Annotated in this window: 59 protein-coding genes (2 of these 59 running past the window's edge); 26 read left to right on the top strand and 33 right to left on the bottom strand. The window is 59.6% G+C overall.

Features of this window, described 5'->3' with window-relative positions; translation table 11 throughout:
- Positions 1–562: the 5' end (the start) of an alanine/glycine:cation symporter family protein gene (locus tag ABD815_RS06710; protein ID WP_344845366.1), read on the bottom strand. The gene continues 860 nt to the left of window position 1, outside the view; only the first 562 of its 1,422 coding nucleotides appear in the window; it begins with the start codon at positions 560–562; its stop codon lies beyond the left edge, outside the window.
- Between the two features lie 480 nt (positions 563–1,042).
- Between ABD815_RS06710 and ABD815_RS06705 the strand changes: the two genes are divergently transcribed.
- A complete protein-coding gene (locus tag ABD815_RS06705) occupies positions 1,043–2,356 on the top strand; it encodes a DEAD/DEAH box helicase (RefSeq protein ID WP_344845363.1) in 1,314 nt (437 codons plus the stop codon).
- An 86-nt stretch (positions 2,357–2,442) separates the two neighbouring features.
- Here the strand turns inward: ABD815_RS06705 and ABD815_RS06700 are convergent, their stop codons facing one another.
- Positions 2,443–2,901 (bottom strand): hypothetical protein, encoded by a 459-nt coding sequence (locus ABD815_RS06700; RefSeq protein ID WP_344845358.1) that lies wholly within the window; start codon positions 2,899–2,901, stop codon positions 2,443–2,445.
- Positions 2,902–3,227: 326 nt separating this feature from the next.
- On the opposite strand from ABD815_RS06700, the gene ABD815_RS06695 reads away from it, so the two are divergent.
- The gene (locus ABD815_RS06695; RefSeq protein ID WP_344845355.1) at positions 3,228–3,815 is read left to right on the top strand and encodes a thymidine kinase; all 588 of its coding nucleotides are present in this window, start codon (positions 3,228–3,230) and stop codon (positions 3,813–3,815) included.
- An 18-nt stretch (positions 3,816–3,833) separates the two neighbouring features.
- Here the strand turns inward: ABD815_RS06695 and ABD815_RS06690 are convergent, their stop codons facing one another.
- The 4 genes from ABD815_RS06690 to ABD815_RS06675 all read right to left on the bottom strand — a co-directional run bounded on the left by ABD815_RS06690 (position 3,834) and on the right by ABD815_RS06675 (position 6,142).
- Positions 3,834–4,175, bottom strand: a complete 342-nt coding sequence (locus ABD815_RS06690; RefSeq protein WP_344845353.1) for a tRNA-binding protein — start codon at positions 4,173–4,175, stop codon at positions 3,834–3,836.
- A complete protein-coding gene (proC, locus tag ABD815_RS06685; RefSeq protein WP_344845350.1) occupies positions 4,172–4,978 on the bottom strand; it encodes a pyrroline-5-carboxylate reductase in 807 nt (268 codons plus the stop codon). The genes ABD815_RS06690 and proC overlap by 4 nt, the downstream gene beginning before the upstream one ends.
- Before the next feature lie 100 nt (positions 4,979–5,078).
- On the bottom strand, positions 5,079–5,579 hold the full coding sequence (locus ABD815_RS06680; RefSeq protein WP_344845348.1) for a type III secretion system chaperone family protein: 501 nt from the start codon (positions 5,577–5,579) through the stop codon (positions 5,079–5,081).
- A 287-nt stretch (positions 5,580–5,866) separates the two neighbouring features.
- A complete protein-coding gene (locus ABD815_RS06675) occupies positions 5,867–6,142 on the bottom strand; it encodes an accessory factor UbiK family protein (protein WP_344845345.1) in 276 nt (91 codons plus the stop codon).
- Between the two features lie 106 nt (positions 6,143–6,248).
- Here ABD815_RS06675 and lgt point away from each other — a divergent pair, with 106 nt between their 5' ends.
- From lgt to ABD815_RS06650, 5 genes are all read left to right on the top strand, one after another.
- A complete protein-coding gene (lgt, locus tag ABD815_RS06670) occupies positions 6,249–7,118 on the top strand; it encodes a prolipoprotein diacylglyceryl transferase (protein WP_344845823.1) in 870 nt (289 codons plus the stop codon).
- Positions 7,115–8,188: a class I SAM-dependent methyltransferase gene (locus ABD815_RS06665; RefSeq protein WP_344845342.1), complete on the top strand. Its 1,074-nt coding sequence runs from the start codon at positions 7,115–7,117 to the stop codon at positions 8,186–8,188. Before lgt ends, ABD815_RS06665 begins: the two co-directional genes overlap by 4 nt.
- Entirely contained in the window at positions 8,185–8,943 is a 759-nt protein-coding gene (gene pgeF, locus ABD815_RS06660) for a peptidoglycan editing factor PgeF (RefSeq protein ID WP_344845340.1), read from the top strand. Before ABD815_RS06665 ends, pgeF begins: the two co-directional genes overlap by 4 nt.
- A gap of 256 nt (positions 8,944–9,199) precedes the next feature.
- On the top strand, positions 9,200–9,328 hold the full coding sequence (locus ABD815_RS06655; RefSeq protein WP_344845337.1) for a hypothetical protein: 129 nt from the start codon (positions 9,200–9,202) through the stop codon (positions 9,326–9,328).
- Positions 9,329–9,564: 236 nt separating this feature from the next.
- A complete protein-coding gene (locus ABD815_RS06650; protein ID WP_344845335.1) occupies positions 9,565–10,401 on the top strand; it encodes a Hint domain-containing protein in 837 nt (278 codons plus the stop codon).
- Between the two features lie 5 nt (positions 10,402–10,406).
- Here the strand turns inward: ABD815_RS06650 and ABD815_RS06645 are convergent, their stop codons facing one another.
- Positions 10,407–10,907: an Lrp/AsnC family transcriptional regulator gene (locus ABD815_RS06645; protein WP_344845333.1), complete on the bottom strand. Its 501-nt coding sequence runs from the start codon at positions 10,905–10,907 to the stop codon at positions 10,407–10,409.
- 255 nt (positions 10,908–11,162) lie between these two features.
- On the opposite strand from ABD815_RS06645, the gene trxB reads away from it, so the two are divergent.
- Both trxB and ABD815_RS06635 read left to right on the top strand, forming a co-directional pair.
- Positions 11,163–12,107, top strand: a complete 945-nt coding sequence (gene trxB / locus ABD815_RS06640) for a thioredoxin-disulfide reductase (protein WP_344845330.1) — start codon at positions 11,163–11,165, stop codon at positions 12,105–12,107.
- A gap of 228 nt (positions 12,108–12,335) precedes the next feature.
- On the top strand, positions 12,336–14,048 hold the full coding sequence (locus ABD815_RS06635; protein ID WP_344845328.1) for a bifunctional sulfate adenylyltransferase/adenylylsulfate kinase: 1,713 nt from the start codon (positions 12,336–12,338) through the stop codon (positions 14,046–14,048).
- Positions 14,049–14,125: 77 nt separating this feature from the next.
- Here the strand turns inward: ABD815_RS06635 and ABD815_RS06630 are convergent, their stop codons facing one another.
- The 3 genes from ABD815_RS06630 to ABD815_RS06620 all read right to left on the bottom strand — a co-directional run bounded on the left by ABD815_RS06630 (position 14,126) and on the right by ABD815_RS06620 (position 15,353).
- Positions 14,126–14,620 (bottom strand): cytochrome b, encoded by a 495-nt coding sequence (locus ABD815_RS06630; RefSeq protein ID WP_344845326.1) that lies wholly within the window; start codon positions 14,618–14,620, stop codon positions 14,126–14,128.
- A gap of 88 nt (positions 14,621–14,708) precedes the next feature.
- Positions 14,709–14,936, bottom strand: coding sequence for a DUF1150 family protein (locus tag ABD815_RS06625; protein WP_344845325.1), 228 nt, complete (start codon positions 14,934–14,936; stop codon positions 14,709–14,711).
- 3 nt (positions 14,937–14,939) lie between these two features.
- Complete coding sequence (locus tag ABD815_RS06620; RefSeq protein WP_344845323.1) at positions 14,940–15,353, bottom strand: Hsp20 family protein; 414 nt, start codon at positions 15,351–15,353, stop codon at positions 14,940–14,942.
- A gap of 187 nt (positions 15,354–15,540) precedes the next feature.
- On the opposite strand from ABD815_RS06620, the gene ABD815_RS06615 reads away from it, so the two are divergent.
- The 3 genes from ABD815_RS06615 to ABD815_RS06605 are packed head-to-tail and all read left to right on the top strand — an operon-like array spanning position 15,541 to position 17,368.
- Positions 15,541–15,759 carry a YdcH family protein gene (locus tag ABD815_RS06615; RefSeq protein ID WP_344845320.1) on the top strand — a complete coding sequence of 73 codons (219 nt, stop codon included), beginning with the start codon at positions 15,541–15,543 and terminating at the stop codon, positions 15,757–15,759.
- Positions 15,760–15,813: 54 nt separating this feature from the next.
- Complete coding sequence (gene purE, locus ABD815_RS06610) at positions 15,814–16,299, top strand: 5-(carboxyamino)imidazole ribonucleotide mutase (RefSeq protein WP_344845317.1); 486 nt, start codon at positions 15,814–15,816, stop codon at positions 16,297–16,299.
- Entirely contained in the window at positions 16,292–17,368 is a 1,077-nt protein-coding gene (locus ABD815_RS06605; RefSeq protein ID WP_344845314.1) for a 5-(carboxyamino)imidazole ribonucleotide synthase, read from the top strand. Before purE ends, ABD815_RS06605 begins: the two co-directional genes overlap by 8 nt.
- Positions 17,369–17,422: 54 nt before the next feature.
- Here the strand turns inward: ABD815_RS06605 and ABD815_RS06600 are convergent, their stop codons facing one another.
- The 4 genes from ABD815_RS06600 to ABD815_RS06585 all read right to left on the bottom strand — a co-directional run bounded on the left by ABD815_RS06600 (position 17,423) and on the right by ABD815_RS06585 (position 21,517).
- Positions 17,423–18,562 (bottom strand): DUF8173 domain-containing protein, encoded by a 1,140-nt coding sequence (locus ABD815_RS06600; RefSeq protein ID WP_344845312.1) that lies wholly within the window; start codon positions 18,560–18,562, stop codon positions 17,423–17,425.
- Between the two features lie 143 nt (positions 18,563–18,705).
- Positions 18,706–20,352, bottom strand: coding sequence for a chaperonin GroEL (groL, locus tag ABD815_RS06595; protein ID WP_344845309.1), 1,647 nt, complete (start codon positions 20,350–20,352; stop codon positions 18,706–18,708).
- Between the two features lie 42 nt (positions 20,353–20,394).
- Positions 20,395–20,682, bottom strand: a complete 288-nt coding sequence (locus ABD815_RS06590; protein WP_344845306.1) for a co-chaperone GroES — start codon at positions 20,680–20,682, stop codon at positions 20,395–20,397.
- Positions 20,683–20,884: 202 nt separating this feature from the next.
- Complete coding sequence (locus ABD815_RS06585; protein ID WP_344845303.1) at positions 20,885–21,517, bottom strand: DUF2161 domain-containing phosphodiesterase; 633 nt, start codon at positions 21,515–21,517, stop codon at positions 20,885–20,887.
- Positions 21,518–22,062: 545 nt separating this feature from the next.
- Here ABD815_RS06585 and ABD815_RS06580 point away from each other — a divergent pair.
- The 7 genes from ABD815_RS06580 to ABD815_RS06550 all read left to right on the top strand — a co-directional run bounded on the left by ABD815_RS06580 (position 22,063) and on the right by ABD815_RS06550 (position 27,593).
- Positions 22,063–22,980 (top strand): manganese-dependent inorganic pyrophosphatase, encoded by a 918-nt coding sequence (locus ABD815_RS06580; protein ID WP_344845300.1) that lies wholly within the window; start codon positions 22,063–22,065, stop codon positions 22,978–22,980.
- A 58-nt stretch (positions 22,981–23,038) separates the two neighbouring features.
- Positions 23,039–23,518 (top strand): GNAT family N-acetyltransferase, encoded by a 480-nt coding sequence (locus tag ABD815_RS06575; RefSeq protein ID WP_344845297.1) that lies wholly within the window; start codon positions 23,039–23,041, stop codon positions 23,516–23,518.
- Between the two features lie 132 nt (positions 23,519–23,650).
- Positions 23,651–24,529 carry a TIGR01459 family HAD-type hydrolase gene (locus tag ABD815_RS06570; protein WP_344845294.1) on the top strand — a complete coding sequence of 293 codons (879 nt, stop codon included), beginning with the start codon at positions 23,651–23,653 and terminating at the stop codon, positions 24,527–24,529.
- A gap of 163 nt (positions 24,530–24,692) precedes the next feature.
- Complete coding sequence (locus tag ABD815_RS06565; RefSeq protein WP_344845290.1) at positions 24,693–25,136, top strand: MaoC family dehydratase; 444 nt, start codon at positions 24,693–24,695, stop codon at positions 25,134–25,136.
- Positions 25,137–25,165: 29 nt separating this feature from the next.
- Positions 25,166–26,092 (top strand): bifunctional riboflavin kinase/FAD synthetase, encoded by a 927-nt coding sequence (locus ABD815_RS06560; protein ID WP_344845287.1) that lies wholly within the window; start codon positions 25,166–25,168, stop codon positions 26,090–26,092.
- A complete protein-coding gene (locus ABD815_RS06555; RefSeq protein ID WP_344845284.1) occupies positions 26,089–26,553 on the top strand; it encodes a YcgN family cysteine cluster protein in 465 nt (154 codons plus the stop codon). The genes ABD815_RS06560 and ABD815_RS06555 overlap by 4 nt, the downstream gene beginning before the upstream one ends.
- Positions 26,553–27,593, top strand: coding sequence for a threonine aldolase family protein (locus ABD815_RS06550; protein ID WP_344845281.1), 1,041 nt, complete (start codon positions 26,553–26,555; stop codon positions 27,591–27,593). Before ABD815_RS06555 ends, ABD815_RS06550 begins: the two co-directional genes overlap by 1 nt.
- Positions 27,594–27,596: 3 nt before the next feature.
- On the opposite strand, the gene ABD815_RS06545 is transcribed toward ABD815_RS06550, so the two are convergent.
- Positions 27,597–28,196 carry a 2-hydroxychromene-2-carboxylate isomerase gene (locus ABD815_RS06545; protein WP_344845278.1) on the bottom strand — a complete coding sequence of 200 codons (600 nt, stop codon included), beginning with the start codon at positions 28,194–28,196 and terminating at the stop codon, positions 27,597–27,599.
- A gap of 207 nt (positions 28,197–28,403) precedes the next feature.
- Here ABD815_RS06545 and ABD815_RS06540 point away from each other — a divergent pair, with 207 nt between their 5' ends.
- Positions 28,404–29,420: a ribose-phosphate pyrophosphokinase gene (locus tag ABD815_RS06540; protein ID WP_344845273.1), complete on the top strand. Its 1,017-nt coding sequence runs from the start codon at positions 28,404–28,406 to the stop codon at positions 29,418–29,420.
- Positions 29,421–29,437: 17 nt separating this feature from the next.
- Here the strand turns inward: ABD815_RS06540 and ABD815_RS06535 are convergent, their stop codons facing one another.
- The 7 genes from ABD815_RS06535 to ABD815_RS06505 form a co-directional block, all read right to left on the bottom strand.
- Entirely contained in the window at positions 29,438–29,788 is a 351-nt protein-coding gene (locus ABD815_RS06535; RefSeq protein ID WP_344845269.1) for an H-type lectin domain-containing protein, read from the bottom strand.
- A gap of 159 nt (positions 29,789–29,947) precedes the next feature.
- Positions 29,948–30,361: a F0F1 ATP synthase subunit epsilon gene (locus tag ABD815_RS06530; protein ID WP_344845265.1), complete on the bottom strand. Its 414-nt coding sequence runs from the start codon at positions 30,359–30,361 to the stop codon at positions 29,948–29,950.
- Between the two features lie 26 nt (positions 30,362–30,387).
- Positions 30,388–31,812 carry a F0F1 ATP synthase subunit beta gene (atpD, locus tag ABD815_RS06525; RefSeq protein WP_344845262.1) on the bottom strand — a complete coding sequence of 475 codons (1,425 nt, stop codon included), beginning with the start codon at positions 31,810–31,812 and terminating at the stop codon, positions 30,388–30,390.
- Between the two features lie 17 nt (positions 31,813–31,829).
- On the bottom strand, positions 31,830–32,702 hold the full coding sequence (locus tag ABD815_RS06520; RefSeq protein ID WP_344845258.1) for a F0F1 ATP synthase subunit gamma: 873 nt from the start codon (positions 32,700–32,702) through the stop codon (positions 31,830–31,832).
- A gap of 20 nt (positions 32,703–32,722) precedes the next feature.
- A complete protein-coding gene (atpA, locus tag ABD815_RS06515) occupies positions 32,723–34,261 on the bottom strand; it encodes a F0F1 ATP synthase subunit alpha (protein WP_344845254.1) in 1,539 nt (512 codons plus the stop codon).
- Positions 34,261–34,821, bottom strand: coding sequence for a F0F1 ATP synthase subunit delta (locus ABD815_RS06510; protein ID WP_344845250.1), 561 nt, complete (start codon positions 34,819–34,821; stop codon positions 34,261–34,263). Before ABD815_RS06510 ends, atpA begins: the two co-directional genes overlap by 1 nt.
- A 294-nt stretch (positions 34,822–35,115) precedes the next feature.
- Positions 35,116–35,862 carry a methyltransferase domain-containing protein gene (locus tag ABD815_RS06505; protein ID WP_344845820.1) on the bottom strand — a complete coding sequence of 249 codons (747 nt, stop codon included), beginning with the start codon at positions 35,860–35,862 and terminating at the stop codon, positions 35,116–35,118.
- Between the two features lie 63 nt (positions 35,863–35,925).
- Here ABD815_RS06505 and gloB point away from each other — a divergent pair, with 63 nt between their 5' ends.
- The 3 genes from gloB (at position 35,926) to ABD815_RS06490 (ending at position 40,348) form a co-directional block, all read left to right on the top strand.
- On the top strand, positions 35,926–36,690 hold the full coding sequence (gene gloB / locus ABD815_RS06500; protein WP_344845247.1) for a hydroxyacylglutathione hydrolase: 765 nt from the start codon (positions 35,926–35,928) through the stop codon (positions 36,688–36,690).
- 242 nt (positions 36,691–36,932) lie between these two features.
- Complete coding sequence (gene clpA / locus ABD815_RS06495) at positions 36,933–39,266, top strand: ATP-dependent Clp protease ATP-binding subunit ClpA (RefSeq protein ID WP_344845244.1); 2,334 nt, start codon at positions 36,933–36,935, stop codon at positions 39,264–39,266.
- 50 nt (positions 39,267–39,316) lie between these two features.
- Positions 39,317–40,348, top strand: a complete 1,032-nt coding sequence (locus ABD815_RS06490) for a M23 family metallopeptidase (RefSeq protein WP_344845241.1) — start codon at positions 39,317–39,319, stop codon at positions 40,346–40,348.
- A gap of 3 nt (positions 40,349–40,351) precedes the next feature.
- On the opposite strand, the gene ABD815_RS06485 is transcribed toward ABD815_RS06490, so the two are convergent.
- The 3 genes from ABD815_RS06485 to ABD815_RS06475 form a co-directional block, all read right to left on the bottom strand.
- Entirely contained in the window at positions 40,352–42,250 is a 1,899-nt protein-coding gene (locus tag ABD815_RS06485) for a peptidoglycan -binding protein (RefSeq protein WP_344845239.1), read from the bottom strand.
- Positions 42,251–42,253: 3 nt separating this feature from the next.
- The gene (locus ABD815_RS06480) at positions 42,254–43,432 is read right to left on the bottom strand and encodes a biopolymer transporter ExbB (protein WP_344845237.1); all 1,179 of its coding nucleotides are present in this window, start codon (positions 43,430–43,432) and stop codon (positions 42,254–42,256) included.
- A 97-nt stretch (positions 43,433–43,529) separates the two neighbouring features.
- Positions 43,530–44,072 carry a gamma-glutamylcyclotransferase gene (locus ABD815_RS06475; RefSeq protein ID WP_344845235.1) on the bottom strand — a complete coding sequence of 181 codons (543 nt, stop codon included), beginning with the start codon at positions 44,070–44,072 and terminating at the stop codon, positions 43,530–43,532.
- Between the two features lie 85 nt (positions 44,073–44,157).
- On the opposite strand from ABD815_RS06475, the gene ABD815_RS06470 reads away from it, so the two are divergent.
- The gene (locus ABD815_RS06470) at positions 44,158–45,159 is read left to right on the top strand and encodes a DUF2125 domain-containing protein (protein ID WP_344845232.1); all 1,002 of its coding nucleotides are present in this window, start codon (positions 44,158–44,160) and stop codon (positions 45,157–45,159) included.
- On the opposite strand, the gene ABD815_RS06465 is transcribed toward ABD815_RS06470, so the two are convergent.
- The 4 genes from ABD815_RS06465 to rpsD all read right to left on the bottom strand — a co-directional run bounded on the left by ABD815_RS06465 (position 45,156) and on the right by rpsD (position 48,719).
- Positions 45,156–45,932 (bottom strand): extensin-like domain-containing protein, encoded by a 777-nt coding sequence (locus ABD815_RS06465; RefSeq protein WP_344845229.1) that lies wholly within the window; start codon positions 45,930–45,932, stop codon positions 45,156–45,158. The two genes, ABD815_RS06470 and ABD815_RS06465, sit on opposite strands and share 4 nt — an antisense overlap.
- On the bottom strand, positions 45,929–46,852 hold the full coding sequence (locus ABD815_RS06460) for a prephenate/arogenate dehydrogenase family protein (RefSeq protein WP_344845227.1): 924 nt from the start codon (positions 46,850–46,852) through the stop codon (positions 45,929–45,931). Before ABD815_RS06460 ends, ABD815_RS06465 begins: the two co-directional genes overlap by 4 nt.
- Positions 46,849–47,937 (bottom strand): histidinol-phosphate transaminase, encoded by a 1,089-nt coding sequence (gene hisC, locus ABD815_RS06455; RefSeq protein ID WP_344845225.1) that lies wholly within the window; start codon positions 47,935–47,937, stop codon positions 46,849–46,851. Before hisC ends, ABD815_RS06460 begins: the two co-directional genes overlap by 4 nt.
- A 161-nt stretch (positions 47,938–48,098) precedes the next feature.
- Complete coding sequence (rpsD, locus tag ABD815_RS06450) at positions 48,099–48,719, bottom strand: 30S ribosomal protein S4 (RefSeq protein ID WP_344845221.1); 621 nt, start codon at positions 48,717–48,719, stop codon at positions 48,099–48,101.
- A gap of 332 nt (positions 48,720–49,051) precedes the next feature.
- On the opposite strand from rpsD, the gene ABD815_RS06445 reads away from it, so the two are divergent.
- Positions 49,052–50,704 (top strand): glycoside hydrolase family 3 protein, encoded by a 1,653-nt coding sequence (locus ABD815_RS06445; RefSeq protein WP_344845218.1) that lies wholly within the window; start codon positions 49,052–49,054, stop codon positions 50,702–50,704.
- Positions 50,705–50,758: 54 nt separating this feature from the next.
- On the opposite strand, the gene ABD815_RS06440 is transcribed toward ABD815_RS06445, so the two are convergent.
- Positions 50,759–53,026 (bottom strand): adenosylcobalamin-dependent ribonucleoside-diphosphate reductase, encoded by a 2,268-nt coding sequence (locus ABD815_RS06440; protein WP_344845214.1) that lies wholly within the window; start codon positions 53,024–53,026, stop codon positions 50,759–50,761.
- Positions 53,027–53,094: 68 nt separating this feature from the next.
- On the opposite strand from ABD815_RS06440, the gene ABD815_RS06435 reads away from it, so the two are divergent.
- On the top strand, positions 53,095–53,514 hold the full coding sequence (locus tag ABD815_RS06435; protein WP_344845211.1) for a DUF1489 family protein: 420 nt from the start codon (positions 53,095–53,097) through the stop codon (positions 53,512–53,514).
- 30 nt (positions 53,515–53,544) lie between these two features.
- Here ABD815_RS06435 and hisG read toward each other — a convergent pair whose 3' ends face one another.
- The 3 genes in view from hisG to hisS are tightly spaced (each overlapping or abutting the next) and all read right to left on the bottom strand, a layout consistent with a single transcriptional unit that may run on beyond the window.
- A complete protein-coding gene (gene hisG, locus ABD815_RS06430) occupies positions 53,545–54,240 on the bottom strand; it encodes an ATP phosphoribosyltransferase (RefSeq protein WP_344845208.1) in 696 nt (231 codons plus the stop codon).
- The gene (locus ABD815_RS06425) at positions 54,237–55,337 is read right to left on the bottom strand and encodes an ATP phosphoribosyltransferase regulatory subunit (RefSeq protein ID WP_344845205.1); all 1,101 of its coding nucleotides are present in this window, start codon (positions 55,335–55,337) and stop codon (positions 54,237–54,239) included. Before ABD815_RS06425 ends, hisG begins: the two co-directional genes overlap by 4 nt.
- On the bottom strand, positions 55,337–55,871 hold the 3' portion of the coding sequence (gene hisS, locus ABD815_RS06420) for a histidine--tRNA ligase (protein ID WP_344845201.1). It continues 950 nt past the right edge of the window; only the last 535 of its 1,485 coding nucleotides appear in the window; its start codon lies beyond the right edge, outside the window — the gene reads right to left on this strand; the stop codon is at positions 55,337–55,339. The genes ABD815_RS06425 and hisS overlap by 1 nt, the downstream gene beginning before the upstream one ends.

Below are 55,871 nucleotides of genomic sequence, written 5' to 3'. Positions count from 1 at the left end.
CGCCGGTGAACACGCGCGGGATGCCGAGGCTATCCTGCGCCGATCCGGCGACTGTGTTGCCTTGGAAGGCATTGAAACCAATGGCGAAAGAGGCAATGAGACAGATGGCGTAGATGATCGCGAGCCAGCGGTAGTTTTCGCCCAGCCCGTGGATGATGGCCCGTGCCGGACCGCCGCGATAGTCGCCCTCGGGCGTGGTGCGTTTAAAGGTCTGGGCGAGCGTGGCCTCGACAAGCGCCGAACACATCCCGATGAGCGCAATCGCCCACATCCAGAACACCGCCCCCGGCCCGCCTGCGGTAATGGCGACCGCGACACCGGCGATATTGCCGCCCCCCACACGCCCCCCGACGGAGACAAAGAGAGCTTCGCGCGCGCTGATTTTCGACGGATCCGCATCGGGGTCGCCCCTGAGGACGCGGAACATGCGTTTGAAGAACCGGAATTGGACAAAGTCGCTTGCGATCGTGAAGAAGATGCCAAAGATGACGAGGAACGGCACCAAGGCCCATCCCCAGGTTAAATCATTGATGCCGTTAAATATCGTGTCGAAGAATCCCATGTGCGTCACTCCGCTTGATTGCCGGCGGCGTTTGGGAAACCGCCATGGGATGAGGCTAACCCAGTTCATCAAATTGACCTAACGTTAGGTCAAGTCGGCGGGGGCAAATGGCAAATCAGCCCCCGTTTGCCGAATTTCTCACCGCAGGCGGGGGAGATTTGATCCGCTGTGAGTGCAGGGAATGGCGGGACGGGCACGGCGAATTATCTTGACTTGTTAGCGCCCCTACCCCATGTGTCCCCAATCGACCGCCCAAGTTGCCGCGTGAGCAGCCGCGCCGGATCCCATCGGGATCACCAAGAGCGCCCCAGCGGTAGATATCGGCCTTCGGGCCAACGGTTCCCAAAATCACGCATGGGTTCCGCGGGAAGACGGAGCGGGCATGTGGCCTGCACCGGTGACCTTTCCCGCGATCCTTGAAAAGCGCCCCAGTCGGGGTGCGAAACGCGTGCGGGAACTCTCCCCACGAGAAAGCTATTTATGACTGATTTTACCATGCTCGGCCTCAAGCCGCGCCTGCTCGAAATTCTTGCCGCTCAGGGCCTTGAGTCCCCAACGCCGATCCAGGCGCGTGCCATTCCCGAAGTGATGAACGGGCGCGACGTGATGGGTCTGGCACAGACCGGCACCGGCAAAACGCTCGCCTTTGGCCTGCCACTTCTGGACATGGCCTTTAGCGCAGGTGTGAAGCCGAACCCCAAAACCGTGGGCGCGCTTGTGCTCGCCCCGACCCGCGAACTGGTCAACCAGATCGCCGACAGCCTGATGCCCTTTATCAAAGGGTCCCATCTCAAACTCGGTCGTGTGGTTGGTGGTGTATCCATCAATGCGCAGATCACCCGCCTTGAGCGTGGCACCGATATCCTCGTGGCCACCCCCGGTCGTTTGATGGATCTCATTGATCGCAAAGCGGTTCGCCTCGACGAAACACGGTTCCTCGTGCTCGACGAAGCCGACCAGATGCTCGACATGGGCTTTATCCATGCGCTGCGCAAACTGGTGCCGATGTTGGCCGCCGAGCGTCAGACGATGTTGTTCTCGGCGACGATGAACAAACAGATGAACGAAATGGCGCAGGCCTATCTCACATCGCCGATCCGCATCGAAGTGTCGCCCGCCGGTAAGGTAGCCGACAAGGTCGAGCAGGAAGTGCACTTTATCGCGCAGGACGAAAAATTCCCGCGCCTTGTGCAAATGCTCGGCGCGCACAAAGGTGACCTCGCATTGGTCTTTTCGCGCACCAAGCACGGTGCGGAACGGATGTCCAAGCAGCTCGAAAAGGCCGGTTTCAACGCCGCCGCGATCCACGGCAACAAAAGCCAGGGTCAGCGCGAGCGCGCTCTGAATTCCGCGCGTCGGGGTGATGTTGATGTGCTCGTTGCCACGGATGTTGCCGCCCGCGGGATCGACATTCCGCTGGTGCGTCACGTGTACAACTACGACCTGCCCAACGTGGCGGAGAACTTTGTCCACCGCATCGGGCGGACCGCACGTGCGGGCCGTGACGGCAAGGCGATTGCATTCTGCACGCCGAGCGAGTTGGGCGAATTGCGCGCAATCGAGAAGGTGATGAAGCTTTCGATCCCTGTTGCCACCCCTGCAAGCTGGGCCAATGACGACGCCGTTCCGGCGTCCCGCCCGAATGGCGGACGTCGTCGCGGTGGCGGCGGCGGTGGTGGAGGCGGTGGTTTCCAGCGTCGCGGCAAAGGTGGCGGCGGCGGTCAAGGTGCCGGTGGAGCCAAGCCGGCCGGTGCGAAACCACGTCGCTCGCGCCACCCGCGCAAGCAGGCCTGATCACCCGAAAATAAGAAAACGCGCCGCATCAGCGGCGCGTTTTTCGTTGTTAAACCCGGCATGTTGAGGCGAAGCCGCCTACGTACCTAGTTTGAACCCTGTTCGAGGTGCAGTTTCATCTGGACCAGCACCTGCTGCAATTCCAATGTTTCACCCAAGAGACGCTTGGCCTCATTGATGGTGATCACGCCGTCGTCGATGGCATCGGTATACTCGGCCATCAACATCGCAAAGCGCTGCGACAAAGCCACAACATCGCTGTTCACACCGCCGTTATGGGGCGGGTGGTTGCGGGTGGCATCGTAGGAAAGTGACACACCTTTCAGCTCTGCAAGCGCAGAAGTGACGTGTGGATATCCCGCTGCCGCCTCTAGTTGGGCGACCGTATCCACGGGAATGAATCGGTCGGAATGCTCTTCCGACGACGAATAATACCGGCCAAGCGTCGCTTTGGACTTTCCGGTCAACGCGCAAGCGGCCTCAATCCCGACGTCTTTTACCAGCGCTTCGGTATGCTTTTTCAAATAGTTCCGCGCTGCGTCCATGCTTAGTGATCCTCCAGACCGCTCTAATTCCCGCGTTAGTCTACGGGGAAACACACTCACAATTTCCCATACCCGTTGTAAAGGTGGCATGGCAAAGATTTTTCTACCTGCTGTTGCAGAGAAGTACCTAGTGTTGACGTTGATTGACATGGGAAAGAGTGACAAATTGCCCACCTGGTCGCGGTCTTTATAGAACCGGCCCTCATCCCCAAGCCGAACCGGCAACCAAGGGATCGCAAAATACATTGGGTCGCAATCGTCCTCTTTCCCACTTTTTACCTTCCCAGACCTTGAACCGATACGCGTGACGCGGCAAAGGGAACGTCATGGCAAAGCTCTATTTTCACTATTCGACCATGAACGCGGGCAAATCGACCCTGCTGCTTCAGGCATCCTACAATTACCGCGAACGCGGGATGGAAACCTATCTCATCACAGCCCAGCTAGACCACCGCGCCGGCACCGCCCGCGTCGCGAGCCGGATTGGCATCGCAGACGAGGCCGATATCTATGCGACGGATGAAAACCTCTACGAGAAGATCGAGGCGCGAATGGCCAAAGGCACCGTCGCCTGCGTTTTCATCGACGAGGCTCAATTTCTAAGCAAATCGCAGGTCTGGGATCTCGCGCGGGTCGTCGATGATCTGAACGTGCCGGTGATGTGCTACGGGCTGCGCCTCGATTTTCAGGGCAATTTGTTCCCCGGCTCGGCCGCTCTTCTGGCGCTCGCCGACGAGATGCGCGAAGTGCGCACCATTTGCCATTGCGGAAAGAAGGCCACGATGGTCGCGCGCATGTCGGGTGACGGCAAGGTTCTTACCGAGGGCGCGCAGGTCGAGATCGGCGGGAACGAACGTTACGTATCGCTGTGTCGCGTCCATTGGCGCGAAGCCGTCGGCGACCGCACCAGCTAAACGGGCGTTACGCGGGAGTTAGTGCAGCCGACCGCCATTCCCCACCTGAATGTCAGGGCGCGCGAGAACGACCGCCCCATCGGCATCGGGAAACCCGAGCACGAGCACTTCTGACATGAACGGGCCGATCTGGCGCGGTGGGAAATTGACCACGGCCATCACCTGTGTGCCGACGAGGCTCTCGGGCGTGTAATGCACGGTGATCTGTGCAGAGGATTTTTTCTCACCGATCTCGCCCCCGAAATCGACCCAGAGTTTGAAGGCGGGATTGCGGGCCTCGGGAAAGGGTTCGGCGCGCGTGATTGTGCCCACGCGGATGTCGACGGCGAGGAAATCGTCAAAGGAAATCTGGGGGCTCATGCGGACAACTCCTTGTCCCGTTTGATGGCTGCGGCGACAGCGCGCTCCAAAAGCGGTGGAAATCCGGTCTCTTCATCCATCAGGACGCGCAACGCCTCGGCCGTCACCCCACCGGGGGAGGTGACGTTGATGCGCAGCTGAGCGGGGTCTTCACTGGCGGTTTCGGCCAAGGCACCGGCACCGGCCACTGTGGCGCGCGCCAGCTGCAATGCGACATCGGGCGCTAGGCCCGCGCCTTCACCGGCCTTTGCCATCGTTTCGATCAGGTGGAACACATAGGCCGGCCCGCAGCCCGAAATGGCGGTCAGGGCCCGCAACTGTGTCTCGTCGGCGACGCGCACCACCTGCCCCACCGCCTCCAGAAGGGATTGGGCGAGGTCCATATGGGCCTGTGTGGCGTGGCCATTGCCGACAATGCCGGTGATCCCGCGCCCGATGGCGGAGGGCGTGTTGGGCATCGCGCGCACGATCGGGGTCTGTGCGCCAAGGATTTCTTCGTAGCGCGCCAATGTGATCCCCGCGGCCACCGAGAGAAACACGGTGTTACCATTGCCGAGCGATTTCAACTGCGGCAGGGCTTCGTCCATCTTTTGCGGTTTGACGGCCAAGAGAACAATCGCAGGATCGGCAGGCAGAGGCGCATTCACATGGACGCCGGTTTCGCGCAGCCAATCGGAGGGGTTCGGGGTGATGACCGTGACCGCGCGGGGATTTAGCCCGCCGTCCAGCCACCCTTTGAGCATGGCCGAGCCCATTCGCCCGCAGCCCAGCAGGACCATCCCACGGCTAGCAACGTCGTCCATTCGATCTCTCCGTCTGTCTCAAAAGAAAACCCCCAGCGGGGTGCCGGGGGTCACTCTAACGTGTTGCTATGCGAGCGCAACGCGCCCGGGCTGTGCGAAATCAGGCGCGCCCGTAGGCTTCGTGGATCGCCACATCCATCGCGGATGCAGGCGAGCGGTCGGACCACGCAACGAGTTGGAATGCAGGGTAGAAACGTTCGCAGGCCCCCACCGCAGCAGCGATCAGGCGATCGACCTGTTCGGGGTTCGCGATTTGCCCGCCGTTCAACGGCAGACCGTAGCGGAACACCATCAGGCGCTGTTCGTTCCAGAAGGTAAACGCGCCGGTCCAACACTGATCGTTGGCTCGGTTGATGGTGTCGTAGATTTCAGGAAGCTTGTTCTCCGGCGGCTCCATTTCGAAGGTGCAGATCAGGCGCAATGTTTCGTCGTATTCCGACCACGCGAGCGTGATTGAATAGGTGCGCCACTGACCTTCGACCGCCATTGCGATCTGGTCATCGGTGACACGATCAAATTCCCAATCGTTGTACTCTGCGAGATGCTCGCACAGATCGATGGGGTGGATATCGGTGGAAATTGACTGCTCCAAAAGCGACATATGCGGCCTCATTTGTTATTTCGTCCCGCGTGCGCCATGACGTCTTCATGACCCTACTAGGACTTGGTGCCTGCTCAAGGTTCGGCGGGTTTGTCCGCGTCCCTTACTAGATATGGTGTGATTAAAGGCCGCTGGCTGTAAAGATAAATTTTTACGTTATCCCCACCAATCGACACCCATCCACAATCTGCCGCTTTTTTCCACAGACCCGCAAACCTGCCTGTGGACAAAAGAAAACCCCCACGCGCCGCGCAGGGGTCGGGTAAAATACCGCGTGATCGGGGCGGTTACTTTTTTGTGCGCGACGATGCCTTTGGGGCCGGTTTGGCCGCTTCGAGGGCGTCCAGACGCGCGCTGAGGGCCGCGTTTTCCTCGCGGGCCTTCTGCGCCATGGCGCGAACCGCCTCGAATTCTTCGCGGGTTACAAAGTCGCGGTCAGCGAGCCAGCGGTCGACCAGACCTTTGGCGGCGGTCTCGGCTTCGTCCTTTGCGCCCTGCGCAACACCCATGGCGTTGGTCATGAGTTGGGACAGATCGTCGAGGATTTTGTTGCGGGTCTGCATTCGGTGGCTCCTTGGTCGGCGTCCTGATCTATATGGGCTGCGGTGGACGCATTCGCAAGGTTGACTTCCCCGCGCCGCCTGCGACAGATGCCGCATGGGTGATTTTTTGATTGGCGCAATCCCGTTTCCCGACATCTCGAGCGAGGTCTTCTCGATCGGGATTGGAGGGTTTACGTTCGCGCTGCGCTGGTACGCGCTTGCCTATATGGCGGGCATTGCTGTGGCATGGTGGTTGATTGTGCGCGCGCTGCGACGCGACCGCCTCTGGCCTGCTGATACGCCCCCGATGGTGGCCCGCGCCGTTGAGGATCTTTCGACATGGATCATCCTCGGTGTGATCTTGGGCGGGCGGCTCGGCTTTGTGCTGTTTTATCGGCCCATGTATTATCTGGCCAATCCGGTCGAGATACCGATGGTTTGGGAGGGCGGCATGTCCTTTCACGGCGGTTTCATCGGTGTGGTTGTGGCCGCCTACCTGTGGGGACGTCGCAACGGGGTTCCTCTTTTGACGCTGGCCGACACGCTGGCGATGGTGACACCACCGGGGCTGTTTTTCGGGCGTGTTGCGAATTTCGTGAACGCCGAACTCTGGGGGCGACCCAGCGATGTGCCATGGGCGGTGATCTTTCCCGGCGACGCCGCGCAGGCCTGTGCAACGGCTGATGCGCCTTGCGCGCGCCACCCCTCCCAGCTCTACGAAGCGGGTCTAGAGGGCCTTCTGCTCGGCACGCTTTTGTTGGTGTTGGTCTGGCGTTATGGCGCTTTGAAGCGACCCGGTTTGGTTGCGGGTCTGTTCTTTGCGGGCTACGGCATTTCGCGGTTCATCGTTGAATTCTTTCGGCAGGCCGACGGGCAATTCGTCAGCCCCGAAAACCCATGGGGCCATGTCGCACTCGGCCTGTCGATGGGTCAGCTTCTTTCCCTGCCGATGATCGCCATCGGTGCGTTTTTCATCCTTCGGAGCCGCCGCGCGTGACACCGCTATCTGAGATTCTAGCGCGACGTATCGCGCAAACCGGCCCCATCAATCTCGCCGAATATATGGCCGAATGCCTGCTTCATCCCGAACACGGTTATTACACGACGCGCGATCCCCTCGGCGTTGATGGCGATTTCACCACGGCGCCCGAAGTCAGTCAGATGTTCGGTGAATTGATCGGGCTGAGCCTCGCGCAGAGTTGGATCGACCAGGGGTCACCGGAGCGGATCGTGCTGGCCGAAATCGGCCCCGGTCGCGGGACGTTGATGGCGGATGCGCTGCGTGCGACAGCCGGCGTGGCGGGGTTTCACGATGCGCTGTCACTGTATCTCGTCGAGGCCTCTCCGACGTTGCAGGCCCGTCAGGCCGAGGCTCTCGCGTCCTATCGCCCGACATGGCTGGAGCGGGCCGAGGGACTGCCCGACGACCGTCCGCTGTACCTCGTGGCGAACGAGTTTTTCGACGCTTTGCCCATTCGCCAATTCACCCGCGACGGGTCCGGATGGCGGGAGACGCAGGTGGGGCTGGACGACGGGAAACTGGTCCTCGGCCTCTCCACACCCACGCCGATGGCCGCGCTAACCCATCGACTGGGCGACACCGAGACGGGCGATATCGTCGAGATTTGTCCCGCCGCAGGTCCGGTGATGGCGGCAATCGCGCGCCGGATTGTGGCCCATGGCGGTGCGGGCATTGTGATTGATTACGGCGACTGGCGCAGTCTGGGCGACACGTTTCAGGCATTGGCCAAACACGAACCGGTGGACCCCTTGGCCCATCCCGGTCAGGTTGATTTGACCGCGCATGTCGATTTCGAAGCCTTGGCGACCGAAGCCTTCACCGAAGGTGCCGCCGCCCATATGATCACCCAGCAGATGATGCTCGCGCGCCTTGGAATTGAGCAACGTGCAGAGCGACTGAGCAAAGGCAAAGCCGATGATGTGGTCGCCGCCGTCGGCGCTGCATTTGACCGGTTGACCTCCCCTACGGAAATGGGAACCCTGTTCAAAGCATTGGGCATCGGACCCGACGACAAACACCTTCCGGCAGGATTCTCTAAGGCATGACATTGGAAATCATCACCTCCCCCCTGCTCGACGGGGTCACCCACGGGTTCTTCACCCGTCGGGGAGGTGCGTCGTCGGGGGTCTTTGAGGGGTTGAACGGCGGGTTGGGGTCATCGGACCAGTCCGACATCGTCGCGATCAACCGTGCGCGGGCCGCAAATGCGCTGGGAATTGACGCGACCAATCTCTGCGCCGCCTACCAAATCCACTCAACGGACGTTGTCACGGTGGATGGGCCGCAAAACGGGATTGTGCCAAATGGCGACGCATTGGTAACCGACAAACCGGGTTTGGGCCTCGTGATCCTGACGGCGGATTGTCAGCCGGTTCTCTTTGCCGATCGTGAGGCCGGCGTGATTGGCGCGGCCCACGCGGGGTGGCGCGGGGCGATTGATGGCGTTTTGGAAGCGACACTGGATGCGATGGAACGGTTGGGCGCGACCCGTCAGAACACCGTTGCCGTAATCGGCCCATCCATTTCGCAATCCTCCTATGAGGTCGGGCCGGAATTTTTGGAAGACTTCATGCTTGAGGATTCCGAAAACGCGCGCTTCTTCACGAACGGGCGTGGCGACCGCTATGTGTTTGATTTGCCAGCCTACGGGTTGCATCGGTTGCGCAACGCAGGCGTGACTGCGGCCGAGTGGACACGCCATTGCACATATGCGGATCCAGAGCGGTTCTATTCCTATCGCCGCTCGGTTCATCGCAAGGAAGCGGACTATGGACGGCTGATGTCGCTGATCCGGCTTTAGGGTTGCAGAATATGGCGCGAAACCGGCGATCTGGATCGAACTGGCGTCACAAATTGCGACTGAACCGCGAACCAGAAGCGGCGCCCGACCGCTAATCAATTCATTTCTAACGGATTTTCTGATCAGCCCAGCGCATGCGCTTTCTGGGCGCGGGATTGTTGCGCTTTGCCGTAATTCTGCCGAGGGTTTCACGCATATTGTCTGCATAACAGAAACGATCGCGCTGACGACCGGTGCGGATAGCCAAGAGAGCGACATGAAAAACAGACGCTGGATGAAATCCATGATTGCGCAGAGCAAAAAGGCCGAACCTGGCCTGCCTTGGGAGCGCGCTGCGCGCAGCAAATTCAAGGCCTCTGTGGCGCGCCGTCAGGGCCGCAAATAGCACCGTGAAGTGCGCGACCAAGCATATGACACCCCGGCGATTCGCCGTGGCGGATCCATGCCGTGACCTGCGTTTTTCGCGGGTCCGTGGAAACAAAACCAATAAGTCGCCCCGCACTGATGCCATTGTTAACCGCAATAGGCGCGAAATTTTGACAATCCCCCACTTATCCGCAGAATGGTTCCACTGTTGCCGGGTGGGGGCCTCAACGGTTGATCCGAGGAGTGCCCCTAGCTATGTCGCACCCAATCTCTAACGAGAGCGCCCAGTGGCGTGACGCAACGCCAACGCCCGAAAAGGTTTCCAATTGGCCCGCTTCGCAGGTGGCCGTCGAACCGCAATGGTCGGTGCGCAGGAGCTATCCCAAACCGCAAATCGAGGTTGCAACGCGCTCCTACGAGGTCATGTGGCGCGCGGGGAATGGTGACATTCTCGACCGTCGCATAACCGCACCCGCCGTTCCGGTATTCGAAACCGCCTTCAACAGTTTCGCCCGCGGGGCGTTGATCGCGACGCAAAAAGGGCCTGTTTCGGTCGAGGATCTTTTGCCCGGCGACCTTATCGAAACCACGGACGGGCACCTCCAGCCGATCTCGTGGATCGGGTCTATGACGCTCGATATAAACGGAACCCGCGGTGCGCATACCTTGCCCGAGAAACTGTATCGGATCACAGAAGAAGCGTTCGGTTTTGAACGCCCCGCGCCCGATCTCGTGTTGGGCGCTGCGGCGCATACGCTCTATCGCGCGGACGGGATTCGATCCTACCTCGGCACGCCCGTCGCGCTTGCGCCCATTGTAGGATTGGTCGACGGCATGTCGGTGATTGAGGTGACGCCCGTCACATCGGTGCGCACCTATCACATCGCCCTCCCCCAACATGCCATCATCCGCGTGAACGGCGTCGAGATGGAAAGCTATCATCCGGGCACGACAGCGGCCGCGCATCTCACCGGCGATATGCGCATCCGGTTCATGGGGCTATTCCCGCACCTCGAAAGCCTCGGGGACTTCGGTGCCACGGCACAGTCCCGCCTGACGGCGAGCGATTTGATGATGTTGCAGGCGGTTTAGAGCACTCAGGCTTCGCGTGCGAGGCGGGCCTCTAACACATCGAACGGCACACCGGGCGCATCTTTCGCGCAGCGGATGACGAGGGAGGTTTTCACCGAGGCGACATTGGGCGTCGACAAAAGATCGCCTGTGAGAAAGCTCTGGAACGTCGAAAGATCAGGCGCCACGCATTTGAGGACAAAATCGACCTCGCCGTTGAGCATATGGCACTCGCGCACCAGCGACCACTGACGACATTTTGCTTCGAATCGCGACAGATCCGCTTCGGCCTGCGACTGCAGCCCGACCATGGCAAACACTTCCACCTCAAAGTCCAACTTCCGCGCGTCCACGACCGCGTGATAGCCTTTGATGAACCCTGCCTCTTCGAGGGTACGCACGCGGCGAAGGCACGGCGGCGCCGAGATGCCGACCCGTTTTGCCAATTCGACGTTCGTCATACGTCCATCCGCCTGAAGCTCGGCCAGGATTTTACGGTCGATTTCGTCGAGTTTGTGGTTCGCCATTATGATCTCGGTTTGGATTGTAAATTCTTGGACGGAACGAAAGATGTGATTTCGCTCTTTTTAGCGCAACTATCTTTCACATTTCAGCAAGATCATTTCAAGGTCGATTATGTGACCACGCCTGCGGGGTCATTCTGTGCCATGTGCGCCCTTGCACGCCCCCTGACCCGCGACGCGTCGTCCTAGGGGGTTTGCGCCGGCAGGTCACGATGTCTATATCCTCACCAACATATCCTTAGACTGACGAGGGCCGACATGGCTGATACGAAACACACAAAAGTCCTGATTATCGGCTCCGGTCCCGCCGGTTATACCGCGGGTGTCTATGCGGCCCGCGCGATGTTGCAGCCCCTGCTGGTGCAGGGCATCGAGCCCGGCGGTCAGCTGACCACCACGACCGAGGTTGAAAACTGGCCCGGCGAGAAAGAAATCCAGGGACCGCAACTGATGGTCAACATGGAAGAGCACGCCCGTGCCATGGGCTGTGAAATCCAGAGCGACATCATCACCGAGCTCGACACCGACGTGCGCCCCTTCGTGGCCAAAGGCGACTCGGGCACGGTTTACACGGCGGATGCCGTGATCCTGGCGACCGGTGCGCGGGCGAAATGGCTCGGGCTCGACACGGAAACCACCTTTAAAGGGTTTGGTGTTTCGGCCTGCGCGACTTGTGACGGGTTCTTTTACCGCAACATGGATATCGTTGTGGTCGGCGGCGGGAACACGGCCGTGGAAGAGGCGCTGTTCCTGACCAATTTCGCCTCCAAAGTGACGCTCATTCACCGCCGCGACACCCTGCGCGCGGAGAAAATCCTGATCGACCGTCTGATGAAGAACGAAAAGATCGTGCCGCTTTGGGATCACGAGCTGGTTGAGGTCTTTGGCGACGAATCCCCGATCAAGGGCGTGAACGGCGTGCGTGCGCGTCATGTGCAGACCGGCGAGATCACGGAAATCCCTGCCAAGGGCGTTTTCATCGCGATCGGCCATGCGCCTGCGACCGAGTTGGTCAAAGACAAACTGGAGCTGCACAACGGCGGCTACGTGAAAGTGAAACCCGGCACGACCGAGACCACCATCCCCGGCATTTTTGCCGCCGGTGACCTGACCGACCACAAATACCGCCAGGCCGTGACCTCGGCAGGTATGGGCTGTATGGCCGCGCTTGACGCCGAACGTTGGCTGGCCGAGCAGGAATAAACAATTCCCCGCCAATCGCGCCTTCTGTTCCATTTGCGCAACGCGACATGGGACATAATCGGCAGTTGGCGGGGAAAAAGCGGCAAGAACGTCTCATTTTTGATGCGCTTTGCGTGCAGATGTTGATTCCAGTGGGTGACCCGAGATATGGGCACTGCAAGCCTGCGTGACGAGAGTTTCGCGGGTCAATTCGTTTTACAAAGTCCAGCCGCAAAAAGGCCGCCGAACATGCCCGAAAATCTCGCCCCCATCCCCGAACTATTCGTATCCTACGACAGCGCGCAAAAGCTGAAGGCCGAAGCCGCCGATCTGGTGAGCTGGGATCTGACGCCGCGCCAGATCTGTGACCTCGAACTCTTGATGAACGGCGGCTTCAACCCGCTCAAAGGGTTTTTGAGCGAAGAGGACTACGATGGCGTGGTCGAGAACATGCGTCTGGCAGATGGCTCCTTGTGGCCGATGCCGATCAACCTCGATGTTTCCGAGAAATTCGCCGAAGGCCTCGAAATCGGACAAGACATCGCGCTGCGGGATCAGGAGGGGGTGATCCTCGGCACGATGACTGTGACCGATCGTTGGGAGCCCAACAAAGCGAAAGAAGCCGAGAAGGTGTTCGGGGCAGATGACGACGCGCATCCGGCCGTCAACTATCTGCACAACACGGCGGGCAAAATCTACCTCGGTGGTCCCGTGACCGGCATCCAACAGCCCGTGCATTATGATTTCCGTGCACGTCGTGACACGCCTAACGAATTGCGCGCCTATTTCCGCAAACTCGGCTGGCGCCGCGTCGTGGCCTTCCAGACGCGTAACCCGTTGCACCGCGCCCACCAGGAACTGACGTTCCGCGCCGCGAAAGAAGCGCAGGCCAACCTGTTGATCCATCCGGTTGTCGGCATGACCAAACCGGGCGACGTGGACCACTTTACCCGCGTGCGTTGCTATGAGGCCGTTCTGGACAAATATCCGGCCTCCACAACCACGATGAGCCTCCTGCCGCTGGCCATGCGTATGGCAGGCCCGCGCGAGGCCGTGTGGCACGGTCTGATCCGCAAAAACTACGGCTGTACCCATTTCATCGTGGGTCGCGACCACGCAGGCCCCGGCTCCAACTCCGCAGGCGAAGATTTCTACGGCCCCTATGACGCTCAGGAACTCTTCCGCAAGCATCAGGAAGAAATGGGCATCGAAATGGTCGACTTCAAACACATGGTTTGGGTGGACGAGCGCGCACAATACGAGGCGATTGACGAGATCGAAGACAAAGACAAGGTCACGATTCTGAACATCTCCGGCACAGAACTGCGCCGCCGCCTGCAGGAAGGTCTGGAAATCCCCGAGTGGTTCTCCTTCCCCGAGGTCGTCAAAGAACTGCGCCGCACAAAGCCCCCGCGCAACAAGCAGGGCTTCACCGTCTTCTTCACCGGCTTCTCCGGCTCGGGCAAATCCACCATCGCCAACGCGTTGATGGTGAAGCTGATGGAAATGGGCGGGCGTCCTGTGACGCTGCTCGATGGCGACATCGTGCGGAAAAACCTGTCCTCCGAACTCGGCTTTTCCAAAGAGCACCGCGACCTCAACATCCGTCGCATCGGCTACGTGGCCTCCGAGATCACCAAAAACGGTGGTATCGCGATCTGTGCGCCCATCGCGCCCTATGCCACCACCCGTCGCGCCGTGCGTGAAGATGTGGAACAGTTCGGTGCCTTCATCGAAATCCACGTCGCCACCTCCATCGAAGAGTGTGAAAAGCGGGATCGCAAAGGCCTCTACAAGCTGGCGCGTGAAGGCAAGATCAAGGAATTCACCGGTATCTCCGATCCCTATGATGTGCCTGTGAACCCTGAACTGAGCCTCGAAACAGAAGGTCACGATGTGGACAACTGCGCCCACCAAGTGGTTCTCAAGCTTGAGAGCATGGGTCTGATCACCGGCCACTAACGGCACGTGACTACGTCAAACGAAAAGCCCCGCTCGGATATGAGCGGGGCTTTTTGCATTCCAGAGGCCGCAATTGGTTAGTCGCCGCGTGAGGGTCTCATTCGGTTCAGCAGACCGTCCTTTAGGTAGAATTGATGGTAGATCGCAGCCCCAGCGTGCAGCACGACAATTGCGAGCGTTAGATTGACCAGAACTTCATGCACATCGCCCGCCGTGCGGATACCGATACCCCATGCCGCGATGCCCGACACAGGGACCAGAACGAGCAGGGCATAGAGGCTGCGATGGACGATATGCGCCGCTCGATTGAGCAAGGGATGGTTGCCTTCGGGCAGCGGCGGCGCTTTGTAACGGGCCCGCGCCAGTAGGCGCAGCAATGTCAAAACGAGGATCGCGAAACCAACGGGCGGGTGGACAAGCGCGGCGAAAATATCCGGCGTCCCACCGTCGAGTTTGACCCGCAGCGCCTTCCCCATGTCGTCCGACACGATGTAGTTGAAGGCGAAGAGGAAGAAGATGAGCCAGTGCAGAAGGATCTGAACACTGGCGTAACGGGGGGACGAAGGTGACATGGCTAACCTCGGGAAAAATGGGTGCACCCCAATCTTACGTCCCTAATCCGAGATTCCGCCGCGAATAATTGACGCGCCGGAAACTTTCTCAGTGAACATTCACCGGCGCGTAATCGTGTTCGCGGGCCAGATCAAACGCCAGTTTGCGGTTCGCGACGAGCGCGAGTTGCTGCCCATCCGATGAGTGAACCGAAAAGATCTGTGTCAGACCCTCTACCTGATCGCGCACATCGCGCGGCAGGTCTTCCACGTCAACAGCTTTGACGTAGACAATCTTTTCACCCTGCGAAGGGAGATTTGGAAACCGTTCATTCATGACTTAGCCCTTCCGGATTTGAATTGTTTTGACGATGCTTTCGGGCACAGCACGGGTCAGGTCGATGTGCAGCAGCCCGTTTTCCATCGACGCGGCGGCGACCTCTACATTATCGGCGAGCACGAAGGCGCGTTGGAATTGTCGCGCTGCGATTCCGCGATGCAGGAAAACACGCGTGTCGGTTTCCTCGTTCTGGCGACCGCGGACCACCAATTGGCGGTTCTCCATGGTTATCGAAAGATCGTCCTGCGAAAACCCTGCGACGGCCAGCGTAATCCGGTAGGTATTTTCCGCAGATTGTTCAATATTATAGGGAGGATAGCCGCCAATATCGGACTTCGCGGTCCGCTCGACGAGCTGTTCGAGTTGGTCGAAACCGAGAAGGAACGGATGCGACGTCAGGGTCACTTTGGTCATTTACACGTCCTTTTGAATGAAGCGACTGTGCCGGTTTGTGGGCCCCATTTGCGGCGACCCGTAAATTAAAATATGGGAATCCCGCGGCCAGCTTCAAGATGGCAGTGGAAACCTTTGCGTTTGAGGCCCTTTGTCGTAAGATCAACGTGATAAAAAGAACCGAAGACCTCGCCCAAGAGAGTTTGGAATGAACATGTCCTCAAGGATGGAACACGACGAAGTCCTGCGGGTCCAACTCGCCGTGCTCAAACGCGAACACCGCGATCTCGACGAGGCGATACACGCGATGCAGGAGTTGGGCCATCTGGACGCTTTGCGTCTCCAACGCCTGAAAAAGCAAAAGCTCGCGTTGAAAGACCGGATCGCCATGATCGATGATCAGCTGAACCCCGATATCATTGCGTAAGCCATTGGGATCGCTATAGTGCGGCTTCCCAAAAAACACCGAGGGTTCCCCGACATGAGCGTCAAAGTTGGTATCATCATGGGCAGTCAATCCGACTGGCCGACCATGAAAAACGCGGCAGATATCCTCGACACTCTCGGGATCGCCTATGAGACGAAAATCGTCTCGGCACATCGCACGCCCGACCGTTTGTGGACCTATGGCAAAGAGGCGGCAGGTCGCGGTCTTCAGGCAATTATCGCAGGCGCGGGCGGGGCTGCGCATTTGCCCGGCATGATGGCGTCGAAAACACGTGTGCCGGTTATCGGCGTGCCGGTCCAAACGCGCGCCCTTTCCGGTGTTGATAGTCTTTATTCCATTGTCCAGATGCCGCGCGGCTTTCCGGTCGCGACAATGGCCATTGGCGACGCGGGCGCGATGAATGCCGGCCTGATGGCCGCGGCGATCCTTGCCAACGGGGACGCCGATCTGGCTGCGCGTCTTGACGCTTGGCGCGACGCCCTTTCCGCTTCCATCCCCGATGAGCCTGTCGATGAATGAATCCCCCCTTCCCCCCGGCGCGGTGATCGGCATTCTTGGCGGCGGTCAGCTTGGCCGGATGCTGTCCATGGCGGCTGCACGTCTGGGGTTCAAAACCTGCATTTTCGAGCCCGGCGGCGATTGCCCCGCGTCCCATGTCGCGAATTACCACTTTCAGGCGGAGTACACCGACGAAGACGCGTTGCGCCGTTTTGCGCAGGCCGTCGATGTTGTCACCTACGAATTCGAAAACATACCCACGGAGGCGCTCGACCTGATCGAGAGCCTGAAACCCATCCATCCGAACCGTCGCACGCTGGCGATTTCGCAGGATCGCCTCACGGAAAAGTCGTTTCTGTCCGAACTCGGGCTGAGCGTCGCCCCCTTTGCTAATGTTGAAAGCCGCGCGGATCTCGATGCGGCGCTGACCACGATTGGTGCGCCCGCGATCCTGAAAACCCGTCGCTTTGGCTACGACGGCAAAGGACAGGCGCGGATCATGACGCCCGCTGACGCCGATCAGGCCTACGCCGATATGGCTAATGCGCCTGCGGTTCTGGAAGGGTTCGTCGACTTTTCAAAAGAGGTTTCCGTCATCGCAGCGCGCGGTGTCGCCGGTGACATCTCCTGTTTTGATCCCGGCGAGAACGTGCACAAATCGGGTATTCTCCACACCACGACCGTGCCAGCGGCGATCACGCCCAGCCTTCGCACAGACGCGGTGATTCTGGCCTCTAAAATCCTGAATGCGCTGGAGTATGTCGGGGTAATGGGCGTGGAACTCTTCGTCACCCCCGCCGGATTGATCGTGAATGAAATCGCGCCGCGCGTGCACAATTCCGGCCATTGGACACAGGATGGCTGTGTCATCGATCAATTCGAACAGCATATCCGTGCTGTTGCGGGCTGGCCGCTCGGCGATGGGAGCCGGCATGCGAATGTCGAGATGCTCAATCTCATCGGCGACGACGTGGATCGCATCCCCGAATTTGCCAAAGACGGATCGGTCGCGATCCACCTATATGGCAAAACGGACGCCAAGCCCGGTCGCAAAATGGGCCATATAAACCGCCTGCTCGGGCCCGCATAAGAAACCGCCCGCCGCGGGGGAGCGGCGGGCGGCATATTCTTTTGTCAGGTTCCGTCAGGCGTCATGATAAAAGCCCGGCGAGAACCATTTGATCAACAGGGCCCCTGCACCGGTGAGGGCAACGGCCAAGGCCACGAGCCAGCCGAGGAACGGCGCAATCGCAATCACAGCCAACACGAACGCCCCTGTGAAAGCGGCCAAGGCCCGGTCCGCCATGCTATCGGGCAGATCGCGCCCGAATGCCGAAAGAGCGAACACACCGGTCGCATAGGCCCCCACAATGTAGCCCACCAAGGCGAGCAGGCCTGCCGCGAGCAAGGCAAAGGGCGCGACAATGATCCCGAAACCCGTCATCACCAATAGAACCACCGACCCGATGAGGGCCGAAACCCCCAAGAAGCCGAACCACAACGTGCGCAGAGGCTCCGAGAGCGCATCACGACGCAGGCCGGCAACCCAGTTTGGCGCAATCGCGGCCAACAAAGTGGCGAGTAGGCCGACAACGACCACCCCGCGGATAAAGTCAGAGACGCGATCCCCGAAGGAGGGGCGTGCTTTTTCGATCCAGCTGCCTTTTTCAACGTCGAAACTTCGCTCGAACTTTGCCACGTCATGGAACGTGACCCGATCCGCGTCAGCGACGCTGGCAGGAACGGTGAAGTTTTCGGGTTTGTCCGTGTAAATCTGGACATCCCCGAGAACCCGTGCGCCTTCGTCCCAATCGACGAAATCTGCCGCAATCGCGAGATCACCGGCAATTTGCGCCCCGACCTCGACAGTTTCACCCGCGAGGAGAGCCGATCCATTGACCGGTGCGGTGACGCTGACACGCGCCCCTGTGGCGCGCAGGTTGCCCTCCACCGGCTCGGTCACGGATATGTCGTAGCCCATCAGGGTAGCGTTGCCGCCCACAGAGGCGTCCAATACGACATCCATCCCTGCGCCATAGACATTGCCGCTGATCGGACCCGCAAAGGTCACACTACGACCGGCCATATGGGCCGACCCCGCGACATCACCACGCGAAGAGACAGATTCACCTGCAGCAAAAACATCACCCGTCCCGTTTTCGGTAAGAGTGACGGAGCGCCCTGCAAGATAGGCGTCTCCTCCAAATCGGAAATCAACCTCGTCCTGTGCCGCCACGGGTGCTGCGGCGAGCGCCAGGATAAGGAATAGTGAAAATTTTCGCATGGCTCAGTCCTTTTCGAACTAATGTAACTTTTGTTTACATAAGAACACGAGCGCGTGATTAAAGGGGGGGCGTCGATATATCCAAAACAAAAAAAGGGCCGCCCGCAGGCGACCCTTTCTGATTTTTTGGCCTAGGGCCGGGCTTACATCATGCCGCCCATGCCGCCCATGCCGCCCATGTCGGGCATGCCGCCGCCTGCGCCGCCGTCTTTCGACGGCTTGTCAGCGACCATGGCTTCGGTGGTGATGAGAAGACCAGCGATTGAAGCTGCATCCTCAAGCGCGGTACGTGTCACCTTCGCAGGATCGATCACGCCGAATTTGAACATGTCGCCATACTCTTCGGTCTGAGCGTTGAAGCCGAAAGTAAGGTCTTCGGATTCGCGGATCTTACCGGCAACAACTGCACCGTCGACGCCGGCGTTTTCGGCGATCTGGCGCAGCGGTGCTTCGAGTGCACGGCGAACGATAGCAACACCAGCATCCTGATCGGCGTTTTCGCCTTTCAGACCTGCGAGCGATTTGCCAGCCTGAACAAGAGCCACACCGCCGCCAACGACGATGCCTTCCTGAACAGCAGCACGAGTAGCGTTCAGCGCATCATCGACGCGGTCTTTACGCTCTTTCACTTCGATCTCGGTCATACCGCCAACTTTGATCACGGCAACACCGCCGGCGAGTTTTGCAACGCGCTCCTGGAGTTTTTCACGATCGTAATCGGAAGTGGTTTCTTCGATCTGGGTGCGGATCTGGGCAACGCGTGCTTCGATCTCTGCTTTTTCGCCAGTGCCGTCGATGATTGTTGTTTCATCTTTGGTGATGGTGATTTTCTTGGCGGAGCCGAGCATGTCCATCGTGACATTTTCGAGCTTCATGCCGAGATCTTCGGAGATCACCTGACCGCCGGTGAGGATCGCGATGTCCTGCAGCATGGCTTTGCGGCGATCGCCGAAACCAGGTGCTTTGACAGCTGCGATTTTCAGGCCGCCGCGCAGTTTGTTCACAACGAGAGTTGCGAGCGCTTCGCCTTCCACGTCCTCGGCAATGATGAGGAGCGGTTTTTGCGACTGGATGACCTGCTCGAGGAGCGGAACCATCGACTGCAGCGAGGAGAGTTTTTTCTCGTGCAGCAAAACGATGCAGTCTTCGAGTTCTGCGATCATTTTGTCAGAGTTGGTCACGAAGTATGGCGACAGGTAGCCACGGTCGAACTGCATGCCTTCGACCACGGTGGTCTCGGTTTCCATGCCTTTGTTCTCTTCGACGGTGATAACGCCGTCGTTGCCGACTTTCTGCATCGCGTCTGCGATCTGACGACCGATTTCAGCTTCGCCGTTGGCGGAGATGGTGCCGACCTGCGCAACTTCTGCGCTGTCGTTCACGGGACGGGACGCCGCTTTGATCGCTTCGACGACTTTAGTGGTCGCGAGGTCGATACCGCGCTTGAGGTCCATCGGGTTGAGGCCGGCAGCAACCTGCTTGAGGCCTTCTTTGATGATCGCCTGGGCGAGAACGGTTGCGGTTGTCGTACCGTCACCGGCTTCGTCGTTGGTGCGGGAAGCAACTTCCTTGACCATCTGCGCGCCCATGTTCTCGAACTTGTCTTCGAGATCGATTTCCTTGGCAACGGTCACACCGTCTTTGGTGATGCGCGGTGCGCCAAAGGATTTTTCGATAACCACGTTCCGGCCTTTGGGGCCGAGGGTTACTTTGACGGCGTCTGCCAGAATGTTCACGCCCTTGAGCATGCGATTGCGGGCATCGACGTCGAATTTGACTTCTTTAGCCATTGTTCACTCCAGAATTTTGTTTCTTGAGGGGGACGGGACGGATCAGGCGAGAACGCCCAGAATGTCCGACTCTTTCATGATGAGAAGCTCTTCGCCGTCCAGCGTGATCTCGGTGCCGGACCATTTGCCAAAGAGAACTTTGTCGCCAGCTTTGACGGAGGGGGCGATCAGTTCGCCGCTGTCTTTGCGAGCGCCTTCGCCGACGGAGATGATTTCACCTTCGGCGGGTTTTTCTTTCGCGCTATCTGGGATGATGAGACCACCCTTGGTCTTTTCATCGCTTTCCACACGGCGGACGACGACGCGGTCGTGAAGCGGTTTGAATGCCATCTGATGAGGCTCCTTCGCTAATGTTTCAAATTCGGGCCATCCCCGAGGGGTGGCATTATTCTTTCGTTAGCACTCACATCGAGCGAGTGACAACGCGGCATAGTTAAGAATGGATCGGGGCCGAGTCAACAGCCCGCAGCCGCATTTTCAGGCACATGGTGAATAGATATTTTTCACGCGCGCCCTTGTATTGTGAAACGGGTCAGGGCGCGGCGCGATATACGCCCTTTTCGGCCTTTTCGAACCAGCCGTAGTGATTGTCCCGCATCAACGTCGTCGCGCGGCTCACGCCCGTGGCTTTCGCGACCACATGGCCTTTGGTGGGACCGTTTTCGGCGAGGTAGTTACGGCATTTTTCGGCGTCCTGACGGTAGGCCGTCATCCGTCCGCCGGCTTTCATGCCGCCGAGGTTCGGATCGCCCTCGCGTGCGTTGAACTCTTTGAGCAGGCTGTCTTTGCGCCGCTTCACCTTGCGCGGTTTGAACGGGGCCGGATCGGCATGGACCTGCACGGTCCCCGCCGTCAAATCGACCGACATCACCCCGAGGCCGAGGCGTTTTGCCAAGCCGACATTGCCTTTGAACATCCGCCACGCAGCCTTGCCCTTCCACCGCGGCACGGCGAGGTAAACCTGATCGGTGATGGCCTGTCGGGCGACGCCCTGCTGCAACAGGGCGAGGGTAAATCCGGTTTTCAATTCCACAATGACCGGCGTCTCGTCGCCGCGAATGGCCACCACATCCGCGTCACGCACCTCCGCCTTTACGACATAGCCCAATCCCTCCAGATGGGTTTTGACGGGCAGGTAAAGATCGGTTTCGCGCGGCTTTGACATGCTGCTTTTTAGCGCCCTCAGGCACCTGTGAACAGGGGAGACACGCGCCTCCCCTGCCCCGCCCATTTATCTCCCGCGCGATTTCCCGGGGAGGGGAATTGGTTTGAGAGATTTCGCGAAACCGCCCGGTCTTCCTTTACCCGGATCGGTTTTGAGTGGCGATTTCGAATAGGGTTTGGGGTTGGATTTCACAGCCTTTCGACCCGCCCTAGCGGATTTTTTTGAAACAGGCATGGAATGCCTCCTGAATGAATTGGAAAACAGCGCGTGCCAAGCGCGCGCGACTACAACAGTCGGTTCTGGTCCATTGTCAGGATACTCCTGTCGAAGAGAATGGGGCCGACGCGGGTTAGGCGTTAGCGGATGCGGCGGGCGGTAAAGCCGGACTTGTCCATGTGCAGAGCACTCCTCTTTCGATGCAGCCAAGATGACGTAACGTGCGGCGCGTGTCAATTTGCCCGCGATTGGGGCGCCGCAAGGCGTGACAACCCATGCTGCACCGCCTATAACGCCCGCAAATTTGCCAACCCATGGATAAAGACATCATGACCACGCTCGTTTTCGGCCACAAATCGCCCGACACAGACTCCACCGGCTCCCCGCTCATCTGGGCATGGTACCTCAACCAGCAAGGCGTCGAGGCGAAACCCGTCCTTCTGGGCACGCCGAACACCGAGGCTGCTTTCGTGGTGGAGAAATGGGGTTTTGAAACACCCGAGATCATCACCGAGCTGGCCGAGGGTCAGGATGTCGTCATCGTCGACACCAACAACCCTGCCGAGTTGTTCGACAATATCAATGACGCCAATATCACCGCGATCATCGACCACCACAAATTGGTCGGCGGGTTGGAGACAAAAGGCCCGATCGACATCACGATCCGCCCGCTCGCCTGCACCGCGACCATCATGCACGACCTGATGGGTGACGACGCCGCCAAGATGCCCGACAACATCAAAGGCGCGATGCTGTCGTGCATCCTGTCTGACACGCTCGAATTCCGCTCGCCCACAACGACCGACGTGGACCGCGCATTGGCCGAAAAACTGGCCGGCGAGTTGAACCTCGACATCTCCGCCTATGCCTCCGAAATGTTCGAAGCCAAATCCGACATCTCCGCCTTTTCCGACGCGGAACTGATCCGGATGGATTCCAAAGAATACGCCGTGGAAGGCACCAAATTCCGCGTGTCTGTTCTCGAAACCACCGCGCCGAAACTGGTTCTCGACCGCAAAGCGTCGCTCATCGAAAGCTTCAAAGCCGTTGAAGCAGAGGATGGCGTCGATCAGGTCCTGCTCTTCGTTGTGGACATCCTGAACGAAGAAGCCACGCTGTTCGTGCCAAACGATCTGGTCAAAGGCGTTGCCGAGAAATCCTTTGGCGCCACTGTCGATGGCGACAGCGTCGTCCTGCCCGGCATTATGTCGCGCAAAAAACAGATCATTCCGAACCTCAAACTCTGAGCGTTCTGAATTCTTCAAAGGCCCGCCCCTCCGGCGGGCCTTTTGCATAGGAGGCCGCATGGTCACGGGTCCCGATTTCTTCAGAGAGTTGAAGCGCGGCGAAGAGGATCAGGTGCGCGCGCTTTTGCTCGACGCCTTCGCGCGACCAAACGAAGCGGATCTGGTGGAGCAGTTGCGAAAATCGCGCGCGATTGCCGGCGAAATGGTTCTGCCCGCAGATGGCCGGATTGTCGGCTATGCAGCCCTATCCACCATGGTGTCACCAAAGGGGTGGCTCTGCCTCGCACCCGTCGCGATCCACCCCGAATTTCAGGGCCGCCGCAATGGCAAACGAATGGTCGGCATGATCACCTCATGGGCGCAGGCCACCGGCCAGACGCTCGTCGTGCAGGGCCACCGTGACTTCTTCGCCCGCTGCGGGTTTGGCCCGATTGCGGATGGGTTTACCTCGCCCTATCCGCTGGAGGAGACGATGATCGCGGGTCCGGCAAAGGCAAAAGTCACCAATCTGACCTATCCCAAAGCCTTTGGCACCTAAGGGCGCGCCCCATTCGATAGCGTGCAACCCGAACGTACCGTGATGCGTTGATATGGGACTCGCCCGCTAATCCCCTACCCTTTCATGGCGACTACCAATATAAAAAGCCGAACCCAAAACGCAGAGGCCGCGATGACCCGCCTGATCAATTCCCTGTCCGATATTTCCGCCCGCTACGACGCATTGTTCGTCGATCTATGGGGCTGCGTGCACAACGGCGTCACGGCCTATCCGGACGCCGTCAAGGCGCTGCAGGACTATCGCGCCACGGGCGGCAAAGTGATCCTCGTGACCAATTCGCCTCGCCCTTGGCGCGCGGTTGTCGAGCAACTGGCAGGTTTCGGTGTGCCCGATGACGCCTTTGACGCCATCGCGACCTCTGGGGATTCAGCGCGTGCCGCGATGTATCTCGGGGCCGTCGGGCAAAAGGTGTTCCACATCGGCACGCCTGAGGAAGTCGACGTTTTCTTTTCGCCGATGGACCTCGTGGGCGACGATGCTGTCGAGATTACCCGCGTGCCCCTCAATGAGGCCGAGGGGATCGTTTGTACCGGCCCCGAGGACGCCATGGCTGATCCTTCGGTGTATCGATCGGACTTTCTGTTCGCGAAACAGAAGGGGATAAAACTCCTGTGCGCCAACCCTGACATTGTCGTTGATCGTGGCGAGACCCGCGAATGGTGCGCGGGTGCCTTGGCTGCGCTCTATTCGGAGATGGGTGGCAAAAGCCTCTACTTTGGCAAACCGCATCCGCCGATCTACGACCTCGCGCGTCGTCGCCTGAGCCAGATTGCAAAGGTCGATGATGCCGACATTCTCTGCATCGGCGACGGCATTGGCACCGACATCATGGGCGGTATGGGGGAAGGTCTCGACACACTGTTTATCACCGGTGGGCTTGCGGCCAAGGAATTCGGGCCCGACCCCGAGAACCCCGATCCTGCACGGCTCAACGCATGGCTTGCCGAACAGAACCTGTCAGCGACGGCGGCGATTCCGTTCCTGCGCTAGGTTTTTGCCGTCGAGGATGGGATCGGACCTAAGAGTGCTTCAATCCATTGAGCCACATTATTCCCGAAACGGGCACACATAGAAAATAATCTTTCGCGCAATATTGTTGCACGTAGAATTCTAGTCTATGCTGCACTGCAATATGGACAAGGATTCGCGCGATATGTTGGACAATCTGCCCCGTGGCACGATCTGTATCGAGGACATCGAAATCGGGATGACGCGCAGCCTGCGCAAAACCATCACCGACCGTGACATCGAATTGTTTGCCGAGGTTTCCACGGATCAGAACCCCGTTCACCTCGACGACGCCTACGCCCGCGACACGATTTTCGAAGGGCGCATTGCCCATGGCATGCTGACGGCGGGACTCATTTCTGCGGTCATTGGCGAACAATTGCCCGGACACGGGACGATCTACCTCGGGCAGACGCTCAAATTCCTCGCGCCTGTGCGCCCCGGTGATAGCGTGCTGGCCGAAGTGACCGTGAGCGACATCATCCATGCCAAACGCCGCGTTGCCCTTGAATGTCGCTGCACCGTGGGTGATACCGTGGTCCTGAAAGGCGAGGCCATGGTGCTGGCGCCAAGTGCGAAATTCGACTAACCGGCGGGGCCTTCCCGCAAGGGAGCTCCATGGACGTCCACAAACATTGGCGTGACATTCCCGACAGTGCAAAGGGCGCTTCTGCCGCGATCGGAAATTTCGACGGGGTTCATCGCGGGCACCAGCATGTTCTCGACATTGCGCGCCAGAATGGCCCCCTCGGCATCGTCACCTTTGAACCGCATCCACGCGAATTCTTTGCCCCCGGCGCGCCACCGTTTCGATTGATGAACGCGGAGGCCAAAGCGCACCGCCTCGAAAAACTCGGGGTTCGTCATCTTTTCCAATTGCCCTTCGATGCGGACATGGCGGCCATGGATCCCGAGGCCTTTGCCCGCGAGGTCATCGTCGCGGGATTGGGCCTCTCGCATGTCACCGTTGGCGCCGATTTCTGCTTTGGCAAAGGCCGCGTTGGCACCGCGAAGGACCTGCAACGTTTTGGCGAGCAGATGGGGTTTGGCGTCACCATCGCCCCGCTTTTGGAGACCGAGACCGGCGTCTCCTCCTCCTCCGCCATTCGCGCGGCACTCGCCGAAGGCCGCCCCGGTGACGCCGCGGATATGCTCGGGCATTGGCACAGGATCGAAGGCGCGGTGCGCGACGGTGACAAACGTGGCCGCGATCTCGGGTTTCCTACCGCGAACCTATCCATTGAGGGATTGCATGCGCCCAAATTCGGCGTTTACGCCGTTCTCGTCGATGTTCTCACAGGCCCGCACACCGGCCTGTACCAAGGCGCGGCGTCTTTGGGCGTAAAGCCGACCTTTGGCGCGAACCAGCCCTGCCTCGAAACCTTCATTTTCGACTTCGGTGGCAATCTCTACGGCGAAACGCTCTCGATCGGGTTTGTCGAGTTTTTGCGCCCCGAAGAGAAGTTCGGCAACCTCGATGCGCTCATCACCCAGATGAACGCCGATTGCGATGCCGCGCGCCAGATCCTCGGCGATCTGGAATGACCCTCCGTGATGCCTTTTGGGAGACGGTGCCTCTCTCCAAAATGAGACCGGAAGAGTGGGAGGCGCTTTGTGATGGCTGCGGGAAATGTTGCCTGAACAAGATCGAAGACGCAGACAGCGGCGAGGTGTTTCTGACCCGCGTGGCCTGCCGTCTGCTGGACGACCAGAGCTGCCGTTGCGGGCAATACGACATCCGCAAAAGCCTCGTGCCCGAGTGCATCGTCCTCACCCCCGACACAATTGACAAACACGCCTATTGGATGCCCCAGACCTGTGCCTACCGGCTTTTGTGGCAGGGCAAACCGCTGCCGGAGTGGCATCCGTTGCTAAGCGGCGACCCCGACAGCGTGCATCGCGCCGGGGTCTCCGTGCGTGGCCTCACCGTGCCCGAATTCGAAGTCGATGAAGACGACTGGGAAGACCACATCATCGAAGAACCGACCCAAGAAAGCCGCAGCTGATGCAATTTGCCTCCGACAACACCTCTCACGCCCATCCCAAGATTATGGAAGCACTGGTCGCCGCGAACACAGGTTTCGCCCCGGCGTACGGCACGGACAAATGGACCGCCGCTCTCGAAGAGCGCCTGCGCGACCTCTTTGCGGCGCCCGAGGCACGGGTTTTTCCGATGACGTCCGGCACCGCGACGAATGCGGCGCTTCTCGCGGCGATGAGCCCGCCGTGGGGTGTGATCTATTGCCATGAAACGGCGCATATCGAGGTCGACGAACGCGGTGCGGCAACGTTTTATGCCGGTGGCGCTAAACTGAAACCACTCGCCGCTTCTGACAGCCGTATTGACGGCGCCGCGTTGAAGTCTGCGATTGCTGCAGACGCTGCAGGCCATGGTGTCCATGCGATGCCCCCTGCCGCCATCTCCGTGACCAACATCACCGAATTTGGAGAACGCTATTCCATCGACCACCTAGCAGCTCTGCGCGCGGTTTCCGATCTGCCGGTTCACATGGACGGCGCGCGTTTTGCCAATGCGGTTGCGAGTGGCACGGATTCGCCCGCGCAGATCGTGGAGGGGCTAGGCGCGCTCTCGCTCGGGGCGACCAAAAACGGTGCCCTGACGGCCGAGGCGGCCGTTCTCTTTGATCCCGAACTCATTGAACGCTTTGACAGCCACCGAATGCGTGGCGGGCAGAACCTGTCGAAAGCCCGCTTTGTATCCGCGCAGATGCTGGCATGGCTGGAGGATGATCTCTGGCTCGACCTTGCGAGCCACTCCAACGCCATGGCGGCACGCCTCGCGCGCGGTATGCAGGAGCGAGGCGATGCGTCTTTGGCCTATTCAGTGGACGGGAACATGGTGTTCGCCACCCTGCCCCGCGCCGCCCACGCGCGCGCCTATGCAAAGGGTGCAACCTACCATCTATGGGGAGTGGACACCGCCTTGGACGGCGATCCCGAAACACCCCTGCTGGCGCGATTTGTGGCGAGCTGGTCCACGAGCGAGGCCGACGTCGACGCCCTCCTCGCCGCATTTGACCGCTAGGCTTTACAGCGTCGCCAGATAGGCGTCGAGTTCGTCCAGTTTGTCCTGACCCCAGAACCGCTCATCGGTGTCCGTCACGATGTAGAACGGTGACCCGAACACGCCTGCGGCAAAGGCCTCATCGAGATTGCGCGCATATGTATCTGCGCCGGTCACCATCCCCGACATCGAAAGCGCGGGATCAAAACCACCCGCTTTGAGGGCGTCACCGATTACGGCGTCGTCGGCGATGTCTTTTTCCTCTTCCCACGTGGCGCGGTAAAGTGCCGCGATTACATCCGCCACGCGCCCCTCACCGCTCTTAGCCGCAGCGATGAGCGCATAGGACGAAGGGGCCGCATTTGTCGGCCAGAAGGCAGGTTGCACGTTCGTGGGACGACCCGAGGCAGCTTTGAGACGCTTGATCTCCTGCATGCGATAGACTTTGCGCCCCTCAGGACGATCGGCAGGGCGCGCGACGCCGAGACGATCATAAAGCGCGATGATGTCGAAGGGTTTGTAGGAAATGGTTGCGCCATGGCGTGCAGCGATTTCTTCGAGACGATCACCTGCGAAATAGGTGAATACGGATAGGGTCGAGAAATAATAATCGATGTGCGCCACGTGCATGATCTCCAATGGATGCGATTTCGAGCCTAGGTTTAGCGCATTCGGCGACCATGCGAAGCGGTTTAACAGTCTACGCGCGAATAATTGAAAATGCCGCAGCCGCGCGACACCCTAGTCGTGGACGCAAACCCGCCGGAATGCTAAGCGGTGGCCATGTCACGAATCTGTGACGCGCGCCGCAGGAACGAAGGACCCAAATCCATGCCGACAACCTCCGAACCGAAGCTCATTTCCGGCAATGCGAACCGGAAACTAGGCAATAACATCGCGCGGCGCCTGTCGATGCATCGGGGCATTTCGGTCGATCTCGTTGATGCGCGGGTCGAACGGTTCAATGACGGTGAAATCTTCGTCGAGGTCTACGAGAATGTACGTGGCGAGGACATGTTCGTCCTGCAGCCGACATCCAATCCGGCCAACGACAACCTCATGGAACTGCTGATCATCACCGATGCGCTGCGCCGCTCTTCTGCTGGCCGCATCACCGCCGTGATCCCCTACTTTGGCTACGCGCGTCAGGACCGTCGGATGAAGGCACGCACGCCGATCTCCGCCAAACTCGTCGCGAACATGATGGTTGAGGCCGGCATCGAGCGCGTTTTGACGATGGATTTGCACGCGACACAGATTCAGGGGTTCTTTGATATCCCTGTCGACAACCTCTACGCCTCGCCCGTTTTCGCGCTTGATATCAAACACCACTTTAAAGGGGCGATGGATGACATCATGGTCGTTTCGCCCGACGTCGGCGGTGTGGCACGGGCCCGTGAATTGGCCAAACGGATTGATGCGCCCCTCTCCATCGTTGACAAGCGCCGCGAAAAAGCTGGCGAAGTCGCGGAGATGACGGTGATCGGTGACGTCAAAGGCAAAAAATGTATCATCGTGGATGACCTCGTCGATACCGCGGGCACGCTCTGCAAAGCTGCAGAACACCTGATGGAAGCGGGTGCCGAGGAAGTTCACGCCTATATCTCGCACGGCGTTCTTTCTGGTCCGGCCGTCGAACGGGTCACAGCCTCGAAACTCAAATCGCTGGTGATCACGGATTCCATTCAGGCGCCCGCACCGGTCGAGGCCTGCGCCAACATCCGGATCGTGCCAATGGCGCCGCTATTCGCGCAGGCGATCATCAATACATGGAACGGGACGTCGGTGTCGTCGTTGTTTGACAACAAAACGCTCATCCCGCTCTACGAAGGCCTCTACCACACCTGAAACAGGCCTCGGTCTGCCTAGCGAATGTCCCAGTCTTCTTCATGGCGCACCGCGCCGAGTGCGGTCCAGTCAACACGCACGCGGGCAATTTTCGTGTCACCCCAGGTCTTGAAGACAATTGTAAAACCCTCGCGCCCGATGTCTTCGGCGGCGATATCGACGCGGTGATTTTTGGCGGTATCCATGTCGAGCATGGATATGGCGACGGTGACGACCGGATTGACTGAAAAACTTTCGGAAAAATCGACAACACGGCGCATTTCACGCGGCCCGTGACCCGTCCACATTTCTCCGCCGTCCTGGAAGTCAGAAAAGAGCAGGAGTGACCCCTGCTCGACCCCGAGTTGATGCGTATCGATTCTTACCATGTCATCCGAGCACTTATTTCAGATACCTTACGATTTAATTTCATCAAAGAAACGCCCCCGAGGGGTCGTTGGACGCAAAATGAAGCCGTTTAGCGCGCACACCCAATAGAAAAAGGGCCCCGCGATGCGGAGCCCCTCTTTTTGTCATGGAACCTGAATTCACCCCAGATGGGAGTGAAACCCCATGTCCTCTGCGACGTGAACGAGGTCGGAGAGGAATTTTTCGGTCACGTGATGCTCGTCGGGATGGGCATCCTCGTGGGTTTTAGTGGCCTGAGCGATGAGGTCTGTGACGACTTCCTGACTCATTTCACCACGTGGCAGTGCCATTTCCGCGAGGACGGACACGCTGCCCGCCGCCACTTCGGCAAAACCACCAACCACGATGAACTGCTCTTCACCGTTGTCACCGTTCACGGTCAGAACACCGGGACGGATGGACAGGATGGTGGGCTCGTGGCCCGCCATCGCGGTGAGATCACCCTCAGCACCCGGGATCCGCACCTCGGTTGCGGCGACGGAAGCAAGCTTCCGCTCCGGCGAGACGAGATCGAACTGGATTTTATCAGCCATGAATGGCCTCCTTCCGGGATCGAGGTTTAAGCAGCTTCAGCGGCCAGTTTCTCGGCTTTGGCAATCACTTCGTTGATGCCGCCGACCATGTAGAATGCCGCTTCGGGCAGGTGGTCGTATTCGCCTGCAACAACCGCCTTGAACGAGGAGATCGTGTCTTCGAGAGGGACCTGAACACCGTCGGAGCCGGTGAAGACCTTTGCAACGTCGAAAGGCTGGGACAGGAAGCGCTCGATCTTACGTGCACGTGCCACGGCCAGTTTGTCGTCCTCGGACAGCTCGTCCATCCCGAGGATGGCGATGATGTCCTGCAGCGACTTGTAGCGCTGAAGCACCTGCTGAACGTCGGTCGCGACTTTGTAGTGCTCTTCACCAATGATCAGCGGGTCAAGCAGACGCGACGAGGAACCGAGCGGGTCCACAGCCGGGTAGATGCCTTTTTCCGAGATCGAACGATCGAGAACGGTCGTCGCGTCGAGGTGAGCAAAGGATGTTGCAGGTGCAGGGTCGGTCAAGTCATCCGCGGGAACGTACACGGCCTGAACGGAGGTAATCGAACCGTTCTTGGTCGAGGAGATGCGTTCCTGCATCGCGCCCATGTCGGTCGCGAGTGTCGGCTGATAGCCCACAGCGGAAGGGATACGGCCCAGAAGTGCGGACACCTCGGAACCAGCCTGCGTAAAGCGGAAGATGTTGTCCACGAAGAACAGAACGTCGGAACCGGACTGGTCGCGGAACTGCTCGGCCAATGTCAGACCGGTCAGAGCAACACGCATACGGGCGCCGGGAGGCTCGTTCATCTGGCCGTAGACCAGCGCAATTTTGGACTCCGAGAGGTTATCGGGGACGATAACACCGGATTCGATCATCTCGTGGTAAAGGTCGTTACCTTCACGGGTCCGCTCACCAACACCTGCGAACACAGACACACCGGAGTGCACTTTCGCGATGTTGTTGATCAGTTCCATGATGAGAACTGTTTTGCCCACGCCGGCACCGCCGAAGAGGCCAATTTTACCACCCTTCGTGTACGGTGCGAGAAGGTCGATGACCTTGATGCCTGTCACGAGGATTTCGGTTGCGGTGGACTGTTGGTCAAAGGTCGGTGCATCACCGTGGATCGCGCGGCGTTCCTCGGTGGCAACGGGGCCTTTTTCATCAACAGGCATCCCTGTCACGTTCATGATGCGGCCGAGAGTAGCCGATCCAACGGGAACGGAAATCTGACCGCCCGTGTTGGTGACTTCCTGACCACGAACGAGACCTTCGGTTGCGTCCATAGCGATGGTGCGCACGGTGTTCTCGCCAAGGTGCTGCGCAACTTCGAGAACCAGACGGGACCCGTTGTTGTCGGTTTCGAGGGCGTTGAGAATTTCAGGAAGATCGTCTTCGAACTGAACGTCTACAACGGCGCCAATGACCTGAGTCACTTTGCCTTTTGCGTTTGCCATGTTTCTGTCTCCGGTTCTTAGAGCGCTTCAGCGCCCGAGATGATTTCGATAAGCTCGTTGGTGATGACGGCCTGACGCGAGCGGTTGTACTCGATAGTCAGTTTGTCGATCATTTCCCCAGCGTTGCGCGTCGCATTGTCCATCGCGGACATCCGCGCGCCTTGTTCGGAAGCGCCGTTTTCGAGGAGCGCCGCAAAGACCTGCGTGGCAATGCCGCGCGGTAGAAGGTCAGCCAGCATAGCCTCTTCGGACGGTTCATAGTCATAAACCGCCGTGTCAGCGCCTTCCTCGACCTCATAGGCCGCAGGAATGATTTGCAGGGCTGTCGGGATCTGGGTCACGACGTTTTTGAACTGCGCGTAGAATACCGTCGCAACGTCGAACTCTTCCGCATCAAAGCGCGAAAGGATCGATTTCGCGATGTTCTGCGCGTCGCTATAGGCGAGCGTTTTCACACCGGAAAGATCGATGTGCTCGACGAACAGATGACTGTAGTCACGCTTGAGCTGTTCGCGGCCTTTTTTGCCGACGGTCAGGATTTTGACCGTCTTTCCGGTCGCGACCAGTTCATTGATACGCGTGCGCGCCAGTTTGACGATGTTCGAGTTGAACCCACCGCACAGGCCGCGTTCCGACGTCATCACGACGAGCAGATGCACATCGCTCTTGCCCGTCCCGGCCAAAAGCCGGGGCGCGCTGTCAGAGCCACCAACCGAAGCGGAAAGCGCACCCAGAACGGCATTGAACCGCTCTGTGTAAGGACGCGATGCTTCGGCAGCTTCCTGTGCCCGCCGCAGTTTTGCGGCGGCCACCATTTGCATGGCCTTCGTGATCTTGCGCGTGGACTTCACGCTTGCGATCCGGTTTTTGAGGTCCTTTAGGTTAGGCATTAAGCTGTCCTTTCAGGGCCTTAGGCGTAGGTTTTGGCGAAATCGTCGATAGCTGCCTTGAGCTTGTCTGCCGCGTCGCCTTTGATTTTCGGATCCTCGTTGGAAATCCAATCAAGAACGTCCTTCTTCTGCGTGCGCATGAAGTTCAGGAGCGCGGCTTCGTATTTGCCCACTTCCGCTACCGGAATTTTGTCGAGGTAGCCGTTGGTACCGGCATAGATCACGACAACGATCTCGGCGTTGCTCAGCGGCGAATACTGCGGCTGCTTCATCAACTCGGTCAGACGCGCACCACGGTTCAGCAATCGCTGGGTCGCGGCATCAAGGTCGGAACCGAACTGAGCAAAAGCAGCCATTTCGCGGTACTGAGCGAGCGACAGCTTAACCGGACCGGCAACCGAAGACATAGCTTTGGTTTGCGCCGAGGACCCCACGCGGGAAACCGACAGACCGGTGTTCACAGCAGGACGGATACCTTGGTAGAAAAGTTCGGTCTCGAGAAAGATCTGACCGTCGGTGATCGAAATCACGTTGGTCGGAATAAACGCGGACACGTCGCCACCTTGGGTTTCAATGATCGGCAGCGCGGTGAGCGAGCCGGAACCATTGTCCTCGTTGAGCTTCGCGGAACGCTCCAGCAGGCGCGAGTGGAGGTAGAACACGTCGCCCGGGTAAGCTTCACGTCCTGGCGGACGGCGAAGAAGCAGAGACATCTGGCGATAGGACACAGCCTGTTTGGAAAGGTCATCGTAGATGATCAGGGCGTGACGGCCGTTGTCGCGGAAATACTCGGCCATTGCGGTCGCGGCGTAGGGTGCGAGGAACTGCATCGGCGCGGGGTCGGATGCGGTCGCGGCCACAACGATGGAGTATTCCATCGCGCCGTTCTCTTCGAGTTTCTTCACCAGCTGCGCAACGGTGGACCGTTTCTGGCCGATCGCGACGTAGACACAGTAGAGTTTTTTGCCTTCATCGTCGCCTGCGGCTTCGTTGTAGGACTTCTGGTTGAGCATGGCGTCGAGCGCGATCGCGGTTTTACCGGTCTGACGGTCACCAATGATAAGCTCACGCTGGCCACGGCCGATCGGGATCATCGCGTCCACGGACTTGAGGCCGGTTGCCATCGGCTCGTGAACCGATTTACGCGGGATAATGCCGGGCGCTTTCACATCGGCGATGCGACGCTCGGTTGCCGCGATCGGGCCTTTGCCGTCGATCGGGTTACCCAGACCGTCGACCACGCGGCCGAGCAGAGCTTCACCGGCAGGCACGTCCACGATGGAGTTGGTGCGCTTGACGACGTCGCCTTCTTTAATGTCTCGGTCGGAACCGAAGATCACGACACCGACGTTGTCGCTTTCAAGGTTCAGAGCCATCCCGCGGATACCGCCGGGGAATTCGACCATCTCACCTGCCTGAACATTGTCGAGGCCGTACACACGGGCGATACCGTCACCAACGGAGAGCACACGGCCCACTTCGGCGACTTCGGCATCCTGACCGAAGTTCTTGATCTGGTCCTTAAGGATCGCAGAAATTTCAGCTGCCTGGATTCCCATTATCCAACCTCTTTCATTACGTTCTGGAGGGAGTTGAGCTTAGCGCGGATCGACGTATCGATCATGCGCGAGCCAACCTTGACGACAAGACCGCCGATGAGGCTTTCATCAACGGTCGCATTGATGGACACGTCTTTGCCAAACTGCGCTTTGAGCGTTTTGGCAAGTTTGTCCGACTGAGCTTTGGTGAGCGCTTTGGCGGATGTCACATCCGCGGTCACTTCACCGCGTTCTTCGGCGAGAGTATCGCGCAGAACAGCCAGAAGTTGCGGCAATGCGAAAAGACGACGATTTTGCGCCATCAGCGCAAGAGTATTCGTCATATTCGCGGAAAGGCCTGCTTTTTTCGCAATCGCGACAATCGCGCTTTTGAGAACGTCGCGCGACAGGATCGGCGATGCGACCAAAGAGACGAGTTCATCGCTCTCTTCGAGGGCCGATGACAAAACTGCCACATCACCCTCCAAAGCTTTTAGACCTTTGGACTCTTTCGCAAGTTCGAACAGAGCCTTAGCATAACGTGCGGCGATGCCGCGGGAAATCGAAGCTGGTTCGGACACGTCCACCCTTCCGATGTCTTTGGGCCGTCTCCCTGCGCAATTCGTTGTGCAGAGATCAAGCATCTTTGTGAGCCCGCGTGCTTGCACGTAGGCGGCAAAATCGGCGTGGGTGTAGCAGAGCAATTCCCGCCTCGCAACCTTGTTGCGTGCCTTTAGCGCAAACGCAATAAATGCACCTTTTCTTTGTATTCAAACACTTAGCCACATCGGGCTCTCATGAGACGAAAAATTGGGCCTTTTTGGGTGCGACATTACGCGCCGCGCACGCGATTCCCGCCCCATATGCGCGCAAAATCAGGCCGGTTTGATTTCCGGCACGGGTCGCAACCCCTCGAGCACGGACGGACGCCGCGCCGCCTCGGGGGACCCGGACCCGGTTTGCGCGTAGACCTGCTTTGACACCTCGATCATCAGGACCCCGCCTGCCAGCGCGGTAGAGACCCGCCGACCGAACCGCTCCCACACCGGCCCCCACCGCAGCCAGAACCGTTTGTGCGACGGCGGCTGGAACAACACGGCGGCATGGCGTTCGGGAACGAAACCGGCGGTTTTCAACTGACCCTCAAGCTGGCCCAGAGTATAGGGGCGACCGTAGCCGAAAGGTGTCTCGTCGGACCGCGACCACAGGCCTGCGCGGTTTGGCACGACGAATATCGCGCGGCCCCCGGGACCAAGGACGCGATTGCACTCGGCGAGCAGGTCTGCAGGCGACTCCGACGTTTCCAATCCGTGCAACACCACCAACCGGTCCACGAAACCCGTGGAGACCGGCCAGATCGTTTCGGGACAAAGCACAGAAATATTCGGCATCCCCGCGGGCCAATGCATCACACCCTGCTGTGCAGGCATCAACGCCACCACACGACGGGCATCCGCCAGATAGGGTCGCAACAGGGGAACCGAAAACCCGAACCCCGCAACTGTTTCGCGTTCGGCAGACGGCCAGAATTCCGTCAACTGGCTGCGGATGGCCCGTTGCGCCGCACGACCCAAACCGGTGCGGTAGTAAAAATTTCTTAGGTCGACAACGTCGAGATGCATTGCCATCGGCGGTTCCTGCCCCAATTCTCGTTGTGAACATGACCGATAGCGGGAGAAAAGACCATGCTGGAGATCGTCACAGTAAAGGCGCTCAACGATAACTACGACTACCTCGTGCATGACGCCGACACCGGTCGCACCGCCGTCGTCGATGTGGCGGATGCGGCGCCGGTTCTGGAAACGCTAGGTGCGCGGGGATGGTCCCTCGACGAGATTTGGCTCACACATCACCATTGGGACCACACCGATGGCGTGGCGGAGTTGCGCGCGGCAACCGGCGCCACGGTGACGGGCGCCCACGCCGACGCGCATCGATTGCCGGCCTTGGACCGTGCGGTTGCGACCTCTGAAACCTTTGACTTCGCGGGACATGAAATCCGCATTCTGCCTGCCGATGGCCACACCGTGGGTCATATCGCATTTTATATCCCCTCGGCGGGCGCGCTTTTCAGTGGCGACAGTCTGATGGTCATGGGATGCGGGCGGCTGTTTGAGGGCACACCTGCACAGATGTGGGAGACGATATCGCGCTTTGCCGATCTGCCCGACGAGACACTTATATACTCCGGCCATGAATATACCGGCACCAATATCCGCTTCGCGCTATCGATCGACCCCGACAATGCCGCGCTGCACGATCGGGCAAAATCGGTCGAAGCGACCCTCGCCCAAGGCGGGCAAACCGTCCCTGCCCCGCTCGCGCTCGAACGCCACACCAATCCGTTTTTGCGCGCCAGTGACACCGGTTTGAAACGCGCTCTCGGCATGGAGCAATCGAGCGACTTGGAGGCGTTCACCGAAATCCGCGCACGTAAGGACCGTTTTTGAATAAGGTGTTTCCTCTTGCAGGGTGCGCAGAGAAACATACATGATGAAGACAAAGCCGCGTGAGGCACGGCTAAGCTCCGCTAATTTCCGCACAAAACTTAACGCCTCACAAAAAAGTACGCGCTTTTGACGTTTTTTCCCTTGAAGAATGCGCGTTTCAATCGAACCTTAAGTAAATAAGGCCACGATTTGGTGCGGGGCCCTCGCCCCTCCAGATCACTGAGAAAAGGAGCACACCCGCCGTGCCGTCATTTTCCACTTCCCTTGAGCAAGCGATCCATTCCGCGCTGGCCCTCGCCAACGCGCGGCGCCACGAACTCGCCACGCTGGAGCACCTCTTGTTGGCCCTGATCGACGAACCCGACGCGGCGCGTGTCATGCAGGCGTGCAATGTCGAGATCGAGGATCTTCGCAAAACGCTCCTCGACTACATTGACGACGATCTCTCGACGCTCGTCACCGACGTCGAAGGGTCCGAGGCCGTGCCAACCGCCTCCTTCCAACGCGTCATTCAACGCGCGGCGATCCATGTGCAGTCATCGGGGCGCACCGAGGTCACGGGGGCCAATGTGCTCGTCGCGATCTTTGCCGAACGTGAAAGCAACGCTGCCTATTTCCTGCAAGAACAGGACATGACCCGCTATGACGCCGTGAACTACATCGCGCATGGCGTGGCCAAGGATCCCGCCTTTGGCGAATCCCGTCCCGTCAGCGGCGCCGACCAGACCGAGGATGAACAATCCTCGACGACCCAGGCGCCTGCAGGCGAAGACAAAGAATCCGCACTGGCGAAATACTGTGTCGATCTGAACGCGAAATCGCGAAAAGGCGAAGTGGATCCGTTGATCGGACGCGCCCACGAAGTTGAACGCTGCATTCAGGTGCTGTGCCGCCGCCGTAAAAACAATCCGCTCCTTGTGGGTGATCCCGGTGTCGGCAAAACCGCCATCGCCGAAGGTCTCGCCAAGAAAATCGTTGAGGGTGAGACACCCGATGTTCTGGCCAATGCCACCATCTTTTCGCTCGACATGGGCGCACTTCTCGCAGGGACCCGTTACCGCGGTGATTTCGAGGAGCGTCTGAAAGCGGTCGTCACCGAGCTCGAGGACCATCCTGACGCGATCCTGTTCATCGACGAAATCCACACAGTGATCGGCGCTGGCGCAACCTCTGGCGGCGCGATGGACGCCTCCAACCTGCTCAAACCTGCTCTGCAGGGCGGCAAGCTACGCTGCATGGGTTCGACCACGTACAAAGAATTCCGCCAGCATTTCGAAAAGGACCGCGCCTTGTCGCGCCGGTTCCAGAAAATCGATGTGAACGAGCCCTCGGTGGATGATACCGTGAAAATCCTCATGGGCCTCAAACCCTACTTCGAGGAACACCACGATATCCGCTACACCAATGACGCGATCAAATCTGCGGTGGAACTGTCTGCGCGGTATATCCATGACCGCAAACTGCCCGATAAAGCGATCGACGTGATCGATGAAGCTGGCGCTGCCCAGCATCTCGTCACCGAAAGCCGTCGCCGCAAAACGATCTCGCCGAAGGAAGTGGAAGCTGTGGTGGCGAAAATCGCCCGCATCCCGCCCAAAAGCGTTTCCAAAGACGACGCAGAGGTTCTCAGAGATCTCGAAGGTTCTCTCAAACGCGTGGTTTTCGGTCAGGACAAAGCAATCGAAACGCTGTCCTCTGCGATTAAACTCGCGCGGGCCGGTCTGCGCGAACCTGAGAAACCCATCGGCAACTACCTGTTCGCCGGTCCGACCGGTGTGGGTAAAACCGAGGTCGCCAAACAGCTCGCCGATACCCTCGGTGTGGAACTGCTGCGCTTTGACATGTCCGAGTACATGGAGAAACACGCAATCTCCCGTCTGATCGGCGCGCCTCCGGGCTACGTCGGGTTTGATCAGGGTGGCCTGCTCACCGATGGGGTCGACCAACATCCGCATTGTGTGCTCCTGCTCGACGAAATCGAAAAGGCGCATCCGGATGTGTTCAACATCCTCCTTCAGGTGATGGACAACGGTAAACTGACGGATCACAACGGCCGTCAGGTCGATTTCCGCAACGTGATCCTGATAATGACGTCGAATGCGGGCGCCGCCGAACAGGCGAAAGAAGCCATCGGCTTTGGCCGCGACAGCCGCGTTGGTGAAGATACGGCTGCGATCGAGCGGACATTCACACCAGAATTCCGCAACCGTTTGGACGCTGTGGTTTCCTTTGGTCGTCTGCCTAAAGAAGTCATTCTGCAAGTGGTCGAGAAATTTGTCCTTCAGCTTGAAGCACAGCTCATGGATCGCAACGTCCACATCGAACTGACCCGCAAAGCCGCCGAATGGCTAGCCGACAGGGGCTACGACGACAAAATGGGCGCACGCCCTCTCGGACGTGTCATCCAGGAACACATCAAAAAACCTCTGGCCGAGGAACTCCTGTTCGGGAAACTGGCCAAAGGTGGCGTCGTCAAAGTTGGTGTGAAAGATGGCCGGATCGACCTTCGCGTCGAAGAACCCGGTGCGCCGCGGATTGGTGCACGGAAAAAACCGCCCCTCCTGACCGCCGATTGATCGACATTGATCCTTCAAAGGCCTCGTCATCGCTTGACGGGGCCTTTTTCATGCGTGAGCCTTCGAACATGTTCGCAGCCATGCCCTCCCCCCGTCCTTTGTTTTGGTACGCGCGCGTTCTCGCAGCCGTGTTCACCGCTATTTTCGCGACTGCCCCCGCGATGGCCAAGGAACCGATCCTGAACTTGCCCGTTGACTGCGCACTCGGGTCAGAGTGCTACATCCAGCACTACGTTGACACCGACCCGAGCCATGGTGGCGCCGATTTCACCTGCGGACCGCTGTCTTACGATGGCAATATCGGCACCGATTTCGCGCTGCCGACGGTCATCGCCATGTGGCGCGGAATCGATGTGCTATCGGCCGCGCCGGGCACCGTTTTGGCAATCCGCGACGGTATGGAGGATTTCCCGCAAGGCACAGAAGGTGCGCCCGATGTGTCCGATCAGTCCTGTGGCAATGGCGTGGTGGTCGATCACGGCGGCGGATGGTCGTCACAGTACTGCCACCTGATGAACGGGTCAGTGGCGGTTCAAAGCGGACAAAGGGTGCCCAAGGGCGGCGTGCTCGGGCAAATCGGCCTATCCGGGCGAACGGATTTCCCGCACCTCCATTTCGTCTTGCGTCACGAAGGCCGCATCGTCGACCCCTTCAACCCCGATGCGGAAATCACATGTGGCGCCCCTGCCATCAACGGCGGCACCCTGTGGCAAAAACCCATGGTCTATCAACCCGGCGGATTGCTGACGATCGGGGTCACGGATACGACGCCAACTCTGGAGATTGTGCGCGCCGGAACGGCGGATAAGCCCAAACTGGCCGTCGACGCGCCTGCGATCATCCTGTTCACGCTGCTCTATGGCGCGCAAAAAGACGATGTCCTGCGCCTATGGGTGGCCGGACCCGATGGCGAGTTGTTCTCGGATTCCGTGACCATTGAGGAAACCGCAACCCAGATTGTGCGCGCGAGCGGTCGCAAAATCGATGGCGCATGGCGCGATGGGGGATATCGCGCTCAGGTCCAGTTCACCCGGAACGGGCAAGTCATTGGGCAGATGTCCAAGGACTTCACAGTCGAATAACCGTCACTTCTCGGTCAGTTTCAACTCGATACGACGGTTCTGGGCGAGCGCCGCTGGGCTGTCGCCCTCGACCACCGGCTGGTATTCGCCAAACCCCGCCGCAACCAGACGCGATGGATCAAACCCGAGCTGTTGCGACATGAACCGGACCACCGACAGGGCGCGCGCCTGACTGAGCTCCCAGTTGTCGGCATAAAGGCCCGTCCCTGAAAGAGGTGTCTTATCGGTATGGCCGTCAACGCGGATCACCCAATCAATCTCTGGCGGAATTTCGCGCGCAACGTCCGACAGGGTCTGCGCGACCCGCGCGATCTGGGCCTGCCCCGGCGCTCCGAGATCGGCGGATGCGGGTTCAAAAAGGACCTCCGAGGAGAATACAAAACGGTCGCCAACAATTCGCACCCCTTCGCGGTCCCCAAGGATTTCACGCAGGCGGCCGAAAAACTCGGACCGATAGTTTTCCAACCGCTTCGCCTCTTCTTCCAGACGGATACGCTCGGCCTCTTCCAGTTGCGCGCGCAGACGTTCCTCCGAGGCGACTTGCGCCAAAGCGGCATTCAGACGAGAGGTGAGAGCATTGATCTGGACTTCGGCCTCGGCATCAGCATTTGAACGTGCATCCAGAATGGATTGCAGGGATGAAAGTTGCTGGCGCAGCTGCGCGACCTGACTGTTGAGCAAGGCAACCTGCCGCTGGCTTTGCTCGGCAATCGCCTCTTCATCGGCCAGCGCGGCGCGAGCCACGGCGAGGAGTGCGGCCTGTTTTTCGGCCTCGCTGGTTTGTGTTTCGGCCTGCAACGACAGCTGGTTTCGCGCCGCATTCGCCGCCGCAAGCAGGGTCAGCGTTTCCTCGGCATCCTTGCGCGCCTCTTCGAGTGCAAGCGTCATCGCCATCAACTCTTCATCCGCATTTGCCAGACGTTCACGCAGCGCCTGCATCGCGGCGGCATCGGCGAGGCGGGCTTTTTCCGCATCGGACAGTTCCACAACACGCGCCGCGATATCGGCCTCTGCGCGGGTCAGTTTCTCCTGCGTCGCCGCGAAATCCGTCTGCGTTTGCGCCAGTTGATCCTCGACCTCGGCGAGCGTTGCCTCGCGCGCCGCGAGATCGGATTGGGCCAGCGCCAGCAATTCGCGCGTCGACAACAGGTCCGCGCTCAGGCCTTCGCTTTGATCTGTGGACTGTACCAATGCCTGCTGAGTGGCGTCGAGTTGCGCCGCTTTGGCTGCAGCATCAGCGCGCAGCTGCGCGACCAGCGCATCAAGAGCTTCGCGGCGCGCAGCGGCCAGACGCGCCTCCTCTGCCGCAACATCAATTTCGTCGCGCGCCTTTGCCAGCGCGAGGTTGAGCGCCTCCTGCTCAGAGATCAACGTTTGCCGTGACGCTTCGAGGTCATCGATATTGGCCGCCAGAACGCTGCCTTCCGAAAGGGCCGCATCCCGCTCTGCGATCAGGCTGGCGACCTGTGCCTCGAAACTGGCGACTCGCGTTTCGTAATCTGCGACCTGCGCCTGAAACCCTGCAATCTGCGCGGCCTGATTTTCGGACAGGGCCGACAGTTCGGCGCGCTGCGCCTCTAACGCGGCAATCGATGCGCTCTGGGTTTGCAGTGTGCGGCGTGCGTCCGTCAAAGTAGCCGTCGCCTGCCCGAGCTGTTCTTCCAACGTGCCCGACCGCTGCTGCTCCAACCCCAACGCTTCTGCGAGGGCATTCACCTCCGCCGTCAATGTGTTGAGTTCGCTTTCCTGTCCGGAAATCGTGTCCCGCAACATGGATTGGATGACCATAAAAATGGTGAGAACGAACATGAGAACCAGCAAGAGCGCCGTCATCGCATCCACAAACCCGGGCCAGATCGACCCCGACATCCGTTGCGAATTGCGGCGCAATGAGGCGGCCACGGGTTACACCTCCCGTTCAGCGAGGTAGGTCAGTGTCTGATTGAGGCGGGACAGTTCCGCGCGAAGTTCGGACACGCTTTCCTGACGACCGGCCGAGATTTCTTCGAGGATCCGCAGCAGTTGCACATCGATTGATCGCAGGCGCATCCGGCTCTCTGCATCGAGGTGCTCACTCGAACCCACATCTTTGCCTTCGCGTGTTTCCAGAATGCCGATCAACCGCTCCTGCCCTTCGGCGACACGGGCCATGGCGCGCGCGGTGTCGGTTTCGCCTTCCATGTGGACGATCATGCGCTCCATCGACTTTGCCACATCGCCCAACCGTTCGTCGAGCATCGCGCGCGAGACGTCGGACTGCACGAAGAGGTCCTGAAGCGCCTCCATCTGAACGCTCATGTGATCGAGCACGGCAGCCGCGCCGGTCAGCTCACCGCCGTCGGTTTCGGCGCCTGAGAACGACAGGCGGGTAATGGAGGACAGCCATTCTTCCAACTCGCGGAAGAAACGGTTCTGCCCGTGGGAGGCAAAGAGTTCGAGCATCCCGACGACCAGCGATCCGGCTAGCCCGAGCAGTGAGGACGCAAAGGCCGTGCCCATGCCACCGAGTTGTTTTTCAAGGCCGGTCATCAACCGCGTGAAAATCCCTGCGGCGTCTTCATCTGCGCTCGGCGCGAGTGATTGAATCGTCTCGACCAGGGCGGGAACCGTCGTCGCCAACCCGTAGAACGTCCCCAAAAGGCCGAGAAAGATCAGCAGGTTAGAGATGTATCGCGTGATATCGCGGGCCTCGTCGATCCGCGTAGCGACGGAATCGAGAATACTGCGCGAAGAGGTCGGTGAAATCTGTCGTGACGCACCACGATCGCGCATCAGCGCCGCGAGGGGCGCCAGAAGACGGGGGGCGTCTTTGCTGTTTCCACCCGGTCGCGCACCCGAGAAACGTTCAATCCAATGGACAGAAGCCACCAATTGAACCACCTGCCAGATACAGGCCAGAATCCCGATGACAAACACCATCCCGATAAAGCCGTTCAGATAGGGATTGGCGAGAAACACGGGTAGCACGCGCGGCAAGGCCACGTAGAAACCAAACGAAACCAGCCCGAGCACAATCACCATCAAAGTGATTTGCCGGACGGGCTGTGAGAAATGGAGCTCGGCCTCGCGATCGGGTTGGTCCATCTGACCGTGTCCTGACCTGTCAATTCGCATCGCAGTCACGATAGAAGAGGCAGAGGGACAAGCCAACAATCGATTTCGCGTCAATTGCTCTGGCTGCTTAAGTGAGGCGGTGGCGCACCATATCCGATAGCTCCTCCAGCACCGGATCACGCATGCCGAGTTCCGCGAGGTGGCGGGTGGTGTTGAAAAGATACTCGCAATTCGCACCCCGCCCACCGCAGGCCGCCGCGATGATGTCCGCCTGACGTGCCAGCGAAAGGGCACCGGTATATTGCGCATGGTCGCGGTCAACAACATAGGCCAGCGAGGTCTGGGTGCGTCCGTCATCAAGGAGCAGATCGACGTGCGTTTCAATATAGGCGGATGACACCAGCTCCCGCTCGCGCAGCGCGGCGAGAACGTCGACCGCTCGGTCCGCGCCGATGTGGTAGGCGAGCCCACGGCAATGCGCGGACGCATCTTCGTCCAGCGCCAGCACAAGTCCCGGATCTTCGGGCGTGCCGCGATGGTGGATCGACCACATGCAGAAAGAGCGCGCAAACCCGCTAAGGCGCGCCGGAATGCGTTCGACAAACTCGAACTCCGGGTTCCACATAAGGGACCCGTATCCAAACACCCAAAAACCGTCGCGCATGTCCATGGTCGCGCTTTCCCTTTGCTCCCGCCTGCGCGACCGTTAAACACGCACACAGGAAGAAGTCAAAACCACTGATAGGGCATTTACGATGCGCAAACTTTTGATCGCGGCAATTGTGTTGATCGCCGGATGGTGCGCCTATTGGGTCATCGGCGCGGGCACCAACGAACGCGCCATCGCGCAATGGATCGAAGATCGCTCTGTCGAAGGCTGGCAGGCGGAATCGCGCAGCGTGGATACCACTGGCTTTCCTGTCGGCTTTAACACCCGGATCAGTGAGCCGCTGTTTGCCGATCCAAGAACCGGCGTTGCGTTTTCCGCACAAAGCCTGACGATCGAAAGTCGCGCGCTGTCGCCGACGCATCTCACCGCGACTTTGTCCCCGACCGCCCAGATCGCGACACCCTACCAGCAGATCGATCTGAGCCACGAAGGTGCCGTCGCCCAATTGTTCGTCGACTCGGGACCGCGCCTGACGCTCGACCATACCTCCGGCGAATTGCAGAACGCGCAACTGGCCTCATCGCTGGGATGGGGTGCGACCTTGGCAGGGGCGCAGTTTTCCACCCAAAGGCGCAGCGATAGCCCCCTCACCCACGACATCGACCTCACCATGACCGATTTCGCCCCCTCGGATGGGATGATGTCGCAACTGGATCCCGACGGATTGCTTGCGGACCGGTTTGAACGGTTCGAGGCCACGATGGCCGTCACATTTGAGCGGCCATGGGACATCACCGCGCTAGAGGGCCCACGCCCGCAACCGCGCCGGATCGAGATTTCAAAGATCGCGGCGACCTGGGGAAAGCTCGACCTGCAAATGGCGGGGCTTTTGGATGTGGACGAGGCCGGCACGCCCAGTGGCAAACTGGCGATCAAGGCAGCGAACTGGCGTGAGATGGTCGATCTGGCGGCGGCGGCCGGTGTGATCCCCGCCGATCTCGTCGGTATCGCGCGTCAGGCCGGAGGATTGCTGGCGGGAATGTCCGGAAAATCGGACACCATCGACGCGGACCTGACCCTGCGGGATGGCATGATCGTTCTCGGGTTCATCCCGATCGCCCCTGCGCCGAAAATCGTGATCCGCTAGCGGCAGTAACTGCCCGAGCGATAGCGCGCCGTGTCGAAATGGAAATGGTCGCGGTGGTATTTGTTGGCCTCGGGGCCGAGCACCGTGCCGAACGGCCCACAGGCTGCGCGGTGCATCTTGCGCAGGATCTTGCCCTCCTTCGCGGCGTCCCAATCGTTGAGGACCGTCAGGTTACGCCCGTTTGCGAGGCCGATTGCCGTGATGTCGACCGCGCGCCCTCTGCCGTGCTCTGAAATCTTTGCGCCCGCTTGGTTGTTGCGCGTGCGGCACGCGTAGGAGGCCACAACGCGCAGGTCCGCCACGCCCCCACCAAAACGCCCGACCGCAGGTTTTGCACCCTTTTCAATCCAGTTGCGCAGGGCCTTGGCCGTTGTGCAGTCGATTGTCGCGCCGCCCCTTAGTTTCACACCCGCGATTTCGGTGACCTCAACGGGGTTCGAAATGCCACAGCCCTTCACACGGCTCGCAATCGCCGAAAGCGCGCGACCCCGAATGTCCGCTACACCACAAACCGATCCGTTTTTGGCATAGCTGGCCGCTTTGCGCGCGGCTTTTTTCGCACGCTCGGAGAGGCCTGCGGGACGTTTGCGCGGGACGGGAGAGACGAGGCGGTTCTGCGATGAAGTGGCTTTGGCAACGGGTGCTACGGGTGCGGCCACGACGCCGACCGCCTCAAACGGGCGAAGCGACGGGAGTGGAGAGCGGTCAAGGTTCGCAAGAGCCGGCGCAGCCAATACCAAGCCCGCCAGAAGGATGCCCGAAAACCGGATCATGGGTCCTTGTGCGCGCGACCAAAGTCCGGCGCATCGGTGTCTTGACCGGCTTCGATGATCCCGCGGCGAATGGCCCGCGTGCGTGTGAAATAGTCAAACAACTGCTCGCCATCGCCGGTCCGGATCGCACGTTGCAGCGCGAAAAGCTCTTCGGTGAACCGACCGAGAATTTCCAAAGTGGCTTCCTTGTTTGACAGGAACACATCGCGCCACATCGTCGGATCAGAGGCCGCGATACGCGTGAAATCCCGAAAACCGGCGGCCGAGTATTTGATCACTTCCTGATCTGTCACGCGGCTAAGGTCATCGGCAACGCCCACCATCGTGTAGGCGATTAGGTGGGGAATATGGCTGACCACGGCGCACACGGTGTCATGGTGTTCGACATCCATACGTTCGGTATTGGCCCCGAGCGCTTTCCAGAAGGTTTCGAGCTTTTCAACCTGTGCGTCATCCGCGCCTTCGGGCGGCACAACCAGACACCAGCGGTTGTCAAATAGCTCTGCAAAGCCCGAAAGAGGTCCCGAGTGTTCGGTTCCCGCCATCGGGTGTGTGCCGACAAAATGGGTGTTGGGCGGCATTTTTGGCAGGATCGCGTCGAATACCGCGCGCTTGACCGACCCCACGTCGGTAACGACGGCGCCGGTTTTCAGATGCGGTGCGATGTCGGCCATGACGCCGCCCATCGCGCCCACGGGAACCGCGAGCACCACGAGATCGGCACCTTCGACGGCGGCGGCGGCGCTATCACACACTTGGTCCACCAGCCGGATTTCACGCGCGGCATCACGGGTCTCTTTCGACCGCGCATAGCCGGAAATTTCCTGCGCCACCCCTGCCCGCCGCATCGCGAGCGACATGGACCCTGCAATCAATCCGAGCCCGATGAGCGCGACGCGGGGGTAAATCACAGCGCTCATATGTCCTGACCCTTGAACCGTCCGATCGTATGGGCAACGCGGCGGCACGATGCCTCGTCACCGACCGTGATCCGCAGACAATTGGGCAGACCATATCCCCCAACCTGTCGCACGATAATCCCGTTGTCTTTGAGGAACGCATCACAGGCCTGCGCCTCTGCGGCAGACTGGAACCGCGCGAGGATGAAGTTGGCGCATGAGGTATCCGACGGGATCCCGAGCTCCATCAATGCCTCTGCGAGCCATGCCCGCATCCGTGTATTTTCGCTGCGGCACTTTTCGACCCACTCCTGATCGCGCACGGCGGCTTCGGCGGCGGCAAGTTGGGGCTCCGAAAGGTTGAAGGGACCGCGCACGCGATTGAGCACGTCGATGATTTCCTGCGGGCCATACCCCCATCCGATCCGGATGCCGCCCAGACCGTAGATTTTTGAAAATGTGCGCGTCATGACCACGTTGTCGTGGGATTCAACGAGCGTGGCACCGCCATCGAACCCCTCGACGTATTCCGCGTAGGCGCCGTCGAGCACCAGAATGGCCTGCGGGGGAAGCGCCTCTGCGAGGCGGGTCAATTCGGTCATCCCCACCATCGTGCCGGTCGGGTTTGCGGGGTTTGCGATAAAGACCAGCTTTGTCTTTTTCGTCACGGCACCCAGAATAGCGTCTACATCGACGACACGCTCACGTTCAGGCACACAGACCGGCGTCGCACCGGCGGCAAGCGCGGAGATGCGATACATGGAAAACCCGTGCTCGGTGTACACGACCTCATCGCCGATCCCTGCATAGGATTGGCATAGAAACGTGATGATCTCATCGGAACCGACACCGCAAATAACGCGGTCCGCTTCGAGGTTATGAACCTCCGCAATGGCTGCGCGCAGGGCCGCGTGATCGGTGTTCGGATAGCGGTGCATGTGATGGGCCGCTTTGGCAAAGGCCAGTTTCGCCGTTTCGGGCGCACCAAACGGATTCTCGTTGGAGGAAAGTTTGATGACGTTGGCATGGCCGGGCACATGGCTCTGCCCGCCCTGATACAGGGCGATATCGAGGATGCCGGGCTGGGGGGCGATTTTGCTGGCCATGGTCACTCTCTTTTGCGTCCCGCATCTCATAACGGTCCCAAAGGGCCAAGGCCAGATATCTTGACGCTGTGTGACCGGTTATGGCCGCAGCGACACAATTTGGACAACAAAAAAGGCCGCTCCAAAGGGGCGGCCTTTTGTAATGTCGTCGCGCAGAACGATTAGTTCTGTGCGTAGTATTCGATCACGAGGTTCGGTTCCATCTGAACCGCGAAAGGAACATCGCCCAGACCAGGTGTGCGAACGAAAGTCGCAACCATTTTCGAGTGATCGACTTCGATGTAATCGGGCACGTCACGCTCTGCGAGCTGGGAAGCTTCGAGAACGAGAGCGAGCTGTTTGGATTTGTCACGCACTTCGATGACATCACCCTCTTTGACGCGGTAGGAGGCGATGTTCACACGCTGGCCGTTCACGAGCACGTGGCCGTGGTTCACGAACTGACGGGCTGCGAAGACTGTTGGCACGAATTTCGCGCGGTAGATCACAGCGTCGAGGCGGCGCTCGAGGAAGCCGATGAGGTTTTCACCGGTGTCACCCTTGGCACGGGCTGCGTCCGCGAAGATGCGTTTGAACTGTTTTTCGGTCAGGTCGCCGTAGTGGCCTTTCAGCTTCTGCTTTGCGCGCAGCTGGAGACCAAAGTCGGAGAGTTTGCCTTTGCGGCGCTGACCGTGCTGGCCGGGGCCATATTCACGACGGTTCACAGGGGACTTCGGACGACCCCAGATGTTTTCGCCCATGCGGCGGTCGAGTTTGTACTTGGCAGACGTGCGTTTGGTCACGATCTGGATCCTTTCAATATATTTGAAAGGTGCTGTCCTTTCCTTTGGGGCGTTTTCCCCGCGGGCGACAGGCATTCCCTTGCGGGAGCCACCAACACCAATAATTCATCCCGTCGCCTTTGCAGGCTACGTGAATGGCGGGCTTATACAGGGGGAATCGCCGGAGTCAATGAAGGGATGTCGATCCCCTTGACGATTAACGCGCCAATTTCGTGCCCAAACGGGGCATCGCGGAACCCACCTTTGCAAAAATGGTCGCTGTGCCAATGGCTGAGGGGTGACTAGGCTGACGTTTCATAGACCCAAAATTGCAAACAGAACCGGGACCTTCCATGAAATTCGACCACCTGAAGCGCGCGCCATTTTCACTCGACGACATGTCGGTTTCCTGGGTCGAACAGACACTCGCCTCTTTGTCACCGGATGAAAAACTGCGCCAGTTGTTCAATCTTTTATGCCCCGGCCATGACTCCGACAAACTAACCGCGGCCAAAGCGTTCCGACCCGGTGGGATTACCCGCATACAAGGGGGTGATGCGGCCTGCGAGAGGGCCATGATCGCGGAGTTCAACGCAGGCGTGCCGACCCCGTTACTGGTCTCCGCCGATCTGGAAGGGTCGCGCATGAGCTTGTCGAGCGGCGCCGAATGGCCAAACCCGCTGGCCCTCGCGGCGATTGATGACCTCGACGTTACCGAAAACGTCAGCGCGCGCATGGCCCAGGAGGCGATTGCCGCCGGTATCAATTGGAGCTTCACGCCCGTTCTGGACATCAACCACGCGTTTCGCAGCGCGATTGTCGCCACGCGCGGGTTCGGATCGAACGTGGAAACCATTGAACGTCACGCGGTCCGGCAGATGGAGGTGTTCCAAAAACACGGTATCGCATCCGCGATCAAACATTGGCCCGGCGAAGGATATGACGACCGCGACCAACATCTGGTCACCACGATCAACCCGCTCTCGACCGACGATTGGTATGAGACTTTCGGGCGGCTCTACAAAACCGCCATCGACCGTGGCGCCATGTCCGTCATGTCCGCCCATATCGCGTTTCCTGCCTATGTGCGCGCGCATACGGATGACGCCGGTGTCGAGGCGTTTCGCCCCGCGTCTATCAGCCGGTTGCTGAACCAGAAACTGTTGCGCGAAGAGCTCGGGTTTAACGGGCTCATCGTGTCGGACGCGACTGCTATGGCGGGTCTGGGGTCATGGTCGAAGAGATCACAGCACCTGCCCGAACTGGTTTCATCGGGATGTGACGTCATCCTGTTCTCCGATGCCCCCGAACAGGACCTCGCATACCTTGAGGCGGCTCTGCAGGATGGCAGGCTCACGTGGGATCGGGTCGATGATGCGGTTGCGCGCCAGTTGGGGCTAAAGGCGGCACTGGGCCTGCATGAGGCGTCCGAGCGCACGGATACTGTGGATCCAAAAGCGAACGCCGACTACGCCGCAACTGTCGCGAGCATGGCACCGACCCTCGTCAAAGACGTGCAAAACCTGCTGCCGATCGTCCCGTCAAAACACAAACGCATTCTGGTGATTTCGAGCGGCATCGTGTTCCCGTTCATCGACGAACCTCTGCCCATGGCGCTACCGGATATGTTGGCCGCCTGCGGGTTCGATGTGACGGTTTACACAAAGGAAATGGAGATATCTGCGGACGATTTCGATCTCGTCCTCTATCTCTTTGGCGATGAAACATTGCTGACACGGGGGCGCATCTTTTTGGATTGGCTCGCCCTGACGGGTCACTTCGGAAAGGCTATGCAGCGTCATTGGCACGAAATCCCGACCGCCATGATTTCGTTCGGCTATCCCTACATGCTCTACGACGCGCCGCGCGTGCCGACCTATATCAATGCCTATTCCACGACCGAAACCATGCAAAAGGCCGTCTGCGACCTGCTGCTCGGAAAAGGCGAATGGAATAGATCCAACCCGGTCGATCCATTTGCCGGGTTGGAAGATGCCAAATACTAACGCGATGTCCCGGCGATAGTTACGGGCGGCGGGCGAACGCAATGCGCACCCGCCTCACCCGCATTTGGAATGGCCGCACGAAGGGCAGGTCATGCATCCTTCGATCATCCGCATGCCATACTGACCGCAGGACGGGCATGCCTTGCCGCGCGGCGATTCACCGACGGCCATTGCCTCAACCTGCGGATCGGCTTTCAGGCCGAGACCTTCGCCTTCGATAAATCCGATTTCGATCAGGTGCCGTTCGATCACACCGCCGATCGCCGCAAGGATAGAAGGAATGTATTTGCCCTTCATCCACGCACCACCGCGCGGGTCGAACACCGCCTTGAGCTCTTCGACAACAAAGGAGATGTCACCCCCGCGCCGGAACACGGCCGAAATCATCCGCGTGAGTGCGACGGTCCATGCGAAGTGTTCCATGTTTTTCGAGTTGATAAAGATCTCGAACGGACGACGATGACCTCCGATGACGATGTCATTGATGGTGACGTAAATCGCATGCTCGCTGTCGGGCCATTTGAGTTTGTAGGTATTGCCTTCGAGTTGCTGTGGGCGGTCGAGCGGCTCTGACAGATAGACAACTTCCGCGCCTTCATCGGTTTCAGGCACGGCTTCCGATGTCTCGGATACGCTGAGAACCGACCCCGTCACATCGTTGGGACGATAGGTCGTGCAACCTTTGCAGCCCGTTTCATAGGCCTCCATATAGACCTCCTTGAAGGCGTCAAAGGAGATGTCTTCGGGGCAGTTGATGGTTTTGGAAATCGAACTGTCGACCCATTTCTGCGCCGCCGCCTGCATCCGCACGTGATCGAGCGGCGCCAAGGTTTGTGCGTTCACAAAATAATCCGGCAGCTCGGCGTCCGCGCCGTGTTTTTCGCGATAGAGTTTGACCGCGTAATCGACGACCTCCTCCTCGGTGCGCGATCCGTCCTTTTGCAGAACCTTGCGCGTGTAGGCATAGGCGAATACGGGCTCGATCCCGCTCGACACATTGCCGGCGTAGAGGGAAATCGTGCCGGTCGGCGCGATGGAGGTGAGGAGCGCGTTGCGGATGCCGTTTTTGGCAATCGCGTCTTTCACGTCGTCGTCCATGTGCCGCAACGACCCGCTGTCGAGGTATTTGTCGGCATCAAACAGGGGAAACGCGCCCTTTTCGGCGGCCAGTTCTGCCGAGGCGAGATAGGAGGCGCGCGCAATGGCTTTCAACCAGGCCTCCGTCGTCGCTGCACCTTCCTCGGAACCATACCGCTGTCCGATCATCAACAGCGCATCGGCGAGCCCCGTCACACCCAGACCGATCCGCCGTTTGGCGATGGCTTCCTGACGCTGTTGCTCCAACGGGAATTTCGACGCATCCACGACGTTATCCATCATGCGGATCGCAGTGGTCACGAGATCGGCGAGCTTATCCTCGTCAAGTGCTGCATCCGCCTCAAACGGATTGGACACCAGCCGCGACAGGTTGATCGAGCCGAGCAGACAGGCCCCATAGGGCGGCAGCGGTTGCTCGCCACAGGGGTTGGTCGCCGCGATGGTTTCGCAATAGGCGAGGTTGTTCATTTTATTGATGCGGTCGATGAAAATCACACCGGGCTCGGCGTAATCGTAGGTCGCGCGCATGATCTTGTTCCACAGGTCGCGGGCCTCGAGCGTGTGATAGACCTTGCCGTCGAATTTCAACTCCCAAGGGCCGTCCGCCTTCACCGCCTCCATGAAGGGGTCGGTGACGAGAACCGACAGGTTGAACATCCGCAGCCGCGCAGAATCACGTTTCGCCTCGATGAAGTTTTCGATGTCGGGGTGGTCGCAGCGCATAGTCGCCATCATCGCGCCGCGTCGTGACCCCGCCGACATGATCGTGCGACACATCGCGTCCCAGACGTCCATGAACGACAGCGGGCCAGAGGCATCCGCCGCAACGCCTTTGACGCCTGCGCCTTTGGGGCGGATGGTGGAGAAATCATATCCGATCCCCCCGCCCTGCTGCATGGTCAGGGCCGCCTCTTTGAGCATGTCGAAAATGCCGCCCATGCTGTCGGGAACGGTGCCCATAACAAAGCAGTTGAACAGCGTGACAGAGCGCCCCGTGCCCGCACCGGCCAGAATCCGGCCCGCAGGCAGGAATTTGAAATCCGACAGGGCGTCGTAGAATTTTTCTTCCCAGATTCCCGGATGCGATTCGACCGACGCCAAATCCCGCGCGACACGACGCCAGCTATCTTCAACGGAAAGATCAACGGGTTGGCCATCCGCCTCCTTTAGTCGGTATTTCATATCCCAAATCTGTTCGGCGATGGGGGCGGCAAAACGGGTCATGGCAGCTTCCGATTGGTTGTTCTTGGCGGGCGAAGCACTAATATAGCCCCAAGACTTGGGGGTGTCACTTGGCCGAATACGTGAATCTAGTAAAACTATGCGTAGGAGCGCAGAGCGTCGACGATCTCGCCGGATGGATATCCGCGCGTGGCGGACAGACGGCAGGCCATGTGACACGCATGCGCCCGAAACGCGAGGGTGAAATCCTCGCAGGCGGGTCGCTATATTGGGTCATAAAGGGCGCGATCCAGGCGCGACAGGAGATTCTGGCGCTTGAGGAAGTGACGGGTGAAGATGGCACGCGACGGTGCCGGATCGTGTTGTCAAAGGACCTGATCCGCACAAACAACGCGCCGCGCCGACCGTTTCAGGGATGGCGCTATCTGGCGGCCGCGGACGCGCCGGCCGACCTGCCCAAAGGACGCGAGAGCGAAGAGGCGCTGCCCGAGGAACTCGCGCAGACACTGTCAGATATCGGATTGATGTAGGCACCGGCGCTTGTGAACCGGCGCAGAGCGTCACTCAATCTCGAGCATAGATTTCAGGGTGACAAACGTCGCGCGGGTCTCGTCCGTCCACGGCGCCGTGCGGCTTTTGAACAGCGTGGCTTGGGAGCGGTGGATCGGCTCGGCGGTCAGGACCTTGAGGTGGTTGGCGCGAAGGGTATCACCCGTCGAGGTGATGTCGGCCACCGCCTCGGCCGTGAGGTTTTTGACCGTCCCCTCGGTCGCGCCCTGACTGTCCACGAGTTGGTAGTCGGCCACGCCGTTCGCTTTGAGAAATTCCCGCACGAGGTGGTGGTATTTGGTCGCGATCCGCAGCCGGAAACCATGGCGCGCGCGAAACGCCGCGGCGGCGGCGTCCAGATCGTCGAGCGTATCCACATCCGTCCATGCCTTTGGCACCGCGATGATCAGGTCGGCATGCCCGAAGCCCATCTGGGCCAGTTCGGCCACCTGATTGTCCCACTGCGCGAGTTTATCGCGCACCAGATCGGACCCCGTCACACCCAGATGGATGCGCCCAGCGGCGAGTTCGCGGGGAATTTCGGAGGCCGACAAGAGAACCAGATCAATGCCCTCAATGCCATCGACCGTGCCCGCGTATTCGCGTTCCGCACCGGTCTGGCGCAGCGTGACACCTTTGGCGGCGAACCACTCAAAGGTCTTTTCCATCAACCGCCCCTTGGAGGGCACACCGAGTTTGATCGTCATAGCGCGCTCCCCCCGAGTTGGCGCAAAAGCGCGGGCCGCAAGACGCCGCCGACAGCGGGAACTCCGCGACCCTGCCCCAGAACCGTGGTCAAGGCATCGTAGCGACCGCCCGTAGCTACGGGGGGCAGATCGGGGCGGGTATCGGCGAAAAAGCCGAACACGAACCCGTCGTAATACTCCATCGACGTGCGGCCGAACGCGGTCTCGAAATCCAATGTGTCGATGTCGATCCCTGCGTGGTCCAACGCGTCCGCGCGGGCGTTCAACCGCGTCACTGCCTCCGCGATGGATGGCATGTCGACGGCAATATCGCGCAGCGCTGACAGCACATTCGGGACGGTTTCGCGCAGCGACAGGATGTCGTCGAGAAGCTCGATCTCACCCGTCGATATCGCAGGCTCGGCGGCGTCCTCTTCGAGGGCGGCGATACGGGCGTCGATTTCCGACTGGGTTCTGAACCCGATAAATGGCGCGGCGGGCAGCGCGAGGTTGCCCCGCACACGTTCGAGGTTTTGCTGACGCAGGGCGGTGCCTGCCTGCGAAAACCGGTTCATGAGCGCACGGAAACGACGTGGACGCCAGATGTGGCGCAACAGGGCGGCACGCCGCCTCTGCGTCGTGCGCAATCCACGCACCGCTGCCACCAAAATGCCGATGTCCCCCGTCGCCGCGCGAAGGTCATAGGGGGCGAGTTGTTTGGAAAACAGCGCAAAGACCTCTGCATCCGCCTTGGCAGGATCATCACCGCCGAAACGTTCAAAACCGACCTGAAAGAATTCGCTCGGACGGTCAGGATGGTCGTCCTGTTTGCGGAAAACCTCGCCTGAATAGGTATAGCTCGCCGGTGCGCCGTCGCCCTGCATGTGCGTGAGAACCACCGGCACCGTGAAGTCCGGGCGCAGCATCATCTCTCCCTCGACCGGATCATGCGTGATGAACGCACGGGCGCGAATATCCTCACCATAGAGGTCGAGAAGCACATCGGCTGGCTGCAGGATGCTCGCCTCGAACCGCTCCGCCCCTTCGGCGGCGAAGGCGGCGCAAAACTGTTCGGCGAGTTTGCGATCGCCCAGCTTTTCCAGCGAGGTCGCGCGCATTACGAATAGCTCTCGATGATGTCGCGCACCTTGGCGACCATTTGGTCCCGCGGCACTTCGTATTGGTTCGGACGGTCCTTCCACTCTTCGAGGGACGCGTTTTGCGCGAGTTTTGTGCCAAGGATCAGGTCCTTGATCTGCACCACGCCGCGCGTGTCTTCGTCACCGCCCTGAATGATGGCGACGGGTGAATTGCGTTTGTCGGCGTATTTGAGTTGGTTGCCGAAATTCTTTGGATTGCCGAGGTAAACTTCGGCGCGAATACCGGCGGCGCGCAACTCGCGCACCATGCTCATGTAGTCGCCCATCCGGTCGCGATCCATGACGGTGACGACAACGGGGCCCTCTTCGACCTGCGAAATGCGGCCCGTCGCGCTGAGCGCGGCGAGCAGGCGATCCACGCCGATCGACATACCTGTGGCAGGCACGGCCTGACCGGTGAACCGTTTCACCAGATCATCGTAGCGCCCGCCCCCTGCGACCGACCCGAACTCGCGCACGCGGCCCTTTTCGTCGGTCACCTCAAAGGTCAGT

Origin of the sequence: Celeribacter arenosi (assembly GCF_039539485.1) — a bacterium.
GTDB classification, from domain to species: domain Bacteria; phylum Pseudomonadota; class Alphaproteobacteria; order Rhodobacterales; family Rhodobacteraceae; genus Celeribacter; species Celeribacter arenosi.
The sequence above is the reverse complement of the archived record's forward strand: the minus strand, read 5'-3'. Positions and strand labels throughout refer to the sequence as shown.

Bases quoted from the DNA above. Each gene is read 5' to 3' on its own strand.
- ABD815_RS06705 (WP_344845363.1), top strand. From the start codon at position 1,043: ATGACTGATTTTACCATGCTCGGCCTCAAGCCGCGCCTGCTCGAAATT.
- ABD815_RS06700 (WP_344845358.1), bottom strand. From the start codon at position 2,901: ATGGACGCAGCGCGGAACTATTTGAAAAAGCATACCGAAGCGCTGGTA.
- ABD815_RS06695 (WP_344845355.1), top strand. From the start codon at position 3,228: ATGGCAAAGCTCTATTTTCACTATTCGACCATGAACGCGGGCAAATCG.
- ABD815_RS06690 (WP_344845353.1), bottom strand. From the start codon at position 4,175: ATGAGCCCCCAGATTTCCTTTGACGATTTCCTCGCCGTCGACATCCGC.
- proC (WP_344845350.1), bottom strand. From the start codon at position 4,978: ATGGACGACGTTGCTAGCCGTGGGATGGTCCTGCTGGGCTGCGGGCGA.
- ABD815_RS06680 (WP_344845348.1), bottom strand. From the start codon at position 5,579: ATGTCGCTTTTGGAGCAGTCAATTTCCACCGATATCCACCCCATCGAT.
- ABD815_RS06675 (WP_344845345.1), bottom strand. From the start codon at position 6,142: ATGCAGACCCGCAACAAAATCCTCGACGATCTGTCCCAACTCATGACC.
- pgeF (WP_344845340.1), top strand. From the start codon at position 8,185: ATGACATTGGAAATCATCACCTCCCCCCTGCTCGACGGGGTCACCCAC.
- ABD815_RS06655 (WP_344845337.1), top strand. From the start codon at position 9,200: ATGAAAAACAGACGCTGGATGAAATCCATGATTGCGCAGAGCAAAAAG.
- ABD815_RS06650 (WP_344845335.1), top strand. From the start codon at position 9,565: ATGTCGCACCCAATCTCTAACGAGAGCGCCCAGTGGCGTGACGCAACG.
- ABD815_RS06645 (WP_344845333.1), bottom strand. From the start codon at position 10,907: ATGGCGAACCACAAACTCGACGAAATCGACCGTAAAATCCTGGCCGAG.
- trxB (WP_344845330.1), top strand. From the start codon at position 11,163: ATGGCTGATACGAAACACACAAAAGTCCTGATTATCGGCTCCGGTCCC.
- ABD815_RS06635 (WP_344845328.1), top strand. From the start codon at position 12,336: ATGCCCGAAAATCTCGCCCCCATCCCCGAACTATTCGTATCCTACGAC.
- ABD815_RS06630 (WP_344845326.1), bottom strand. From the start codon at position 14,620: ATGTCACCTTCGTCCCCCCGTTACGCCAGTGTTCAGATCCTTCTGCAC.
- ABD815_RS06625 (WP_344845325.1), bottom strand. From the start codon at position 14,936: ATGAATGAACGGTTTCCAAATCTCCCTTCGCAGGGTGAAAAGATTGTC.
- ABD815_RS06620 (WP_344845323.1), bottom strand. From the start codon at position 15,353: ATGACCAAAGTGACCCTGACGTCGCATCCGTTCCTTCTCGGTTTCGAC.
- ABD815_RS06615 (WP_344845320.1), top strand. From the start codon at position 15,541: ATGAACATGTCCTCAAGGATGGAACACGACGAAGTCCTGCGGGTCCAA.
- purE (WP_344845317.1), top strand. From the start codon at position 15,814: ATGAGCGTCAAAGTTGGTATCATCATGGGCAGTCAATCCGACTGGCCG.
- ABD815_RS06605 (WP_344845314.1), top strand. From the start codon at position 16,292: ATGAATGAATCCCCCCTTCCCCCCGGCGCGGTGATCGGCATTCTTGGC.
- ABD815_RS06600 (WP_344845312.1), bottom strand. From the start codon at position 18,562: ATGCGAAAATTTTCACTATTCCTTATCCTGGCGCTCGCCGCAGCACCC.
- groL (WP_344845309.1), bottom strand. From the start codon at position 20,352: ATGGCTAAAGAAGTCAAATTCGACGTCGATGCCCGCAATCGCATGCTC.
- ABD815_RS06590 (WP_344845306.1), bottom strand. From the start codon at position 20,682: ATGGCATTCAAACCGCTTCACGACCGCGTCGTCGTCCGCCGTGTGGAA.
- ABD815_RS06585 (WP_344845303.1), bottom strand. From the start codon at position 21,517: ATGTCAAAGCCGCGCGAAACCGATCTTTACCTGCCCGTCAAAACCCAT.
- ABD815_RS06580 (WP_344845300.1), top strand. From the start codon at position 22,063: ATGACCACGCTCGTTTTCGGCCACAAATCGCCCGACACAGACTCCACC.
- ABD815_RS06575 (WP_344845297.1), top strand. From the start codon at position 23,039: ATGGTCACGGGTCCCGATTTCTTCAGAGAGTTGAAGCGCGGCGAAGAG.
- ABD815_RS06570 (WP_344845294.1), top strand. From the start codon at position 23,651: ATGACCCGCCTGATCAATTCCCTGTCCGATATTTCCGCCCGCTACGAC.
- ABD815_RS06565 (WP_344845290.1), top strand. From the start codon at position 24,693: ATGTTGGACAATCTGCCCCGTGGCACGATCTGTATCGAGGACATCGAA.
- ABD815_RS06560 (WP_344845287.1), top strand. From the start codon at position 25,166: ATGGACGTCCACAAACATTGGCGTGACATTCCCGACAGTGCAAAGGGC.
- ABD815_RS06555 (WP_344845284.1), top strand. From the start codon at position 26,089: ATGACCCTCCGTGATGCCTTTTGGGAGACGGTGCCTCTCTCCAAAATG.
- ABD815_RS06550 (WP_344845281.1), top strand. From the start codon at position 26,553: ATGCAATTTGCCTCCGACAACACCTCTCACGCCCATCCCAAGATTATG.
- ABD815_RS06540 (WP_344845273.1), top strand. From the start codon at position 28,404: ATGCCGACAACCTCCGAACCGAAGCTCATTTCCGGCAATGCGAACCGG.
- ABD815_RS06535 (WP_344845269.1), bottom strand. From the start codon at position 29,788: ATGGTAAGAATCGATACGCATCAACTCGGGGTCGAGCAGGGGTCACTC.
- ABD815_RS06530 (WP_344845265.1), bottom strand. From the start codon at position 30,361: ATGGCTGATAAAATCCAGTTCGATCTCGTCTCGCCGGAGCGGAAGCTT.
- atpD (WP_344845262.1), bottom strand. From the start codon at position 31,812: ATGGCAAACGCAAAAGGCAAAGTGACTCAGGTCATTGGCGCCGTTGTA.
- ABD815_RS06520 (WP_344845258.1), bottom strand. From the start codon at position 32,702: ATGCCTAACCTAAAGGACCTCAAAAACCGGATCGCAAGCGTGAAGTCC.
- atpA (WP_344845254.1), bottom strand. From the start codon at position 34,261: ATGGGAATCCAGGCAGCTGAAATTTCTGCGATCCTTAAGGACCAGATC.
- ABD815_RS06505 (WP_344845820.1), bottom strand. From the start codon at position 35,862: ATGCATCTCGACGTTGTCGACCTAAGAAATTTTTACTACCGCACCGGT.
- gloB (WP_344845247.1), top strand. From the start codon at position 35,926: ATGCTGGAGATCGTCACAGTAAAGGCGCTCAACGATAACTACGACTAC.
- ABD815_RS06490 (WP_344845241.1), top strand. From the start codon at position 39,317: ATGCGTGAGCCTTCGAACATGTTCGCAGCCATGCCCTCCCCCCGTCCT.
- ABD815_RS06480 (WP_344845237.1), bottom strand. From the start codon at position 43,432: ATGGACCAACCCGATCGCGAGGCCGAGCTCCATTTCTCACAGCCCGTC.
- ABD815_RS06475 (WP_344845235.1), bottom strand. From the start codon at position 44,072: ATGGACATGCGCGACGGTTTTTGGGTGTTTGGATACGGGTCCCTTATG.
- ABD815_RS06470 (WP_344845232.1), top strand. From the start codon at position 44,158: ATGCGCAAACTTTTGATCGCGGCAATTGTGTTGATCGCCGGATGGTGC.
- ABD815_RS06465 (WP_344845229.1), bottom strand. From the start codon at position 45,932: ATGATCCGGTTTTCGGGCATCCTTCTGGCGGGCTTGGTATTGGCTGCG.
- ABD815_RS06460 (WP_344845227.1), bottom strand. From the start codon at position 46,852: ATGAGCGCTGTGATTTACCCCCGCGTCGCGCTCATCGGGCTCGGATTG.
- hisC (WP_344845225.1), bottom strand. From the start codon at position 47,937: ATGGCCAGCAAAATCGCCCCCCAGCCCGGCATCCTCGATATCGCCCTG.
- ABD815_RS06445 (WP_344845218.1), top strand. From the start codon at position 49,052: ATGAAATTCGACCACCTGAAGCGCGCGCCATTTTCACTCGACGACATG.
- ABD815_RS06440 (WP_344845214.1), bottom strand. From the start codon at position 53,026: ATGACCCGTTTTGCCGCCCCCATCGCCGAACAGATTTGGGATATGAAA.
- hisG (WP_344845208.1), bottom strand. From the start codon at position 54,240: ATGACGATCAAACTCGGTGTGCCCTCCAAGGGGCGGTTGATGGAAAAG.
- ABD815_RS06425 (WP_344845205.1), bottom strand. From the start codon at position 55,337: ATGCGCGCGACCTCGCTGGAAAAGCTGGGCGATCGCAAACTCGCCGAA.